Below are 57,671 nucleotides of genomic sequence, written 5' to 3' on the forward strand. Positions count from 1 at the left end.
ATAGGTAGCCCAGATTCCCTTTTAAATACTCATTAACGATCTTTAATTTAAAACCTTGGCTATATTTCGCCATACAAAAACACCCCAAAAATTAGATTTATTACTCTAACTTTTGGGGTGCAGCACCAATTTGAGAAGGCTCTTTTTTAATGGAAGAAACTCATTTTAAATTTCATTATGTGATTTTGGCTTTGGTCCTAGCTCTTCAGGTTCGATATCAGCGAATGTTTCGCCTTCTTCTTCTAGGTCACGCATACGATGTGCAATACGGGAGGCCGCTGAAGCCGCTATACTAGCAACCAAATCATCTAAAAACGTGTTGACATGATGTCCGGGTTCTGTATCCAGTTTTTTAATAATCCCTATTTTCTGCTTATCTAAGTGACCAAAAGTAGTAACGGCAATGCTGCCATATGTAAATACAGATCCTAGTGCGATTGTTTCGTCTACACCAAATAGACCTTCATCTGATTCGATAATTTGTTGTAGTGGTGAAGATAATAACTTCTTCTCTGCTAATTCATCTAATTCAATTCCTACTAATAAGGCATGTTGCACTTCTCGCTTACGTAATACACGTTCAACAGAATGAACACAATGCTCTAGTGTTAGACCTTCATTATAGGTTTTTTGCATTTCGTAAACAATTTGCGCGATATCCTCTATCGCTACACCTCTACGAATTAACGCGGCTTGAGCTGCCTTTGCTACTTCGTCAGAGTGCACACGAATACTTTTATTATGCATAATTAACCCTCATTTCGATTTTTATTGCTAGTATAATGCTAGCCCAACCTATTATACCTTTACTTACGTAATATGGTACAATTTTGTTACAAACACAAGAAGGAGTGTCATCATTGGATAAGGGAACAGTACAGGATTTAACATTTTACAGTGAGTCATTACAGGAAGAATTAAAGCTCTATATTTATGTTCCTGCAAATTATTCTCCACTATATAAATACAACATTTTAATCGCATCAGACGGTAAAGATTATTTCCAACTTGGTGGTATTACAAAGCTAGCTGATGAACTGATTGATGACTATGAAATCGAAAATTTAATTATTGCATTTGTTCCTTACAAAGACATAAAAGATCGTCGTCATAAATATATCCCAAGCGGTGAGCAACATGAAGCCTATCTTCGCTTTTTAGCACATGAGCTAGTGCCATATTTAGATCAGGAGTATGCCACTTACCAAATGGGTATGAGTCGTGGAGTGATTGGTGACTCTATGGCTGCTACTGCTTCCTTAATGGCTGCTTTAAAGTATCCTAGCATCTTTGGCAAAGTCATACTACAATCACCTTATGTAGATGCTGATGTATTAAAGGCTGTGGAAAATTTTAAAGATCCAGGATCTATTTCTATCTACCATATCGTTGGCAACGGCGAAGATCAGGTTGTGACAATGGATAAAACCATCAAAGATTTTTTAACACCTAATCGTCAATTGCATGATCTCATGATAAATAAAGGGTTTACTACATTTTATGACGAGTTTGATGGCAATCATACATGGAAATATTGGAAACCAGATCTTCGACGTGCATTAATTGAAAATTTCAATTAATATTAGGCGATTCAAATTACGAAAACTGAAATTTCTGTTATACTTAATTAGAAAAATTGTTTATTTTCGGGAGGTAATGGACTATGAAGTACGGTATTGTGGCATTTCCATCAAAAAAATTGCAAGATTTAGCGAATACTTATCGCAAACGATACGATCCTCATTATGCAAAGATTACACCGCATATGACATTAAAGGACAGCTTCGATGCGTCTGAAGAAGAAATTCAAACCATCGTCAAGCAATTAGATGAACTTGCTGCTAAATATGCACCTTTAAACATTCATGCATCTCGCATTAGTTCGTTTTTCCCTACAACAAATGCGATTTACTTCCGCATTGAACCAACAGAACAATTAGCAGCATTCCAACACGATCTTCAAGAAAAAATCCCTTCTGGGGAAATGAAGCATGTATTTGTTCCACACATTACAATCGCTCAAAAAATGTCAGATTCAGAGCATGATGACATTTTTGGTCAATTACGCATGACAGGCGTTGATGAAAAAGATACAATTGATCGCATTCATCTTTTATATCAATTAGAAGATGGTTCATGGACAACTTACGAAACATTCCGTTTGTCTGGAGCTGAGTAATTGTTGCATAACGTTAAAATTGTTGAAACAAAGCAAGAACACGATGATGCCTTTGCTATTCGCAAAAAAGTATTTGTTGAAGAGCAAGGTGTTCCGCTTCATCTAGAATGTGATGCTGAGGATGCAACTGCAACACATTTCATTATGTATGATAACGATGAGCCTGTAGGAGCAGCACGTTTACGTAGTATTGACAACAATACAGCTAAAATTGAGCGTGTTTGTATTTTACAATCCCAACGCGGGAAAAAATTAGGCGCTTTAATTATGAAGGAAATGGAGAAGCATGCCATTTCTATCAATAAAAAAACCTTAAAACTTCATGCACAAAGCTATGCAATTCCCTTTTACGAAAAGCTAGGCTTTACAGTTACCTCGCCTGAGTTTATGGATGCTGGTATTCCACACCGTGCTATGGAGAAGAATATTTAATGAAAGGGTGTTACGATATATATAATGTCGTAACACCCCTTTTTTATGAGACGAATTCGCTTGCCACCATTTATCTACTCTATCGTAACAAGCTGCATTGCCAAGTAGATATGCCATGCGCTACTTCATCATTCTAGTGATTTTATCGAAATCTAGTGATGCTCCATCTTGAATAATAGATTGTACTAATTTATCTTCTAACTCTTGCGTAATCGATCGGTTAGATATTTTAGCAACACGTCGTACAATTTTTCTTACTTGTTTTTCACTTGTAAAATCCGCATGTTGAATGGCATTGGCTAATGCGAAGATTTCATCCATCGATACACCTGTTTTTTGCTCAATCGAATTAAAAAACGAGCGATGCATGTTTTCCCTCCTATCATAAAAACTCAAAATGACCTTGCGTCTTGCACGAAACATTTCGCAAATGGTGGAGGCCTTAACTTTATTTAGAATATCCTAAATAAAAGCTAAAGCCTTTATTATGTTCATCAAATTAGATGTAAGTAGCGCCAACAATAATTAATAGAATGAATAGTACAACAATTAGAACAAATGTAGAACCATAACCATAGTTGTTGTTGCCTCCAGAGTATCCTCCGCAGTAGCTATTGTTCCACCCACCAACGTTATTTCCGTACGGTTGTGAGCCCCAGCCTTGGTATCCCATAAAAGCACCCCTCCCTTCTACAACCTATAATATGTTTCGGTCGTAAAAATGGGAGGGGTATTCGTCTAGTCAATATTTCCTTTTGGTCTAAATATTAAGGCACCAATAAAGCCGAACACAATAGCAGCACTAATTCCTGAGCTTGTTACTTCGAACATGCCTGTTAATACGCCAACAAGTCCATGTGCTTCTGCCTCTGCCAGGGCACCATGTGTTAATGAATTCCCAAAGGATGTAATGGGCACTGTCGCCCCTGCTCCAGCTAAATTAATTAATGGCTCATATAAGCCCATACCATCCAAAATCGCACCTACAACCACTAACGTACTTAGTGTATGGCCCGGTGTTAAATTGCCAACATCCATTAATAATTGGCCTATGACACAAATAATGCCTCCAACAATAAATGCAAATACAAAAGTCATAACCATGTTTTTTGCCTCATTTCATCGTAATTTCTATCGCATGTGCCGTACATGGAATCGTCTCGCCTTGCTGATAGGATAGCGGAGATAATAACGCCCCCGTTGCTACTAGTAATACTCGCTTATAGCTCCCTGCACGCATTTGTTGAATAACATAACTAAAAAAAACAGCTGCCGAACAGCCTGCTCCACTTGCACCAGATTGAAATGCTTCATCCTGTCCATAAAATTCAGCACCTGCATCACGTAATAACGTGAGCTCTTCATTTTTCACGCCATTTTCCACAAGCATTCCTTTCAATAGCTTTAAGCCAAGCTGTCCCAAATCGCCTGTTAAGATTAAATCGTAATGATAAATTTTTTGATTTCTCTGTTGTAAATGAGATTGAATCGTCTGAAAAGCAGCAGGTGCCATTGCAGCACCCATATGGAAAGGATCATCCATACCATAGTCAACGGATTTTCCAATTGTTGCCGCTTCTATAGAAGGATATTCCTCTCGATGCTTCCCAATTAACGCATAACCAGCAGCAGTTACAGTCCACTGAGCTGTTTGTGGTTTTTGTGCGCCATAATTGATGGGGTAACGAAACTGGCGTTCAATTGCATTATGTTGACTAGAGGCACCTGCTAATGAAAAATTAGCAGCTCCTAACTCAGTTAACAGGCATGCAATAATAACTGAAGATACGGATGTGGCACATGCCGAAAATAGTCCAATAAAAGGGATTTCTAAATCCCTAGCGGCAAAATTAGTTGGTGTCATTTGGTTGACTAAATCTCCACCCATTAAATAATTGATATCACCTTTTTGTACGCCCATTTTTTTCATAGCAAATTCACAGGCCTCTTCGATCATTTTACGATGTCCCTGTTCATTTGTTTTCATTTGCCAACGTTCATCATCATACACAGAGTCAAAATATTGACTAAAAATACTCCTATTTTCTAATGGACCTACTACCACTCCACCTGCTAAAAGAGAGGGCTTCGATTGAAAAACAATTACCATGAAACCACTCCTATCGTTACGAGGATATATTTAATGAGCGCTACAAAAAATGCTGACACTACACCAAATAAAACAACAGATCCTGCTAATTTAAATAAATTCCCTCCGACTCCCAATACTAACCCTTCAGAACGATGCTCGATAGCTGCCGAAATAACAGCATTACCAAAGCCTGTTACTGGAACTGCCGATCCAGCCCCAGCAAATTGACCAATTCTTTTATAAAGGCCAAGACCTGTTAATATCATGGCGAAAAATACCATCGTTGCAACGGTTGGATTTCCTGCTGTTGCCTCTGTAAAATTGAAGAAAATAATATAAAAAAGAGACACAGCCTGACCAATTGCACAAATAAAACCGCCAACGAAAAAGGCTTTTGCTACATTCTTTAAATAAGGGGGCTTTGGTGTAACATTTTGCTCTAACTGTTGATATTGCTCTTTTTCCATTTATGTCTCCTCCTTTGCAAGCTCTTTTAGTTCTGTAATTTTATCGTTCAATTTAGTATCTTCCATCTGATCCTTTTTTATTTTATTGGCTTCATAAAAAATTTTGTAATCAGCGGAGACAAACACATCTTTGTTTGGATATTTCTCTTCAAATTTCTTTTGCAATTTTTTCTCTAACTTAGTTTTTTTCCACTTTTCCCATGGTTTAATTTGTACTGCAATAAGCATACTATCGTCATATTGGATAACCGTTGAGCGATCAACATAGTCTTCTTCTTTAATAAGGGTTTCGACTTCACTTTCATTTTGTGGAGACCCATAGACGATAAATTTTTCCTTTTCAGCACAACCATTCAACAGCGATAAAACAACTAAGAGAGGTAACGTCATTCCTAGTAGCCTCAAGTTTTACCCTCCTTTTCTTTACAGTTTCTCCACACATAAAAAAACTATTCATTCAAAGAAATACACAAAAGCCCGAGTCCAGTTTGCAAAAGTACATATTGTAGAAGTAGTAACAAGGAAAGGGGGTGACAATATGGGTTGTGGTAAGCCAACAAATCCTATTGGACCAATCCATTCAGCAGGCTGCGTTTGTGACGTAGTTCGCGCTATTTTAGATATTCAAAATCAAGCGGTGCGAGATGAGTGTTCTCCATGTACAGCAAACTGTTTCTTAGAGCCACTAGGTGGGATTGTTAGTCCTGCACGCTCACAAGCAGATACACGTGTTTTCATGTTAATTACAAAAGATGGTACTCCTTTCAAAGCATTCTTTAACTCTCCAACAGCAGATCCTTGTATTTGTACATCCGTATTCTTCCGCGTAGAAGATATGTTTGATGAATGCTGTGCTACTTTACGTGTTTTAGAGCCATTATGTACATTTGACTCTAGTGAAAGTACAGTAGACTTACTAAGCAAAGACGGTTGTTGTATCAACATGAAGAAAATCTGTAAAGTAGATGACTGGAGCTCAACAGATAGCTGTATTACTGTGGATTTATCTTGCTTCTGCGCTGTACAATGTATCGCTGATGTTGACTTAGGGATTTGTGACTAATTCTTTCACCTTTGACACACACACATAAAAAAAGTGTACAGCATCCTCTGCTGTACACTTTTTTTATAAAGTTGGCAATTTTCTTCCCCGCCAAAGTATTTGCTGTATATCTTCAAAATGAATGATCTCCTGTATTTTCAATTCTAATGATGTGAGCATTAAAGAATCATTCTGTACATCTGAAGCTGTCCCAGTTAATTTTCTACCATCCTTTAAACAAACTAATAATGGCTGATAGGCTCTCTGACGAAATGGTTTTTCTAAAAATTGGAGCTGTTTCAGTAAATAAGGATCTATTTGTACATCATCTACTATCTCATTTTTTTCTTCAACTATTTGCTCATCGAACATATTGTCCTTCACATAGACAGATGTACTTTCATCCAAATCAAGTTCATGTAACACCTTAGAAATATTTAAAAAATATGATGGTGATTTTATAAACAAGCGTGGTTCTTGATCCACTTTACTCACTTCCCTTTTTTCCATACAATATGCGAAAGTAAGCAAATTGGTTCTTAGCCTATTTGGCTTAAGAAAACTGTCGCTAAGCCCAAATAAATTAAAATACTTGTAATATCATTTAATGTAGTAATAAAGGGTCCTGATGCAACAGCAGGGTCTATTTTTAGTCGATGCATTAACAATGGAATAAATGAACCAGCTAAAGTCGCCACTAAAATAGAGCCACAAAGTGCTGCCCCTACTAACATACCTAGGACAAGTTCATGTTTCCAAAAATAAACGATCCCAATAACAATTAATCCACAAACAATGCCTGACATTAAGCCAGTACCTGCTTCACGTAATAGTAACTTAAATTTACTATGTTCTTCTACATCACCTGTTGCAATCCCTCGAATTGCCACGGCCAATGCCTGTGTTCCACTATTACCTGAAGTTCCTGAAATTAATGGAATAAAGACCGCTAGTAAGGCAACCTTATCTAATGTATCCTCAAATTGCCCCATTAGGTTAGCTGTTAACATACCTAGAAACAGTAGAACTACTAGCCAAGGCAAACGTTTTTTAGCCGCTTGGAATGGTGTTACATCAAATTTATCCATATCCGAAATACCGGCTAATTTAGAGTAATCCTCAGAAGCCTCTTCATCAATAACATCAATAATATCGTCAACCGTGATAATACCAAGTAATTCTCCTTTATCATCAATAACAGGTGTCGCTAAGAAATTATAATCCTTCATAATTTGCGCGACTTCTTCTTGGTCATCGCCTACATGTACCATTACGACACGCTCATTCATAATAGAACGAATAAGTGTATCCTCGTCTGCAATGATTAAATCTCGTAACGATATAACACCCGTCAGACGATGTTCTTCATCCACTACAAAAATATAATAAACAGTTTCTGCATCTGGTGCCTCTTTACGCAATATGGCCATAGCTGAACGAACTGTTGAATTTTCTGGTATAGCGACATATTCAGTGGTCATGATAGAACCAGCAGTATATTCATCGTAGCTTAGTAGTTCATTAATATCTTCTGCCGCTTCTTCATCCATCATTTCTAAATAGCTTTCGCGCTGTGCTGTATCCAGTTCATTTAAGACATCTGCCGCATCATCTGCGTACATATGAGATAGCATTTCTGCACCGTATGATTGATCCATTTCAGCAAGATATGCTTTATACTCATCATCTTCAATATCGATTGCCTCAAAAATATCAGCCATTTCTGTCGGAGACAAGAACGAATAGATGATTTTCCTTATATCAGGTTCCACCTTTTCATAAAACGTTGCCTGATCATATGGATGAAGTTCTAAAAACTCATCACGGAATGCTTCAATATTATGTGCTTCTAGCATTTCTCGTAGATGTGCCTCATCAAATTGCACATCATCCTTTTCATTTCTTTCCTCTATCATGCTTGTCCCCTCCTTCCGAGCTTTCAATCATTTTACGGGCAATGCCTGCCGTAAATCTACCTTCTATATAATAGAGTGTAATGTACCTTTTCTGCAAACTCTTTTTTAAGTTATATTTATGAGCAATTGGGCAGATTTTTATAAATTTCAATATTACGCCTAAAATCATGACGATCCTATTTTACTATACCTTACCTTTGTCACTTTGTTATGAATAAGGTGTAAAAATAATCTACTTCTCTAATACGCGGTTTAACCTAAATCAAAAAATGATAAGGAGATGCTCGTTTGCGCGAACACCTCCTTTTATCAAAAATTTATGCAGAAGATTCCTTCAGTAATCTTTGCATGTCTTCATTTAGCATACTTGTAAAGTGTAATGGCACACTTGTTAAAGGATGTTCCATACTTAAAGATACACAATGTAATGCTTGTCGATCAATTTGAAGACGACTACCACCATAAAGGTCATCCCCTACAAGTGGATGTCCAAGATGCGACATATGCACGCGAATTTGATGTGTACGCCCTGTATGCAGTTGAAGTCGTACATGTGTCATTGGTTCAGCTCCCAGTGAAAAACGCTTCAGAACCTTTACATCTGTATGTGCATATTGCCCATCTTCCCGTACTTCTCTTTCAATAATACTACCTTCTTTACGACCAATCGGAGCTATAATCGATTGAAAGTTTTGTTCGATATGTCCATGTACAATGGCTTCATATTGTCTTGAAATCTCTCTCTTACGTTGAGCAAGCCCTGTTAAATGATGAATATGAGCATGCTTAGCTATGCATAGTAAACCTGATGTATCTCGGTCTAGCCTTGTAACAATATGAGCCGTAGAGGCCAATCCTTGTTTCTGAAAATAGCCACAAACTAAATTTGCAATGCTGTTGGTTGGATGCTCTCGTGAGGGTATCGTACTTTGATGGGCTGGTTTGTTGAGCACTAAGATGGCATCGTCTTCATATACAATGGTCAAATCCCCATGCTCAATAGCAAGCCCTTCACTTTTTTCTTCGGGAGGAAACGTTACTTTCACACAATCTCCAACTTGCAGGATATGTCTCACATTACGTTCGACATCATTCACAGTCAACATGCCACCATCAAACTTAATAGCTGTTAGAGCTCGCTTAGAAATACGCCACTCTTGAAGTGCCTCTCGTAATAATTGGCCATTTTTCTTCGCCTCAAATTGTAATGTAAATCTTGTATCCACGTTATTCATTTGCAACAAATGATTCATGCACTCGCTCCCAAAATGGGAATGGTCGGAAACGGGCAAAACGTACTCTTTCATTTGCTACATTAAACGCTATGGCTTTCACATCACCTTGAGTAATTTGCAAGTGATCAACAGTCATATTAAAATTTTGTTCATTTACAGGACGCAATACACAATGATGGTGTGCTGGCAAGATTAATGGCGATCCTACTGTCCTGAAAACGCGGTTATTAATTGAGGCAATTTCAGTGACTTGGAGTGCCGCTAGTGTAGGATGTATGATGGCTCCACCTAGTGCTTTATTATAAGCCGTACTACCCGAAGGAGTGGATACACAAAGACCATCGCCACGGAAACGCTCAAATTGATTGCCATTTAACTCAACATCCATCACAAGTGTAACATCTGGTGATTTGACGGTTGCTTCGTTTAAAGCAAGATACGTATTGGATTCGGCATTATGATGCTCTACCCTTACTTCCAGCAGTGGATATTCCACAACATTAAAATCCTTTTTAGCAATGGACAAAACTAATTTTTCTAATTCAGATGGTTTCCAATCCGCATAAAATCCTAAATGCCCTGTATGGATACCAACGAAGGCTACCTGGTCTAATAAATGAGAGTATCGATGAAAGGCATGCAATAGTGTGCCATCTCCTCCAATCGAAACAACAATTTCTGGCGTCTCTTCATCATAGGTCAAGCCAAAATCCTGTAAATAGGTTTTAGCAAGTTCCATCAGCTCGTTGGATTGTGCATCTCTACGTGATTGAATCGAAAATTTCATTGTGCGTCACGCTCCTTCTCCGTTAGTAAATTAGGATTCGATGCTTCTTTATATTCGCTAAAGTAGGCCTGTGCCTCTTGAATTTCACTACGAATGGATGACATTTCCTCATCCAACCGAAATGCTGCCTCCGCAGCACTTTGCAAACGATTCTTAATTTCTTCTGGGAACATCCCCTTATATTTATAATTTAAAGAATGCTCTATTGAAGCCCAGAAATTCATAGCTAGTGTTCGGATTTGTATTTCCGCTAATACTACTTTTTTTCCTTGAATTGTTTCAACAGGATACTCCACTATCATATGGTATGAGCGATAACCACTAGGCTTATTATGTGTAATATAATCGCGTTCTTCCACTACACGCATATCTTTTCGCTGACGAATTAGCTCAGTTACCGTTGAAATATCATCAACAAATTGACACATAATCCGAAGGCCAGCAATATCGCCAAGTTCATCACCAAGTTGTTTAGAAGGCTCAAAAGCTAGTCCTTTTTCTAACGTTTTGTCATATATACTTGCTAAAGGCTTGACACGTCCTGTGACAAATTCAATTGGCGAATTGGCATTAACAATACCAAATTGCGAACGCATGCCCTTTAATTTTACTTTTAATTCGTCTACTGCTTGTTTATAAGGACTTAAAAAAATTTCCCATTGTCCCATTGTAAAAACCTCCCGACAATCGGTATCGAACACCACCGTCTGTTCGTTTTGTCTTTCTATTCAGCGAGAATAGCCTTGAAGTGTTGTTCCACTGCTTGGACAAATTCTGCCCCATAATTGTAATTTCCTTCAATATTATACACGAGCATTTCTAATTCCTCGTAGAAATTTGTCAGTTCAATCACTTCTTCACCTATTCGTAGCAATGGATTTTTCCCTTTTTGTAAAATATGTACAAGATTCTCCCAACTACTCGGTGGAAAACGCAAGTAATGATAGTCTTCACCTGCATCAAGTAAATAAATGAATGCAAAATCATCTGAATCTGCAATGAGTTGTCCAGCAGGTTTTAATTGTAAATTTACTTCATTGTCGTTTAAACTAAAATGAAGTTGATCCTGTTCAAAATTCGATGTATCTATTGTATAAATTTTACGCACATGCGGTTCCCCTTTTCGTTGTACTCTTCCTCTTATTTTAGCACACAGGGTAAATAGTTGCAGTGTGTAAATATTAATTCAAGCGAAACAACGGATGAAAAATAAAAAATAAATAGGTGACTATAAATGACGCAAGAAATTGAGATTGAATTTAAAAATCTATTAACAAAACAGCAATACGAGGAATTATTACAAGAGTTCCACATTAGCCAAAATGCTATTCATCGTCAAGCAAATCATTATTTTGATACACCTAATCAAGCTATTCGCAAACTACAAAGTGGGCTTCGTATTAGACAAATTGGTGATTATTACGAATGTACGCTTAAAGAAAAAAACGCTGAGCATGCTCACCTTGAAACGACGGATGAAATAACAGCCATAGAGGCGCAACAAATGTTAGATGGCAAGGGATTTTATGCTCAAGAGGTAGGTAAAAGATTAGCGCTTCATAACATTCCTTTAGAACAATTGCATGTATTTGGTACTCTCACTACAGATCGTGTCGAAATTCCCTACAAAGAGGGACTTCTTGTTTTTGATCATTCTTTCTATTTGCAGTGCGACGATTATGAGGTAGAATATGAAGCAAAAGATGCAATAAAAGGAAATATAATTTTCGACGAATTTTTACAACAATATGGTATTGAAAAGCAACCAACTGATAAAAAAATTGCTCGTTTTATGAAGGCACTAAAAGCACAAAATTTATAAAAGTAGAAAAAGGAAGGTGTCTGACTCCTTGGATATTCAATCATTCAAATCTTTACTAGAAATTCGAGCTTTGCAAACACTTGGATCAAGCGAAAGTTCACCCACAGACAATGAGTCTATTTTTTCTGACATGATTAACGAATTATTAGGAGAAACTTCGACAGCAAGTAATGCTAAATTATCAAGCTTGCTTGCTACAGGAACAGCAAATAATTCAAATTTCGTCAATCCATTGGCTACTTTGGAGCAAAGTCCATTAGAGTCATTACTTTACAAAGGCTCTAATGCGGTGTTTATACCTGAATCAGTCAAACAAGCTTTAGCAAACACATATACTACTAACAAACTTGATTCCTATGTTTCAGACGATGTAATAGGCTCTACAGCATATGCCAATTCACTAGCAGGATCAAATGAGTATACTGCCATTATTGAAAAAGCGGCCGCTACTTATCAGATACCCGCGAAGCTTATCGCAGCAGTTATTAAACAAGAATCTAATTTTAATCCAACTGTAGTAAGCCATGCGGGGGCGCAAGGTTTAATGCAACTCATGCCCAAAACAGCACAATATTTGGGTGTGACTAACGCTTTTGATCCAGAGCAGAATATTATGGCTGGTGCAAAATATTTGCGTCAAATGCTCGATAAGTTTAATAATGACCCTACACTAGCATTAGCAGCTTATAATGCTGGCGCATCTCGTGTTACAAAATATGGAGGGATCCCTCCTTTCAAAGAAACACAGAATTATGTCAAAAAAGTGATGAATTACTTTACAGTGTAATCGCATCTTTCCTGTTATCTATGTCATTTCCAACAAATTTCACCCATAGTGGTGAAATTTGTGCTTTTGTAGCGAACAGCAATTCGAAAGAGCTCTTTGTTTGTGTTAACGAAAAGACGTTGATAGAATGAAGGTAGTCACAAGAATTTCACAATTTGATGAGGATGAAGTATACAATATGGTACTTTACGATATAAAGAATTAAAGGAGCATATAACTTATGAGTCGAAAATACACTGTTCCTTATGAGGAGCTGGGAGCTGAAAAACTGTCAGAACTCATTCATGCGTTCTATAAAAGAGTTGCTCAGCATCCTGATCTTATTCCAATCTTTCCAAAGGATTTAACAGAAACAGCCCGTAAACAAATTCAATTTCAAACACAGTATTTAGGGGGACCAAATCTTTTTACTGAGGAGCATGGTCATCCGATGATGCGTGCGCGTCACATGAATTTTCCTATTACACCTGACCGCGCTCAAGCTTGGCTAGAGTGTATGTCAGAAGCAATGGATGAGGTAGGTTTGGAAGGGAAGTTCCGTGAAACTTATTATCAACGTTTAGTATTAACAGCTCATCACATGGTTAATACGCCAAATGACGATGAGGGGGAATTGTTACGTGAATAATATTCAAATGTTGCAAGAGCCAACGCCAACGATTTCTACTGCAAACAAGCCAATTGAATTGTATATTTTCGTAGATCCACTTTGCCCTGAAGCTTTCAGTATGCAAGCAACTCTTCGTAAATTACAGCTTGAATACAACCATTACTTCACATGGCGCTTTGTTTTAAGTACAGAACTTACTTCTTTAAATTGCTTAAGTAAACGTGTCAAAGGCTGTATTTCAGGAATCGAACTTGATATTAATCATCCTGTTTTACCTTCTATCGCTATTAAAGCAGCTGAATTGCAGGGGAAACGTGCAGGTGCGCGTTATTTATCGAAACTACAGGAATACGTATTATTAAGTCATCAAGATGTAAACTCCTATGCAACGCTTTTAAAAATAGCTGAGGATGTTCAACTCGATATGAATGAGTTTACTGTTGACTTTGGTTCAAAAGAGGCAGCACGTGCTTTCCAATGCGATTTATATATTAAACGCGAAATGGAAGTAGATGAAGTACCAAGTATCGTATTTTTCAATGAATGTATCGAAGATGAGGGACTAAAAGTTAGTGGTAGCTATTCCTATGAAGTTTATGAACATATTTTACAAGAAATGCTGAACGAACAGCTTGTCCGTCAGCCTTTACCATCAATAGAGGACTTATTTTCTAAATTCCATACTCTTTCTACAAATGAAATAGCTTTTATCTATTCATTAACAGAGCAAGCAGCAGAGCGTGAACTAAAGAAACGTATGCTGCAACAAAAGATCGAACGAATCCAGACTACTCACGCTACGTTATGGCGTCTTAAATAATAAAATAAAAGGGACTCCAATCATCATGATGGAGTCCCTTTTTCAAGATAACGCAAAATACAAAGAAGCGCCTCTATCCTCGACCGATAGAGACGCTTCTTTTTCACAAAGGGGATGGGAGAAATGTTCACGTTCAAACAAAGGGGTGTATGTTTGTTTTGTGATTTATTTCACAAGAATTACTCTATCATGGAATAATATATTTAGCAATGAAACCAATACTAGATTCACAAATTTGTCAAATAGAAAGCGATTACAAACAGTATTTTTCCAAGATGTACACTTTTAAACTATTTAGAAATCAAAAAAAAACATTATTCTTTCCTTTCAATTTATGGTGTTTATAAAAAGAATTGGGCTATAGGAACATTCCTATAGCCCATTTAATTAGTTATTTAACAATAATTTTTCCAATTCATTTAAACGTTCTTCAAATACTTTACATGCATCTTCAATTGGCTTAGCTACGTTCATATCAACGCCTGCTGCCTTTAATACCTCAATAGGGAAATCAGAGCATCCCGCTTTTAAGAAGTTATTAATATAACGTTCTACAGCTGGTGCACCCTCCTCTAATATTTGTTTACTTAATGCTGTAGCGGCTGATTTACCAGTCGCATACTGATAAACATAGTAATTATAGTAGAAGTGTGGAATACGAGCCCATTCTAAGCCGATTTCCTCATCTACCACCATATCATCACCGAAGTACTTTTTGTTTAATTCATAGTAAACTTCTGTTAAACGATCTGCTGTCAAGGATTCACCGTTCTTATCCATCTGATGAATAAGATGTTCGAACTCCGCAAACATTGTTTGTCTAAATACAGTACTTCTGAAGCCATCTAGCCAATGGTTTAATAAGTATATTTTTTGTTGTGGATCATCAATTGTTTTCAGTAAATAGTCATTTAATAACTCTTCATTGCAAGTAGAAGCAACCTCTGCCACAAAAATAGAATAGTCTCCATAAACAAATGGCTGGTTGTTGCGTGAATAATAACTATGAACACTATGGCCAAATTCATGTGCTAATGTAAATAGATTGTTCACATTGTCCTGCCAATTCATTAAAATATACGGATTTGTACCATAGGCGCCTGAAGAATAGGCTCCACTACGCTTCCCTTTATTTTCTAAAACATCGACCCAACGGTTATCCAGTCCGTTTTGAACGATGCTTTGATATTCTTCCCCTAACGGAGCTAAAGCTTTTACTAAAATATCTTTCGCTTCATCATAAGAGACTTTCATTTCCACCTCTTTAACTAGTGGCGCAAATAAATCCCACATATGCAATTCGTCTACACCCAATAATTTCTTTCGCAACGAAATATAACGTTGCATAGCTGGTAAGTGCTTATGAATTGTTTCCACCAGCTGATCATAAACATTCTCAGGAATGAAGTTATTAGACATGGCAGCGTGGCGTGCAGATTCATAATGACGAATTCGAGCACTTACATTATGCTTCTTCACATTACCAGTTAGTGTAGCCGAAAACGTATTTTTAAACTTGCCATATGTTTCGTACATAGCTTTAAATGCGCCTTCACGTACAGAGCGATCCTTGCTCTCTAAAAACTTGATATAATTACCATGCGTAAGTTGTACTTCTTCTCCCTCTTCATTTTTCACATGAGGGAATACCATATCGGCATTGTTTAACATGCTGAATGTATTCGAAGCCGTACCTGTCACCTCAGACATTTGCGCTAGCAATGCCTCCTGTTCGGCTGGTAATACATGTGGACGTGCCATTGTAATTTCTTTTAAAGATTGTTTATATAGTTGTAGGTCTTGATTTTCTGTTAAGTAGCGTTCAATCGTTTCTTCACTTAATGTCAGAATTTCTGGCGTTAAATAGGAAAGGCCAGCTGAGATACTCGTTGCCAATGTTTGAATACGGCTGTTCATATCTTGATAAAAGCTATTTGTCGTATCTTGATCATAGCGCATATGAGCATATGTGTAGAGCTTCATTGCACGTTCATATATATGATCATGATACTGCAAAGCTGCTAATAATGCCTCTGCCCCATTATTTAAAGTACCTGCATAGCTAGGTGCTTGTTTAGCATGCTCTGCAACCTCCTTCAATTCCTCTTCCCAAGCTTCATCTGTTGCAAAGATGTCTTCTAAGCGCCATGTTAATTCTTCTGGTACTTCTTTTCTAACCAAAACCTGATTACTGTTACTAGCCATATATGCCAGCCCCCTTTATATGTGCTTTTTTCCTTTTACTCTCATATTTTCTCAGTATATTGTGGCAATTGCAAATAAATGTACATAGACTTGCTCACAATTATCTAGTAAACCATCCTCATGTTGCATACGCTTAAGAAGATACCCATAATTTTGAATAGCTCTTAGTGCTTGTTCGGTTACTTCTAGCTGATACTTGCATAAAAAGTTTTCCATCTGCCCTTTTGTTAATTCAAATGGAAGACGTCCTAATTGTTTACTAAAATAAAACAGCAGTATTTGCCATTCGCTCGTAAACAAAGGGATAGCTGCGCCTTCTTTCACTGGAATTCCAATGTATGGTGGCAGAGCAGTAAGAGACAGATTTAATTCATAGCAATTACGTAAAAATGGATCTTGTGCCCCCTTCTTGCTATGTATAAGACGACTATACGCAAATTGCCTACAAGCCTGTTTATAGAGCTGCCAATAGCGTTGAAATTCTTCTTGGGTAATACGTTGAGGTCTATAAAACGGGAAATATTGTTGATTGATCGAAATTTTCTGTACTTTACCTATGAAAGTATGCCCGTGAACATGAAGAAGATTCGTCCAATAAACAAACTGGGCTGTCACCGCGTTGTACGTCAGTAAATATGGTAAATCCGTTGTCGTTATAAACGCTTTTTGCAGCAATGGAGAGATTCTAATTTTTCTGATGCCATTGACGGCTTCTTTACTTTGGGGAGTTTGAAAAAGCCAAATTGCTTGTATATCGTTTCTTTCATAGCCCATTGTTCGTTGGTGCCATTTTTCATGAGAGATTGTACTACATTGAAATTCAACTGCAAACTGCTCCTTATCGCGTGTAACAAGCAAATCTGGGCGCTGAGAAAGCTCCTTTAAATATGGTTCTAGTTCCACCTGATGTCCATGCTTTTGGAGCCACTCATATAATTGCACTTTACCTTGTAAATGTAATTTAGATTCACCTTCTGCGAATAGCTGTGAACATTGATTTTTTGTGAAGTGAGCAAAGTGGGGAATATTATAGTTACCTATTTTCAATTGAACTTGTTCTAAACATTGAGGACAATAAAATTTCATGTGCTGCCTATATCGCTGTAAAGCTTTCCTCGTATATTGATAAGGGAGAAATAGTTGCTGTTGATTGTTATAGGCAATCAGCATAGTATCAGCTCCTTTTTAGTCAACTATAATAGAATGGATTTTCACAAACAAAAATAAAGCAGTTTTTTCTTGAAATTTTAAAAATGCGCTCTTATTTAGAACTCTGCGATGTTGAAAACATAAAAAAGGACTGTAGCGAAACTCGATTCATTTACGAGTTTCACTACAGTCTAAAATAATTAGTGTTTCATTGCCTATGCAAAGTATTTTCGAACTGTTTCAAAGCAATTGAATTCCATAATTTTTTCACCGTACTCCTCTAGACGATGAATTGTAAAATTGGATGGTGTTAAAAATTCCTTGATAACTGCATTTCTATCATGACGATTTAAATCCTCATCTGCGTTTCCGAAATCAACAACTAGATAGTACCAATTTTCATATTTGAATAATGAGGAATCCACTAATTCGTCTGTCATTCGTTTTGCGACAGGGATTAACTCATCAATATCTTTAAATTTATAAACATAAATGTCTGTATCCATAAATAATTCTGACTCATCCATGTCACCAAATTGAGTTAGTTGGCTAAGAAGATCCTCTCCAACTTCATCGAATGGTGCAAACATATCTTTGTGTTCATCAAAATTCGAATGACCATCTAATGTTTCACCGTCTTTTAAAATATGTGCACGTGTGACAATGATTTCTAAGCCTACTTCAGATGCATTGATATGAATCCAAATCGGACCCTCTACATCAAAATAATCCTCCGTGTTTACTTCATCAATCATATCCCAAAAAAGTTGTTCACCCTTTGCTCGATTGTACCAAATTTCTTCACGACTATAGCCGCGATCCTCTATATCATTGTACGTAATAAAGAGCTTGAGTGTATTTTCATTTACACGTTCGATGTCCACTAGACCTCATCTCCCTTCACTGTCATATGTCGAAAAACAGTTTGTTTCATTAGTATGCTTTTATTCTTTGTTTTTAACCTTCATACTGCATTTGTTTTTCAACCTTTGACCACACTACAGTAAAACCATCGAGTAACCGCAAACATGAATTTTTGTGTTCACAGTTATCTCTAACTCTATTGTATGCTGTTCTGTCATAAAATGAAAAGGATATACACCGTTTCACAGAAGATATTTGAATTATTGAAATTGTAGTAAACTATTTAACTTAAATCAAGTTTAACATACTTTTACGGAAATATATGACTTTTCCCTATTAATTATTATACTTCATATAGAAGGTTTTACAGAAGTAAAACATAAAAAAAGATGTCACAACATGTATTCCACATCTGTAACATCTATTACATATATTATTCAGAATAGAAAGGTTTAATTCACCATTCGTTGCGCTTCTTGTAACTGATATGCTCGAACTTTTCGAGGTAAAAAACGACGAATTTCATCTTCATTGTAGCCAACCTGCAGACGTTTTTCATCTAAAATGATTGGTCTACGTAGTAAGCCCGGATATTCCTGAATTAACTCATATAAACGTTGTAATGGTAAGCTTTCAACGTCCACATTTAATTTTTGGAATATTTTAGAACGAGTGGAAATAATTTCATCAGTTCCGTCTTCTGTCATACGTAAAATTTTTTTTATTTCACTTATGCTAAGCGGTTCAGAAAATATATTACGTTCTGTATATGGAATTTCGTGCTCCTCTAACCACGCTTTCGCTTTACGACAAGAGGTACAACTTGGTGATGTAAATAGGGTTACGATCATTCTGACACATCCTTTCATTTCAAAATCATTATCTATAAACCAGAACCAATGTGTTAAATTAGAATTAATGTAATGTAAAATACACAGTACCATTATACAGTACTCCGCTGTATTTGAATATAGTTCCAATAAAAAAAATCTGAACCTATCCATAAATATTCTGTCTATTTATACAGCTTTCAAATATGGTGTATTTTCTTCAAACTTATGTGCTACTACTACCATTCCCATTTTTAAAGCATTTTAAACATCTAAACAGATAGCTCAGTTGTTCTCATTTAAGAAAAATAATCGAGAAAATTGTCAATCCCACGTGTACATCTAAACAATTTTTTAATAAAAAATTATAAATTTATAACAAAATTACATAACAAAAAAAGCATATAATTTTTTCTAGAAAAAAAACACCGTCAAAAGTCTGACTTTACACAAAGGAATCTTTATAATATAATTCTTTGCAATCAAATCAATTTGAACAATTTAAATTGAGAAAAACGCTGACGAAGAGTAGTACATATGCTAATTCACGTATAGAGAGTCTGTGGTTGCTGTAAACAGATCGTGGATGCATTTGGAATGGACTTCCGAGTTAGCTTTGTGAACGCTACTTGAAGCTATTAGCAAAGCTCGTCCCTTCACGTTACGAAGCTGAGTGGCCTTTTTAGGCAAGCTGGGTGGTACCGCGGATTCAAACATCATTCGTCCCTTCATTAGAAAAAATCTAATGAGGACGCATGATGTTTTTTTGTCTTCATCGCCAAATGGAAAGGTGAAAACAACGCTGTGACACAAGTTACAGAAATTGATTTCGAGGAGGAATTTTTAATGACAACTATTTTTTCTGGCGTACAGCCTACAGGTATCGTAACATTAGGGAACTATTTAGGAGCATTCAAGCAGTTCCCGGCACTACAAGATGAAGGAAACGCTATTTATTGTATCGTTGATCAACATGCCATCACTGTTGCACAAGATCCGAAAGAATTACGAGAAAGTATTCGAAAGCTTGCTGCTACCTATATTGCTACTGGCATTGACCCTAAAAAATCGACCTTATTTATTCAATCAGAGGTGCCAGCGCATGCTCAGGCAGGATGGATGTTACAATGTGTTGCGTCTATCGGTGAGCTAGAACGTATGACACAATTTAAAGATAAATCACATGGTAAGGAAAGCGTATCTGCTGCTCTTTTAACATATCCACCGCTAATGGCCGCGGACATTCTACTTTATAACACAAATATAGTCCCTGTCGGTGATGATCAGAAGCAGCATATTGAGCTAACTCGTGATCTTGCAGAACGCTTTAACAAACGCTTTGGCGATGTTTTAACAATTCCAGAAATTCAATTACCTAAAGCAGGCGCACGCATTAAATCCTTACAAGAGCCAACAAAGAAAATGAGTAAATCAGATCCAAATACGAAAGCGACAATCCGCTTATTAGATACTGCGAAAGACATTGAGAAAAAAATTAAATCAGCTGTAACTGACTCTGACGGCATCGTTGCATTTGATGTGGAAAATAAACCAGGTGTTTCAAATTTATTGACAATCGAATCAGCTATTTCAGGGGTAGCCGTTGAAGATTTAGTCAAAAAATATGAGGGAATTGGTTATGGTGGATTCAAGCAGGGTGTAGCAACAGCAGTAATTGAACACTTAATACCGATTCAAGAAAAATTCTATCATCTTGTAGAATCATCAGAGTTAGATGTCATTCTAGATGAAGGTGCTGAAAAGGCGAATGCGATTGCTAGTGCTACATTAAAACGTATGGAAGATGCTATGGGTCTTGGGCGCGCACGTCGCTAAACTTACGGCTTGTCTGAGGATCGATCAAAGCCCAAATCAAGCACAACTGCGCAGATGATGATACAGGCTCCTACCGCCATATAAAATTCTGTTGTTTGAAAAATAAATTTGAAAACAACCTTCCATGAATAACCTAGTGTGCGGTAATTTAAATACAATATGAGATTCCCTAAAGAGAGGATCATTAAGCCATAACTTACTAAAAATAAAAAGAGACGAAACATAGTAATGGCATCCTTTCTATTTCTTCTTACTTATCATTTATTCACAAAACTATAAAAAAAGACGTCAGCCATTTAAATTTGGCTGACGTTTTTTTATGTTTATCTATTATGCTTCATATTTTTTGAATAGGAGACTTGCATTATGACCACCAAAACCAAGAGAATTACTCATTGCATATTGAATATTTGCTTCTCTTGCTTCGTTTGGAACATAATCTAAATCACATTCAGGATCAGGATCTTTTAAATTGATTGTAGGTGGTAAAATCCCTTCTTTAAGGGCTAATGCTGTGAAAATAGCTTCCACACCACCTGCTGCTCCTAATAAGTGACCCGTCATAGATTTTGTTGAGCTCATTGCAAGGTTATAGGCATGATCACCAAAAGCAGTTTTCACAGCTTGTGTTTCGAATAAATCGTTATATGGCGTACTTGTACCATGGGCATTAATATAATCAACTTGTGATGGCTCTACGCCACCATCTATTAACGCTTGCGTCATCGCACGTGCTGCACCTTCACCCTCTGGAGCTGGAGCTGTAATGTGATGCGCATCCCCTGTTGCACCATAACCTAAGACTTCAGCATAGATTTTGGCACCACGAGCTTTTGCATGTTCATATTCTTCTAAAATGACAATACCCGCTCCTTCTCCGATAATAAAGCCATCACGGTTTTTATCGAATGGGCGACATGCTGCTTGTGGATCTTGATTTAATGATAGTGCTGTATTGGCACAAAAACCTGCAACCGCCATTGTTACGATTGGTGATTCAGCACCACCAGAAATCATAACATCCGCATCCCCACGCTCAATTACTTTAAAGGCATCACCAATAGAGTTTGTGCCTGAAGCACATGCCGTTACAGAACAAGAATTAATCCCCTTTGCACCAAAGTGAATAGAGACTTGGCCCGATGCCATATCAGGAATCATCATTGGGATAAAGAAAGGACTAACACGTCTTGCGCCACGCTCTTGGAATGTTAAAAATTGTTGTTCATATGTTTCCATTCCACCGATACCAGAACCAATCCATACACCTGCACGTGGAGCTAGCTCTTCATCAATTGTTAGCTGTGCATCTTCCATTGCCATAATAGAAGCCGCTAATGCGTATTGTGTGAAGCGATCCATTTTACGTGCTTCTTTACGATCAATGTATTTTTCAATATCAAAGTCCTTTACTTCTGCGGCGATTTTTGCGGCAAAAAGATCTTTATTTAAACGTGTCAGCTCACCAATGCCAGATTTACCAGCTTTAATGTTTGCCCATGTTTCTTCGATGCTATTTCCTAGTGGTGTAACTGCGCCAATTCCTGTAATTACTACTCGTCTTTTACTCATTGTCTTACTCCCCTCAAGCATTTTTCCTACTTATTTTCCCCATCTCATGGCTACGGCACCCCATGTTAAGCCGCCACCAAAACCTACAAGGACTAATAAATCATCCTCTTTAATCTTACCTGCTTCGAGCTCATCTACCAAGGAAATACCAATAGATGCTGCTGAAGTATTTCCATATTTATGAATCGTTTTTGACATTTTTTCTGGTGGTAGCTCTAACCGCTCACGTGCAGATTCCATAATACGTATATTTGCCTGATGTGGCACTAGGAAATCAACATCTTCTTTTGTTAAACCAGCTTTCTCTAATACATTAACAGCCGATTCACCCATTTGTCGAACAGCAAATTTAAACACTTCACGACCATTCATCGCAATTGTATCTTGCTTCGTTAAATAAAGATTCTTTCCACCTGTACCATCTGCACCAAGTTCAAAGGATAGAATACCTCTACCTTCAGAGACTTGCCCAATGATAGCTGCACTGGCACCATCGCCAAATAATACAGCTGTATTGCGATCTTCCCAATCAACGACTTTCGACAGCTTTTCAACACCTACTACTAAGACATATTTATAAGCATTTGCCTCAACAAAGTGCTTTGCTGTCACTAAACTATATATAAATCCTGCACATGCTGCTGCTTGATCCATTGCTGCAGCATTTACTGCTCCGATTTGTTCCTGAATCATACAAGCTACACTTGGAAAAGTTTGATCCTGTGTGACAGTTGCTACAAGAATTAAACCAATTTCCTCAGGCGTAATACCCGCATTTGCAATAGCTTCTTTTGCAGCAGCTACTGCCAAATCTGAAGTTTCCTGATCATCTGCCGCAAAATGACGTTCTTCAATGCCTGTTCGAGTACGAATCCATTCATCAGAAGTATCCATGATTTTTTCCAAATCAAAATTTGTAACGACCTTCTCAGGAACATATTTGCCTATTCCTATAATACCAGCGTTCATATAGCAACCCCTCAGCTTTCTTACTATCAATTATTAGTAACTGGTCATAATTATAACGCATATAAAAGGAATGACGCAAGATGATTTAAAATTTATGCGGCTGAGGGTAGTGTTCTTTGAATATAGAAGTGAAGAATTTTATGGATTGAGGTTATTCTGTTTAGAGCTTTATCTATCGTACATTGTTGAGTTTGTTCATTATTTTTCAAAGCACCTTGCATCATGTATGAGCGGTGTTCTTCCCTTTTGGAGCACTTTTCATTCGCTTAGGAGCGCATTCCCCTATTTCACAGCTGTTCCTAAATACTTTACATTACCAAACATAAAATACTAAATCTCATATTTGTTGTGACAAAATCGCCATGTTTCACATAAATGGTTCATTTTTTTTTGATTTATGTTATGATATGATAATGAATATGAGTAAAACCTTATGATGAAAAAAGTTCGGTTGAGGTGAAATTAATGCAATATATCGTAACGTTCATATGGTCATTCCTACTAGTTTCTATGTTAAACTACGTAGTCAGCTCCGTACTTGGTGTACCATTTGATTTCAAAACTGGGGCAATCGTTTCTGTTGTATTCTCCATCCTTATCTTTATTATTGGAGCAATCATTCCAAACGACCCTACACCAGAAGCTGCAGACCATCATTAATTCAGCTAGAAAAAACCTGTTCAGCTTCATGCCGAACAGGTTTTTTCTGTTATTTTTCCACAACACATTGACCCTCATGCATTTTCACATGCAACGTCTCCCCTGGTAAAACTTCTCCGCGTAAGAGTTCTCTAGCAACGGCTGTTTCGATATGTCGCTGTACAAAGCGTTTTAGTGGTCTTGCTCCAAATTGGGCATCTGCACCTTGCTCTACTACCCAATCAATAACTTCTTGCTCGACAGATAAAGTAATTTCTTGCTCTGCGACACGTTTAATTAATTGCTCCACATACTTCCAGGCAATCGCAGTAAAATGTTTAGTAGATAATGCATGGAAGAAGATGATGTCATCCATTCTGTTTAATAGCTCAGGTTTAAAATGTTGTCGTAGGGCTGACATGACTAAGTCCTCCACAGCGGCATCATTTTCCTTTGCCTCCATTAAATAACTAGAGCCGATATTCGAAGTTAAAATGACTACTGTGTTTGTAAAATTCACTATTCGTCCCTGACTATCTGTAATGCGCCCATCATCTAAAATTTGCAATAGAATGTTCGCCACATCAGGATGAGCTTTTTCAATCTCATCTAGTAGCACCACCGAATAAGGATTTCGGCGAACTGCTTCCGTTAGTTGTCCACCTTCCTCATAGCCCACATAGCCTGGAGGAGCCCCAACAAGTCGAGACACACTATGTTTCTCCATGTATTCACTCATATCAATCCGAATAAAGTGATCTTCTGAATCAAATAACTGTGCAGCAAGTGCCTTGGCAAGTTCTGTTTTACCTACACCAGTTGGACCTAAAAATAAAAAGCTACCAATAGGTCGGTGTGGATCTTTGATACCTGCACGTGCACGCCATACCGCTTCTGTCACTAATTGAACTGCTGTATCTTGTCCAACTACACGTTCATGTAATGTATCCTTTAAACGTAATAGTTTTTCACGCTCACCCTCTACTAATTTTGTTACAGGGATTCCTGTCCAACGTGAAACAATTGCTGCGATTTCATCTGCTGTTACCTCTTCACGTAAGATACGAGATTCTGCACCGTTCTCTAATTCCTTTTCAAGGACCTGAATGTCTTTTTCAAGTGTCGGAATTTTACCATGACGTAATTCAGCAGCTTTATTTAAATCATATTTACTTTCTGCCTCATCTAGATCACGACGATATTTATCCAATGTTTCACGTTTTTTCTGAATATCGTGTAGCTTTTCTTTTTCGGCCTCCCATTGTTGACGCATGCCCTCAGAGGATTCTTTTAACTTTGTTAATTCTTCACGTAATTGCTCCAAACGTTTTTTACTTGCCTCGTCCTTTTCCTTACGCAATGCCTGTTCCTCAATTTCAAGCTGCATAATACGACGTGTGACTGCGTCTAGTTCCTGTGGCATTGAATCAATTTCTGTACGAATCATTGCACAAGCCTCATCAATTAAATCAATGGCCTTATCAGGTAAAAATCGTTCTGTAATATAGCGGTTGGATAGTTCTGCTGCCGCAACAATTGCTCTGTCATGAATACGTACGGCGTGATGTAATTCAAAGCGTTCTTTTAAACCACGTAAAATGGATACTGTATCCTCTATAGATGGCTCACGCACTAGTACTTGCTGGAATCGACGTTCTAAGGCAGGATCCTTTTCAATGTACATACGATATTCGTCTAATGTAGTAGCACCAATACAGTGTAATTCACCACGTGCTAGCATAGGTTTTAGCATATTTCCTGCATCCATAGCGCCATCTGTTTTCCCTGCACCTACGATCGTATGAATTTCATCAATAAATAGAATGATTTGTCCTTCTGATTCTTTTACTTCTTTTAGCACACCTTTTAAGCGTTCTTCAAATTGTCCACGATAACTTGCACCAGCGATTAACGCACTCATATCTAATTCATATAATACGCATTCTTTCAAGCCTTCTGGTACATCACCTTTTACAATACGCTGTGCTAAACCTTCCACAATCGCCGTTTTACCAACTCCTGGTTCACCGATTAATACAGGATTATTTTTCGTTTTACGTGTTAAAATACGAATTACATTTCGAATTTCTTCATCACGCCCAATCACAGGGTCCATCTTGCCATTTTTTACTTCTTCAATTAAATTGCGGCCAAATTGTTCTAATGGTTTTTTATTGTCTGTTTGTTGAAATTGCATAGCTAGCACTCCTTTATTTTCATATTTCTCATTATTTATATACCCACTCTTGTTTATATGAAAAAAGTTTGACCTTTTTTGACTAACTTTATTTTACATCACTCGACAATGCTTAGCAAAGAAATCGCCCTAAAAATTTTTCACTTATTATGGAAGTTTACGTTATAATAATGATATGTTTCTGTGTTTTAGTATCGAAATCCACTATCCTTTTGTAATAATCGCCATTTATTACAAAAAGAAAGCGATGTGTTGGAGATATGGTTTTAATGGATAATATGTTTGAAAAAATTAAAGATCTTTTTCAAAACCACGGTGTTTTTATCAAAGTGAATAAAGGAAATAAAATTTTTCTAGAGGGTGAACGGGCAAAAGAAATTTATTACATCCAATCAGGTGTTATTTCGATTAGCCAAGAATCCGAGACGGGAAAGGAATTAACCATTCGCATTTGTGGCCCTGACAACATAATAGGAGAAGGTTCGTTATTTTGTAATCTTGTCTATAATTCGATGACTGCCAAAGTTTTAGAACCCTCTACGTTGTATGTTTTGAGTCGTAAATCTTTGGAACATTTACTAGAAGAGCAGCCGACTGTTATGGTGGAATACATGAAGTGGCTACAAACAGAAAACTTAAAGCATCAGAGTCGTTTGCGCGATTTAGTGTTAAACGGTAAAAAAGGTGCTCTATTTTCAACGCTCATTCGACTGTCCAATACGTATGGTAAACCTGTAGAAAATGACGCGATTTTTATTGATTTTCAGCTAACAAATACAGAAATTGCAAATTTGTGTGCGACAAGTCGGGAAATGATTAATCGTATGCTGAATGATTTAAAAAAACATGAGATTATCACTTTTGATAAAGGATTTATTACCATTCATGATTTACAATTTTTAAAAAATGAAATTGCCTGTGAAAATTGTCCATTACAAATATGCCGTATTGATTAGTTTCGTTACAAGCAAAAACCCTGCTTATTTTTCAATAAGCAGGGTTTTAAATAATTTTAACTTAACGTACGCCCAATGCCATTTTTGCATAGCGTGACATTTTATCTTTCGACCAAGGTGGATTCCATACAATATTAACATTTGTACTTTTCACTTCAGGAAGTTCCCCTAACGCCGTATTCACTTGATCCACAATGACTGGACCAAGTGGACAACCCATAGATGTTAGTGTCATCGTAACAGTTGCAACACCTTCATCATCTAATTCCACATCATATACTAAACCTAAGTTGACGATATCAATGCCAAGCTCAGGGTCAATTACGTTTTCTAAAGCACCTAACATGCTATCTTTCATATCCTGATCCATTCGTATTTCTCCTTCCATCATAGTGTTAACCTTATCATAGCAGATGCATCCTGTTATGCCAAATGCTGTGCAAGCCATGCTGTAGCTGCTAGCATACCGTCTCGTGGTACAGCATGTCCAGCCCTTTTGTTCACCATGAACTTTAAATATTCAGGGTTTGCTTCATAGTATTCCCGTAATGATTCATAAAATTTATATGTTTCGTGAAAAGGAACTGTTTTATCTAATTCTCCATGCCAAAAGAATACAGGGCGACCCGCGAATTTTTCTGGTGTGAAACTGACATCATATTTAGCAAGGGCTTCATTAATTTTTTCAACGTCTTCCTCTGACATCGGCCAGTTAACTCCGCTTCTAGCAAATTGTTGCAATTGGTATTCACCCAATTTTATAAAACCAGGTGCACCCATGCATATTGCAGCTGTTTGTATCCAATCATAAAGTTTCATACAGCCTGATGTCACGATGCCACCCATTGAAGTGCCTCCTATGCCAATTTTATGACTAGCTAATAAATTTTTATTCTTTAATTCATCATATAATTGTTGTACTTCATGAATAGAATTTAAAACAATGTCCCAAAAATTTAAATTCATTTGCATTTCCGTTAGGCCTTCGCTACGCTCACCATGAAATTTTGCATCTGGCAATAGGACACGCACCCCTTTATGCACCAATTGGTATGCATAGTGTAAGTTATGTTCTTTTGCACTCATAAAGCCATGCAAAAAAATGACTACCGGGGTTTCTTCATTCATCTTGTCTGTATGTATATGTAATAAAGGAATATTTCCCCACACTTCTTTTTCTACAAACATTATTGTCACTCCCAACTATTCTCTCATCTTTATGTTAGCAAACTTTTTTCACTGTGACAAAATTTTGACGAATGTAAGACAAAGAGATACTATTCAAACTATAGGAAAGGGGCAACGAGCTATGAAACCGCATTTAATCGTATTAGACTTAGATGGAACTTTATTAACAGATCAACAACAAATTTCTGCAAAAACAAAAAAAACATTATTGCAGGCTAAGGAACAAGGGCATCAAGTGATGATTGCGACGGGACGTCCATACCGTGCAAGCGATCTTTATTATCATGAACTTGGGCTCACTACACCCATTGTTAATTTTAATGGCGCATATGTGCATCATCCTAAAAATGTCTCTTGGCAACATATGCACACACCAATTGATTTAAGTGTCGTACATGATGTTGTTGATTCTATTAACAGTTATGAATACGAAAATATTATCGCTGAGGTAAAAGATGATATTTATGTCCACACAGAAGACGATCGTATTTTAAATATTTTTAATATGGGTAATCCAAGAATTACACTTGGCGATTTATACACACATCTCTTGGAAAATCCCACAAGTTTGCTGATTCAGGCAAATGAAGCCAATTCGGTTATTATACGTGATCATTTACAGGCAGTGCATGCTGAAGTCATCGAGCATCGTCGCTGGGGCGCACCTCTTCATATTATTGAAATTGTGCGTCGAGGCTTAAATAAAGCTGTTGGCATAGCGCATGTGGCAAAAGATTTAGGTATCCCACGTGAGCGCATCATCGCGTTTGGCGATGAAGACAATGATTTAGAAATGATTGAATATGCTGGACTTGGTGTAGCGATGGGGAACGGTATCTCAAGTCTTAAAAACATAGCTAATGAAGTAACTGCAACGAATAATGATGATGGAATTGCAAAAATACTCATTGAACGCTTGAAATTATCATAGTTAAGTAGTAAGTTCAAGTTAACATTCCATTTTTACCAGTTTAACTTTATTCAGTGGTACCCCTTCCATTTATAGTGAGTATCTACTGAAGAAAGTTAAAAAGCTTTAAAAGTAAGTTGAAATTAGGGGGATAAGAGAATGAAGATTTTTACGGATAGTGGATGTGATCTACCAAAATCTTACTATGAAGAAAATGATGTCGTGCTACTCCCTTTACGAGTGCAATTGAACAACAAAGAATATGAAGATGTGATTTCAATTGATTCCAAAGAGATCTATGATGCAATACGCCAAGGTGCTCAGCCAAAAACATCACAAGTGTCACCTGAGCTCTTTTTGAAGCATTTTGAGGAGTTAGCCAAAAATGATGAAGAAGGTATTTATATCGCTTTTTCATCAGAATTATCAGGCACATATAGTACTGCTCAAATGATTCGCAATCAGGTACTTGAGCAGTATCCTTCCTTAAAACTAGTCATTATCGACTCTAAATGCGCATCACTAGGACATGGCCTTGTTGTGGAAGAAGCTGTTCGACTGCGAAATATAGGAGTATCCCTAGAAGATATGGCCTCTAAAATAAATACCCTTGCACCTCAGGTCGAGCATTTATTTACAGTAGAAGACTTAGATTACCTTGCAAAAGGTGGTCGTGTATCAAAAGCTAGTGCATTTTTAGGCAGCCTTCTTAGTATTAAGCCTATTTTAAATGTAGAAGATGGCAAACTTGTACCGATTGAAAAGTCGCGCGGTCGAAAAAAAGCACTTAATCGGATGTTAGATTTAATGCAGGAGCGTGGTGGCAGCTTTACAAATAAAATCGTAGGTATTAGCCATAGTGACGACGCTGCCTTTGCGAATGAAGCAAAAGCCTCTATCCAGGAGCGTTTTTCACCTCAAGCTGTGCAAATTACCATGATAGGCTCCGCGATCGGCTCACATGTCGGACCTGGGACTATTGCGATTTTCTTCACAAATAAAAGCTTTGAAGGCTAATAAAAAGCATGCTAGGATGGCTCCTGGCATGCTTTTTTGTCTTGTGATTATTATTGGACGTCTTGCTCCTGACGGCGAACTTTTCCTCGTTTAATGATGATGACAACAAAGCCAATAAAGATCACCCATACTAAGCCAAGAGCTACCATATAAGGAGTGTTTAAGCCTTCATCATTGCGAACTTGATAAATTTCAACCATTTCTCGGTCTAAAATAACAGGATAAACTTCTTTTTCATTTATGCGAACTTTTTCCTCATGTAAAATACCGTTCAGCATTTTCCCTTCACCAAGTTGTTCAGGTGTTAAGTCGACGCGTTGTGTTTTACCAGTATTATTAACCATGATTACCCACTTTTCTTCGTCAGAAGAACGTGTAAAGACAAGAAGCCCATTTTTATTTGTAATGACTTCAAAATCACCATTACGTAAAGTAGCTGATTGATTACGTAAAGATTGAACATTTTTAATATAATCAATCAGTTCTTCGTCTGTTTTAAAGTTATAAAGCTGGTGTGTATCTGGTTTTGCTTCCCCATTCATAGCAATTTCTGTCCCGTATTGTACGACAGGAATTCCTGGTAGCATAAATAAAGCACCCATCGCCATTTTTAAGCGGGTAGGTGGGAACATATTTTCATTAGCAGAGTCAAATGTAAAACGATGGGTTTCAAGTGAATCCACCATAATTTGTGTCGGTTTTTCTCCTGTGAAGGGTTCCATTAATTTTGAAGAATCCATATCCACGTTTTTAAATATATTTCGATAGATATCTGCTGTTACAGGTGAGAAAGTTGCATCAAAGTCAGCATCACTTTCTTCATTTGCTATCACATAAAGTGACGTTTTTGTCTCTTTTAATGCAGCTATTACCGCATTGATAAACGCTGTATCAGCCCCTGCGATATTTGTTAAACGAATACCACCGATGTCATATGTAGAAACAAATTCAGTTACTGCTTGAATAAGTGCTTCTTGCACATCCTTATTCGATAAATCCCACTGTACTTGTCCATTATTGGTAGATGCAATCCAATCCGCTTTCGATGCATCCTTTGCCCACTCATGATTTGGACTCACATTTGTAAGTGGAAAATCCACCATAATGGACATATTTTTAGCTTTATAGGCCTCTACAACACTTTGAAATTCTTCCGTTGTTCCAAAATGACGTTCAATTGTAGTATAGCTTGTTGGCATTGATCCATCATATTTCTCTGTAGAAAAAATAGGCCCAATGGAAACAATTGTATAGCCCATCTCACCGATAAATTTCAGTTTATCCTGTAAACCTGTAAAATCGCCCCCCGCAAATTTCGAAGGGTCCTGCGTATTTGTATCAAAATCGTTTGTGCCCGAGCCATTAAAGAAACGGTCAACGAGTAAATCATAGATGCTTTCCTCTGCTATTGTTCTAGTTGCTGATTCATCCGCATGTGCTACTGGTGTACTTACGAATGAAGTTGCTAATAAAAGTGATGCAGCCGTCGCACTTATCCACTTCTTAAATTTCACTGTTATTCCCTCTCTTTCAAACCAATCAACGTCATTTTACCAAATAACTCTGTCACGTCGCTATCTTTTCCAAAGATTTTGCGTAAATGCGAAATGAATTACGACAAAAAGGTGTCAATTCCGTCTTCCCTTTTCATTTACAAAATAAAAGCCGTGAAGCAACTACTTCACGACTTTTAAATCATTATGCTAAGAAATCTTGCCCCATTGGCAGTTTAAATCCTAGGAACAAAGTGATTAATAGGAATACTGCAAATAAAATCCAAAACATAGCTGTTGGTTTATTTTTCTTTTGGCGCACTAATACCATTTCCATCATACCAATTACAAGTATGCCACCTAAGAATTTAAAACCGTAAAGCATACCTTTACCATAGTCCATTGCCTCGATAAATAATGCTCCACCTGTGATGATTATTAATACATAAAACAGACGTAATGTCATATGTAAGCCTTTTGATTGCTTGCCCATTAGTGCCGCAATTAAAAAGATGACAATACCTACTACCCAAGTAGTAATATGCAAATGCGTTTGGCTAGTTAAAAAACTCATGTTTGTCCCACCTCATTCTTTTTCTATCAAACTCTATCCTACCATGCGATGGAAAGGGTTTCAAATATTACAATAGTGTTCACATAATTTACATCATTTAAAACTTGGAATCATTGCATTTCATAGTTTTTACTTCTGTTACTGTGCCTTAAAGAAGTAAAAAATCCGCGGAGTATAGACTCTCGCGGATTGATATCATCATTATTCAAAATGGTTGACTAAAGTACCAATTCCTTGAATGGATACTTTTACTGTATCTCCAGATTTTAAGAATTGCGGCGGGTTCATCCCTTTGCCAACACCAGCTGGCGTACCTGTTAAAATCACATCTCCTGGCTCTAATGTTACATGCTGAGATAGGATGGATACTAACGTTTCAACAGAGAACATCATATCTTTTGTAGAGCCGTTTTGACGTACTTCATCATTGACCTTTGTGACTACTGTTAAGTCTTGTGGATTTGGGATCTCATCCTTTGTCACAAGGTATGGTCCAAGAGGGCAAGTACCATCCAAGCTTTTACCTAAGAAGAATTGTTTATGTTTCTCTTGTAAATCACGAGCTGTTACATCATTGGCAATTGTATAACCAAATACGTAATCAAACGCTAAGTTTTTAGGAATGTTTTTGCCACGTTTACCAATAACGATAGCTAGCTCGCCTTCATAATCCATTTTTGAAGAAAGATCGGCATGAATGGAAATTGTTTGTCCATCTGCTGCAATTGCAGTTGGTGATTTTGTGAATACCATTAAATCCGCTGGTGCTGCTTCTGCACCCATTTCCTTTGCATGTTCATCATAGTTTTTACCAATACACATAATATTTTTAGGTGTACGTGGAATTGGTGAAAGCCATTCGATCTCTGTAAATTCACGTTTAAAACTATTAGCATTATCTGATTTTTCTGCTGCTTCTACTAATTTACGAATCTGTTCCACAAAATCAAAGCCTAAAGCAATGCCATCCACGATTGAACTTGAAAAAGAAGGGAGAACTTGAAGTTCACTTTGAATAGCGAGTACATCCCATACCGCTTCTTCTTTTTTTACTTTTGGTCCAAAGCTTACATGTCCACCTAATTTGAATGATAAAATTTTCATGATTGAAAGAGCTCCTTCTTTTTTCTACATAATACAACAATATGATAGAAATTACCTCATTTTTGCGACAACATTTTTATAAGTTGTTATATCTTCATAAAATATGCATGTGAAGAGGAATATATTAACGCACTTCTATTTTTTGCTTATATGTTAATTTACGCCATATTGTCTCTAACGGCCCTTGTTTCCACTTAGATAACCAAATTTCTGCTATGATCATTTGCACAACAATAATACCGACAGCAATTAATACCCCTGTTTCTACACTTACTTTACCATACCAACCAAAGCCAAATTGGTAGAATAAACAAGTACCTATAATAGATTGAAGAATATACATCGTTAATGACATTCGTCCAATTTTTGCAAAAGGACTAAGTAGCTTTGGCATTATTGGCATTAAGCAAAGTAACACAATAACTCCAATATAGCCCACCGATAGAACTGGACCCCCTATGTATACCTTTAAATAATCTAGTAAATATGTTCTTGTAAACATTATAGATAAGCTTTTTATACCAATACCGATGACCAATCCAGCAATTGCAAACGTCAGCCAGAGCCACTTCAATTCTTTAGCCCGTTCTACTAAACGCCATTTAGAGGCAGCAGCACCTATTAACATATACGGTAAAATCGTGAACAGTGCGACAAACCACATCTCGATACCTGCCTGCGTCGATAAATCTGTTAAGCGTTGCATAAAGGCATCTACCCAGTTCCCTGTCCCATAAGCCGTGATGGCCTTCTCTACTGATACGATATCTAAGTAATCATCTACTTTTGTATTAAAATTTACAATCCCTACTACAAAGAGCATAAAAGCTTGCATCAAGCCATTAATAATCAAAGCACTCGCTAATAGCCAGATAGGACTCAAACGTAGTAAAAGCACTAAGAAAACGCCACAAAATGCATACATCATTAAGATGTCGCCCCACCAAATTAGCACAGCATGGATAAAACCAAAGGCAAACAGGATGGACAGTCTACGAAGCCCCAGCGTATAAAAGTTTTGGTCACGACTTTGTGCCTTTTGCCACTGCATGGCTAGCCCATAACCAAATAGCATGGCAAAAAGCGGGTAAAAGCTACCTTGCACATAAATATCAATATTTTTCTGCCAAACAATATCCGATGGGGTTGTAAACCATGATGCCAAATCAATATGCGGCATTGGCAAATAAAAGGTATACATATTTACAAGTAAGATACCTACTAAACTAATACCTCGTAAAATATCTAATGTTGCTATTCGTTCCTGCAACATTGTTGGTTTTAACTCCACAAAATAGCCTCCTCTTGACTAGCAGCTATGGTGAAAGCAGGGCAAGAAAAAACTTTGCCCCACTTTGCCCGTAACAAGTTCTTTATGCATGTATGGTCTGTTCATTATCGAATAAAAATAATACTTTATCGCTCACCTTGATGTGTAAAATAGATTCAATGGCTTCGCTATAAACACGAAGCTGTACGGCATAACGACCTAGTATTTCTTTTGACAGGGCTGGCTCCTGCGCAAAATGAGATTGTATACGATCCGTTTTATAATCCAACAAGACCCAATTACCGTATTCATCCTCAAATAGGCAGTCAATGATCCCTTGCACAATTTGAGCATCACCATCTTCATCGATTCTACTAATTGTAAACGGCATTTCTCTACGTATCTGCCTTGCTCGTTGAAAGCGTTGCCCTATTTCTGTCTCAAAAAAATGATAAATTTTCGCTTGTGGAACTACTTTGCCCTCCGCCTCTGTTAAAAGCTGTCTTGCCACTAAATCCTCCACAAAGTCCCTTACAGCATTGATATGACTAAAGCCATATTGAGGGACATGCTGCATCACTGTGTGCACAGCTGTACCAATTTCAGCACTAGTTAGTTGTTGCTCCTGTAAAAAAGCGGGTCGAGGTGCAATGGACGAAGTCTTTTGCTTGATAGGAGAGGCAAAATAAAATTCAGGTTCCTCCTGGCGCTGTAAATTTTCTAATCGCTTTATCTCACTAACAGATGTTTTGGCGCGCTTTCTTGTAGATTTTTGATAGACATACTGCGCTTGAAAGCGGGTAGTGATTTCAGCCAGCAAGTCCTCATCCTCTTGCATCGCAAGCACTTGCTGTACTTCATCGCCCATCGCCTCCTCTATCTCATATGAATAATGCTTTGTCTCGATGGCTTGAACCCACCAATGTGATTGATCATCCAGTTCTTTATAAGATGTGCTTGCTACTGTTGCAAAATCTGCATGTCTTGCTACTGCTGGGCCAACCCAGTCCAAATAACTATTAGCTCTTGCACGTAAATATTCTTGAAGCGGTGCATTCATTGGTAAACTTTGTGCGTCCTGCCAGTTGTCCCGTGTTTTCTCCCAGTTCTTCACTGAGCCTACTAAAATCAAACGCTCCTTCGCACGCGTCATTGCAACATATAAGACACGCATTTCTTCTGCACGCATCTCCAGTTCTTTTTTCTCCTTCAATGCTAAAAACGGTAACGATGTATAGGTGATACGATTTTCAGGATCAATGGCCTTAACAGCTAGTCCAAAATCTTGATCAAACAAATAAGGCTGATGAAAATCCATTTTATTAAACGGACGTCCCATTCCTGCTACAAAGACGACTGGATATTCTAAACCTTTGGAAGAGTGTATTGTCACCAGACGTACTACATCATCCTTTTCGCCAATTGATTTGGCCGTACCTAAATCATCGCCACGCGTACGCATACGATCAATAAAGCGTAAAAAACGGAATAGTCCTCGAAATGCCGTTTTTTCATACATTAACGCACGATCATGTAATACGCGTAGATTTGCCTGACGCTGTTTGCCATTCGGCATTGCCCCAACCATTTCATAATAATGTGTATCTAAATAAATTTTCCAGATTAAATCTGATAATGATCCTCGACGTGCTAAATCACGCCAATTTTCAAAGGCCAACATAAAGCGTTGCAACTTCTCAAATGTAGTGGTTTGCACACCATGTCCTTCACTACGAATAAATTGTCGTAAAGCATCATAAAAAGGTACCTTTTGATCGGCTAAACGTATTTTCGCCAGCTCATTTTCTGTTAAACCAACAAACGGTGCGCGCAGTACAGAGGCTAAGGGGATATCCTGATAGGGATTATCGACTACCTTCAGGACATTTAACATAATCATTACTTCGAGTGCGTCAAAATAGCCTTTAGATGATTCTGCATAGAGTGGAATCCCTGCCAGCTTAAATTCCTCCACTAAGTCTGTTGACCATGTCATCGAGCGCATTAAAATCACAATATCACTATACTTTAATGGTCGCTCTGTTTTTGTTTTCGTATCGTATACAGTTGTTCCATCCTCCATCATCTGACGTATACGATCGATAATAAATCGTGCCTCATATTGTGATTTTTTTAATTCCTCTAGCTCCGTTGCCTCATTGCTTAGTTCTTCCAGCTCTTCTGTTGTTTCCTCTTCTTGCGGTGGATGCAATACGACCAGCTCAACAGGTATTTCTTTCTCATCATATGGCGCAGCAGGCTTTAGTGACGCATTGTCATCATAAGAAATTTCACCAACACGCTCACCCATAATTTGTGCAAAAACATAGTTTGTAGCATTTAATACTTCTTTTCGGCTTCGGAAGTTAGCGTTTAAATCTATTCGCATCCCCGTTGAATCAGGTGACTCCAAGTATTCACTATATTTTCTCATAAAAAGCTTTGGCTCAGCTAATCGGAAACGGTAAATACTTTGTTTAACATCCCCAACCATAAAAAGGTTGCCATCTTTTTCTTCACCCGTTTTGACAAGCTGTAAGATGGTTTCCTGTAGCATATTGGTATCCTGATATTCATCCACAAGTACTTCTTTAAAACGCTTTTTCATATCTAGTGCAACCGGTGATGGATGAAGCGCACCATCTATCTCTACCGTTAAAATTTGAAGTGCATAATGCTCCAAATCTGAAAAGTCAATGATTCCCCGTTCCAACTTGGCTAGTCGAAATTGTTCACTAAATGTAGTGGTCAATTCAACTAGCGTAGTAATGGTCGGTGCCATTAATCTTATTTCCTCAAGTAGCCGTGCAGGCGTACGAATAAAATATGTCTCCTTGATTTTATTCATCATTTTTTTGGCTGCTTCTCGTTTTTTCTTCGCCAGCTCCTGTAGCTCTACATTAACTAGTGCATCCTTCGATACCCGCTTTAAGGTAGACCATTTTACCGTTGCAAAATAATCAAATAGCTCCTGCCATGTCCCACTTTGACTAATGCGAATCCCTTCCTGAATCATAGCAAAATCTACCTCTGCCGTTTCTGCATAGGGTGCAGGTCCATCTGGCAGTAATGTAATTGTGCGCATTTCAGAAATTAACATAAACGCCTCTTCCAGGCTATGACGTACGGTTAATTTGACGTATTGAGATAGCTCTAAATCATCTATTGTTACTTCATCAGCTAATTCATATGCTTTCGGCAGGCCCCAAAGCCATTTTTGAGGCTCGGCATGGACACGAGACGTATCATAAAGTTTACTAATCAGTGTTTCAATGGCTTGATCATCACGATCTGAGGTAAAGCTATCGACAAGACGATAGATGGCTTGTACGTGATCCTCATCCTCAGAATCGTAGGCATCTTCTAAAACTTCTGCTAAAACATCATCTCGCAATAATGCTATTTCTGCTTCATTGGCAATACGAAAGCCTGGGTCTATATCAAGTAAGTACGCAAATTGCTTCACAATTGCTAAACAGAAGGAATGCAATGTCGAAATTTGTGCTTTATTAACAAGACTAAGCTGCCGTCTTAAATGATTAGATGTTGGATTTTCTGCTATCGCCTTTTCTAATGCCTCAGACATACGATGACGCATTTCAGCGGCTGAGGCATTTGTAAAGGTCACTACCAATAGTTCATCTACATTGATCGGATTTTCAGTAGCAATGACTTTTTCAATCATACGATTGATCAGAACCGCTGTTTTCCCAGACCCTGCTGCAGCCGATACAAGCGTATCTTGACCGCTAGTATAAATGGCCTTCCACTGATCGTCTGTCCATGTGACATCTACTGGCTTAACAGGAATTGTTTGTACCATGCTATTCTATCTCCTTCCGAATTTTATCGACAATATCATTCGGCTTTGCTTGCATTAATTGACGATAGTTTTGTTTACCATCTGATGGATCAAATTGGCAAACCGCAGCAAATTGACAATAATCACATGCCGTTTTAGCTTTTAATTTATAAGGGCTAATGGCCGTATCACCAGATAGGATACCATTCCCTGCCTCCTGATGTTTACGACGAACGAAATGTTGCAACTTTTTCATATCATTGACAGGAACTATACGCGATTGTGATTCAGACGGTGTTCCATCTTTTTTCATATAGACAGGAATGATTTTTGAATGCCCACTACTTTCTTCCAATTGCTCGTCCATCGATAAAATCGCTTCAGCATTTTCAGATAGCAAACCTTTCATTTTATACTGCTTTAAACGATCCTCTTCTATTTCACTGTCCGTCAAATCTTTATCCAGCTTCAGCATCGGATTATGGACATGGACATACAGTACCCCTGCTGGCTCTGCTTCACCTGCTAGCCAGTAAGAGCTATTTTCCATTGCCACATCTAAATACGTTAGGACCTGTAAGGATAATCCGTAATAAACCTCATTTAAATCAAGGTCACGAGCTGAGGATTTATAGTCGACAATCCGCAAATAAGAGCGGTCATCTATTGTTGCACTATCCACTCTATCAATACGTCCACGCATAAACATTTTCTTGCCACCAGTCAAATCAATCTCTAGTGGTGGCAGCTGTTCATGTTGTCCAGGACCAAACGACGCCTCAATTGCAATTGGTTTGAAGTGTGATACATTTGCATGCTGTGTCAGTGCTGTCATTGTACGCTCAACAATTCGAATTAGCTTACGCTGAATATAGCGATAACGTGCACTGGATAATAGGATTTGATGGGAAAAGACTGGAACAATTTGTTCTACTGCTTGACGTGCTAATTGTTTAATTTGCTTTGTTGTTAAACGAATCCAAGATAATTGCTGACGATGTGTTTCCTCTGTAATCCACTTTAATGCCTCATGGAATAAGTCACCCATTGCAAACGTTTCTAGGCGATACTCAGCTCGTTCTTCAAGACGTAGACCATACGTAGTGAAATGAGAAAAAGGACATCTGAAGTATTTCTCAATTCGCGACACACTCGATGTTAGCTTCTGACCATATAATTCCTGTGTAATATAGGTTTCAAGTGGCTCAGCCTCATTTTTATGGGTAATTGGATAAAGTACGCGGTCGAAAATGAGTGCCCAATAAGGATCTTGTTTATAAAATCTTTGTAAAGCTAGCCATTCTGGAGCTAGTTCACGGCTATGTTCAGCCTGACGTAGCTGTACCATTAGATGTGCCAATGCAGTCCTTGGATGACGTAAATATGGTAAAACATCTCCATCTAGTAATTCAATCGGGTCGATTACCACACGTTCTATTGATACACCACTTAATAACCCAGCCTTTTTGTCATTTCCTATTATTTTCTTCATATAAAGTGAGGCTAGGAGGGCCTTGCCTTCCTCATCCGCCGTAGGATAGGTCATATACAATTTGTTAGATGGCGTTGTAATAGCACGATAGAACAAGAAATTTTCCTGTAATAAACGATTAGTAGAGGTAGGGGCAAGTTCATAGCCAATTTGACTAAACCATTCACGTTCGATATCTGACAACAAGCCCTCATACTCCATCCGAGTTGGATAAACACCATCATTCATTCCTATTACAAAAGCGACTTTGATATTGGATAAACGAGCTAAATCAACAGTAGCCACCATTACTTCATCAAGGGTTGGCGGAATTCTTGAAAATTCTAATGTATCAAAGCCTTCATCAAGAATTTTGGCTGCTTGCTCTACAGACATCTCCTGCTCACCAAACATATAAACGAATTGGTCAAGAACAGCAATCCATTCATTCCAAGCTTGTTCATGTTCACTTGCAGCTAATGCGTCACCTCGCTCTAGCTCACGATCTTTCATGGCTTGCAGTTTGTCATATACCTGTAATGACTCTATAAGTTCAAATAAAGCAGTCGCAATATCTCTGCCATTCTTGGCGCTATCAAGCTTGTCTTGTAATAGTTTTAGAGGTTGGCGAATTTCATCTCGAATGGCCTCGATTTCTGCCTGCATTGCACGCTCTTCATCTGTTTGTACACGCGAATGGAATTCTAGACCGCGATACTTTTTATAAAACCAACGTGCCTCCTCAAACCATCGTTCACCATAGATGCCTTGTGCCAAGCAATAATTTTCTAATCGGTCTGCTCGCTCACGCCAAATTGTTAACTCCGCTTGTAATGGAAAAAACAAATCTGTTTTGACACCACGAAAAACTGGCTCATATTTCCAATTCGAGGTCATAACCTCCAAGGCTGAACGACTTAGCTCTATTAATGGATGATGTAACATTGTCTTTTTTGTATTTGTAAAAATAGGAATTTCATATTGTTGGAAAATACTTGTAATAAGTGGATCATAGAGATCTGCTTGTCTATACAAAAGTACGATATCCTGATAGCGAAAACCGTCTTCTCTTGTCAGTTTTGTTATTTCCCGGGCAATCGCATGTACCTCCGCTCGACGATTTGATGCTTCAAGCACGGTTACATCTCCTGAAGTTTTTTTCGTTTGGGGCTCCAAATCAGCAAACTTTGCCTCCACATGCTGTAAATCTTTAGAATGAAATCTTTGAGTCTTATAAAAATGTAATGGTAATTCGACATCAATGCCTTCTTCTTTTGCTATATCATGAAGACGTTGATTCGTTAAGGCTGCTTCATGGAATAAAGCTTGTTCATCATAGGCTTCATCAATATGATCAAAGGGAAGGACGACCGTTACTTGCTTCGTTACCTTTAACAATTCACGAACCAGCTCTAACTCTCGCACAGTGAAAGCGGTGAAACCATCAATATAAATGGTCGCTCGCTTCATCGTTTCTGCATATTTCAGGTGCTCTGTTAAAATCGGATAATAGCCCTCGCTGTCAACATATGTCGTACCAAGTCGTTCCTCTAATGCCTGCAAAACAACATGTAAATCATTCGCTTTCGCCTGCAATGTATTGGGTGCATCTATTGCCTTTAACGATTCCGTTACCTCTGCCAAGACTGAGCTATTGACGCTATAGCGACTAAATTCTCTTAAAAGGGTTTCAATTTCCTCTGTAAAGCCACGTTTTCCTGCTGCTTGTCGAAATAAGGAAAACTCGCTTTTTTGTTCCTCCAAAAGTTTACGAATAAGCATTCGATAGCCATAGCCATTCACTTCTTTACGAGCAATACCTCCTGTTTCCTGTAAAACCAACCATGCTAAACGTTTAAACGTCATCACCTGTGCTCGAATCAAGCCTTGTAAACCATGCTTATTTGTCAGCTCATATTCCGTAGAATAAGACATTTGGTCAGGCACTATAATGAAAATCGGATGCCCTAATGGATCTGTCTTTAATTGCTCAACAATTTCCTGATGAATAAATGCCGATTTCCCTGTTCCCGAACGTCCTGAAACAATACGCAATGTCATTTGCTTTCCCCCTCCTCACTAACTTGCTGTTGCGGGTGTCTCTTTTAATGAAATAAAAATTTGTACATTTATGGATTCTTTCACCGGATTGATTACTTATCTCTCATCTATTTTGGAGCGGTTTCCCATTCAATTGATCAATTCTCATCTATGGTGGAGCAGTTTTCCCAGCCTACTCAAAACAACATAAATCATCTATCTTAAATTCTATCGAAAAAACCTAGTAAATACTATCTATCAACCTTCACCTATAAAAAGGTTGATTTATTACACAAAAAAGCAGCCTCTTCACATAATGAAAGAGGCTACAGATTATTTACTAACCGGCATGGTGATCCTGCTTTTTCGTCAAATTTCGCGCTTGCTTTAGATCTCTTTCTACACGGGCATTCAAACGCTTCTCTATCAACTTCCCAACCCACCATAAAATAACAATGGCCACAGCTGCAATTATCAATCTCACTGGGCTTGTCAAGAGCGATTTTAAATCATAGCCCAATACACTCATACCTAAAATCATGACAAACTTTCCTGCAAGTAAAACGATTAAGTAAAATTTTTTATGGATATGTGACAACCCCGCTACAATATTGACAATCACAGATGGTGTAAAAGGGAAGCAGAGGAGGACAAAAAGAGGGCTGATGCCATTCATATCCACCCATTTAATAAGCTTCTGTACTTTTTTACTACCTGTTAAGAATTGTAGTCTTGGATGTTTGCCAAAATGACGCACAAGTAAGAAAACCGCATAGGAGCCAGCTACAGAGCCTAGCCAAGATAATAGAAATCCTAGCCATAAGCCGAATGCACTGGCATTCGCCACAACGAATACGACTAATGGTAGGAATGGTAAAAATGCCTCTAAAAATGGGAGCAGTAAACCAATGATTGGGCCAAACGTTCGATACTGTGCCGCAACCTGTTCAATATTTTCTACAGTAAACCATTCATTCAACGTCGACACCTCTATTTATACTGTAAAATTAAATGAAAAATTGTTAACCCTTCTGAAGTATTACGATATTCATGGGGTTGATGTCCTGAGAATACTAGTGTATCCCCTTCATCTAGTAATTCATGCATGTCTCCAGCAGAAATAACTGCTTGTCCTTTAATAACCATTACAGTTTCCTCTACCCCTTCTGTATGGGCTTCACTCCTACTAACTGCTCCTGGCTCCATTTCAACCTTATAAAACTCCCAGCCTCGCTCTGGATTATACGGAATAATGGAGTAGACACGATAACGTCCATCATCCTCATCTACATGTGGTACATCTTTACTGCTATAACGCATGTAATGGGCAGTTGGCGGCTGTAATAATGAAGAGAATGACATACGCATACCCGCTGCAATTTTCCAAATTGTTGAAACAGTCGGATTGGCCTCTCCTTTTTCGATTTGCGCAAGCTGTGCTTTACTGACACCTGTCGCTTTGGCCACATCATCGAGACTTAAATGACGTTGCTGTCTAATTTTCTTTAATTGAAATGCTAAATTTCGACTCATTTGTTCCATCTTTACTCACCAATTTCTATTGTTTATTTTATCAGACATATGTATACTTTAATAAACATCAAGAACTATCAAACAATTCCATCAATAGTATACATGGAAATTATCAAGAAAGGATGACCTATTTATGACAAGTACAACAGAGCTTCAACATGATGACACAACAAGCTCTTCCAATGACAGTTTTTTACAAGGCGTTAAAGATTGCGTGCCTACATTACTCGGTTATATTAGTATAGGACTGGCATTTGGGGTTGTAGGTTCCGCTTCAGGGTTATCTGTCCTTGAAATCGCGCTATTAACGATACTGATTTACGCAGGCTCTGCACAATTTATTTTTTGTGCACTTCTTTTAACAAGTAGCCCTGCCTCTGCTATCATTGTAACCATTTTCGTAGTGAATCTACGCCATTTATTAATGAGTTTAACATTAGCACCTCATTTTACGCGCTACTCCATGCTTAAAAATGTTGGCTTTGGTACATTATTAACGGATGAAACCTTTGGTGTAGCAGTAACAAAGCAAATGCAAACAGGTAAATTATATGGTAAATGGATGGATGGGTTAAATATAACAGCCTATATCTTCTGGATTCTTTCCTGTATTACGGGTGCCTTTTTAGGACAGTGGGTAGCAAATCCTGAAAAATGGGGTTTAGATTTTGCCTTGGTTGCCATGTTTATTGCACTTTTAGTTTTGCAATTGAGCAGTGTTGGCAAAAGTAAAATCATGCATTATATCAAGTTAATTGGCTATATGGCGGTTATTATGTATGGTCTTTCTTATGTAGTCCCTTCACATGTGGCTGTGCTACTGGCAACCGTGATTGTCGCAACAATTGGGGTGGTGACAGATAAATGACAACAACTTCTTATATGGTCTGGCTTATTATCGGTTGCGCACTTGTAACATGGCTACCACGTGTCATTCCATTTATTTTTGTGCGTAGTGTAACACTACCTGATGTTGTGCTAAAATGGCTTAGTTTTATTCCTGTTTGCATATTAAGTGCTCTTGTCATTGAAAATTTAATAGATACTGAAAGCGGCAAAGTAGTGACATTTGATTGGCCAGTCTTTATTACATTTGTTCCTACTCTTATTATTGCCCTTGTCACAAAAAGCTTATCGATTACAGTAGTTGCAGGAGTAATCATTATGGCAGCTGTGCGATTTTTCATGTAAAAAGGTCAGTCCTATTGTTAAACTGTACCCTATAAGATAGACACTTGAAAAAGGTCATCTTATAGGGTACAGTTTATGCCTGGACTGACCCTTTCTTATTTATTCATTTTACTTGCTAGCCAAAAGCCTACTGTTAATGAAAATGCATCGATAACGAAAATAATAGGTGGGGACGTATAGCCTGCATATACAGAGGCAGCAATAAGTGCAATGGCTAATAATAATGCAACATAGCGATTATAGGTAATTCTAGTGAATAGTAATACCAATAAAGCTGGTATGAATAATGCTAACATCATTTTCCCGAAAACGTCCATTATACTTCCCTCGGCTCAGCTAATAATAATCCAATGCGGTAATGATCATTGCTATAAATCACATGTTGCGTTAAACGTAATTCATTGTTTCGGTCTAAAACCTCGAGACGACAATGAGCTGCATTTAATTGCAGTGCTTCGTATAACTCATTTTCTGTAAAAATTGACACTCCATTTACTTTACGGATACATTCCCCTGCAAGTAAGCCCATTTTCTCAGCAGGTGAATCTGGAAGCACGGCTGCAATAATAGCCCCCTTCGTACTTGGCGCAACTGCATAATGATCTGTTTTTTCCTGTTGTGCAAAGTAGATAGCAATTATAATACGGATAATTACACCAACAGTAAGTGTAATGAATCCAATCAATGGCTCAAAATATGCAGCCAATCCTCCAATTAAAATAAGCTGTCCTAGTAAAAAAACAGGTCGGCCAATTTTTGGATACATGTAAGCTGGTAATTCCTTTCTTGTCAGTTTAGTAAAGCCAATGACAAGTGGAAATAACACAAGTGCAAAGCTACTATGACCTAACGTAAACTGTGGCCAATATGGGAATATAGCCGAAATCGCATCGCCAGGAATAACAAAGAAAATAGGTAATACCCATACATTTTTTGACCGATAGACAATTGCCTGCATACCCCGCTTCGTTTTCTCAATACAAGGTGTTGTAACCTTCATCGCCATACGTCGAATTAATAGCCCTTCTGCAATGACACAAAGGCCCGCAAGAATGGTAATTGTCACAATTGCGCCACTCTCTAAATGGACACCCTCTACTGAAATTTTCCACCAGGAAAATGACCAATTGTAATAGGACATACCCCATATGGCAAGTGTGGCAATCCCCATTGTTAAAATAGGTGACATTGCATTCATGACAAATAAGAGAAGTGCTACTATAGAAACTGCCGTTAAAATGATTAAAAATTCCTTTGGGACAGTTAGACCTGCTCCAATACTAATGACAGAAATAATTAGTGCATAGAGCCACCCATCTTTCCATTGTCCGATTAGCTCCGTCCAGCCCCAAATAATACGTCTATTAAAATTTTTACGCTCCTGTTTTACTCGACGATAACCTAAAATAATAGCAAATATTATGACTATATATAGTAATGGGTTGAGTAAAAAGCGGCCAATCGCTGTTACAATTTCTATTAATATCTCACTAACCATACGAACACCCGCCATTTCTTTGTTGAATACTATGAATTTATTGTATCAAAGGACTACACGCTTGCGTAGTACAAACTCATAGAAAGCTTTGTATTATGGTATTTTTGTTCTGTCAGCAAGTTTTATTGGTCAATCGTATGCAGTAAAAAACTAGTGGCCATTTGGAATTGTTGGTCATTTTGACGATCTGCTTTAAAATCCTTTAACGTTTCGTTTAAACTATTAAAGAAAGTCGTGTCCATATAAAATTCATCTTCTGCTAGCTTTAACTTTTTCTGTTTACGATAAAGATTAACGGCCTCTGCGGTCGTTTCATCCATATAGCCATCTAAACGATCGATTTGATAGCCTAGTTTCTGCAAGGCATTTTGTGAATAGGAAATCTCTTCACTCATATCACCCACTTTAAACTTACCCGTTAGTGGATGCAGTTGAAAAGCAAACAGTTCATTTTGCTCGATCATTAAACTGGCTTCAATGCCCTGCCCATGAATCCATTCACGTTTTGGTGTTAGCCATTTGTTGGTTGATAATTTAAGCTCCCCGCCATTGGAAAGCTCCCAAGATTCTTGTACAGTCCCTTTTCCAAAGCTCTTAACCCCTACAAGAGAAGCGCGTCCCCAGCCTTTTAAAGCACCGCTCAATACTTCACTTGCAGATGCACTACCTTGATTTTGCAAAACAACAATTGGAATTTTATTCATCGTTTCTATATATTTTTCATCAAAGCCTTTTGTTTGCGTTTTTAATGGTTCCATAGCACCTTCCGCATTTTGCATATATGCAAATACTTTGCCATTGTCTAATACTGTGCTCAGTAGCGCTGCGACGCTATGTAAATAACCACCTGGATTATCCCGTACATCGATCACAATTCCTTCCACATCTTTACGAAGTAATTTACTCGTTTCTGCCACCCATTCATTGGCGGTTTTTTCACCGAATAATGAGATTACTACATAGCCAATGGCTGTATCTTCTACCTTCACTACCTCACTAGTTACCGTTTTATTGGAAATTGCTGCACGCTCCATCGTCATCTTAATATGCTTATCTTCACTTGGACGATAGACAACAATGGTTACTTTCGTTCCCTTTTCTCCTTGAATTAAATGCATTAATTCACTCATCGTTTTCCCATCTATACGTACCCCATCAACTTGTACAATTTCATCGAGTGAACGCATGCCAGCTTTCTCTGCGGGTGATGAGCGAACAGGTGACACAACGATAAACTTCCCTTTATTTTCTGTTAGTTCAATACCGATGCCTACTCGTTCCTCAGCTAGCATTTGCCGATGTTGCTCAGCCTCTTCCTTGGAGTAATACGTACTATAAGGATCTTTAATGGCATCAGCCATCCCACGAAGAGCCCCCTCCACCAATGCATCCTTTTTTGTACTATATACTGATTTTTCTTCAATGATTGTCATAGCCTCACCAATAGTATCAACCTCCGTAACAGGCTCTTTTTTATCGCCAATATTAAACCAATCAAAGTAAATACCACTGCCCACCACCAAACTACTAAGTAGGACTCCGACACCGGCTGTTAATTTGCGCAAATCTTCCCTCCTCCGTCTCTTTTACTGTATGACTCTATTTTTTCAAACATACAAAATTACCTTTCAAATTTGTTAAGAGAGAATATTTGACTTTACACATGCATGTTGGTTGTTGATTCTAGGGAATGTACCTTGGTTCCGCGAGTATTCACCTTGACTTCGCGGGTATTTACTCTGCTTCCGCGAGTATTCGCCTCGACTTCGCGGGTATTCATCCTAGCTACATGAAAAATAAAAAAATCTGCTCGTTTCCACAATAGAAAACGAGCAGATTTTTTATGAATCAATCCAGTGCATCTACATAATCATTTAACATATCCACGTCCATCGGTCCTCTGATGGCGCGTTGAATGAGGCCCTTGGAATCAATAAAATAGGTGGTTGGAATCGTAATGACTTGATAATTCAAGCCAGCTTCATTGTCAGGGTCCAATAAAATAGGGAACGTTAGCTCAAAGCTATCTCTAAATGTCATCACTGTGTCCACTTTGGCATCAGCGGTCACATCACGTTCGGCTTCTGTTAAATTGACCGCTATAATTTCAACGTTTTTCTCTTCTGCATACTCATCATAGAAGCTTTGCATATGCGGCATTTCCGCCTTACAAGGTGGGCACCATGTCGCCCAGAAATTTAAAACGACTTTTTTTCCACGAAGATCGCTTAACGTGATATCTTCCCCGTCTAAGCTTGTTAAGGTGAAATCAGGCGGTATATCGCCTTTGCTTAAGCCGGTTTCTAGCTCCTCCATATCCTTACCTAGGGCCGATTTATCAATAGCACGTTCTTCGTCAATTTGTTGTTTTACATATGTACCAATCATCGCAACCACTAATAGCACAACGATCAGCAGCCCAATATTTTTTTTCATTTCTTACCTCCCACATTGATGCGTTCATGCTGAATAGTTAAGCCCAAACAAAATAGTATTACACTGACAACTACAGATATTTGCCCTATACCAAGCGGCTGGAAGATAGCCACTATCAAATAGCTAATTGTATAGAGTATGAGAGCTTGTTTCACCGCTACTAATCTCCATAATATGACGAGCGTGACTACACTAAGCACAGCTAATGTTATAACTTCACTCGATGTGTTGTTGTCATTAAGTAGAACAGCAAGCATTTGATAAATGGATTGCGTTAGAATAATAGCCCAGCTACCAGCTATCATCTCTTGTTCCTCAAACTGTAGACACTGTCGCTTTCTCCATATTTGCAAGGTTGCTACGATGACACCGAGAAGAACCCCCATTGTTCCACCATTAAAATAAAGCAATGTAATTGGATTGTTTATTACCGTTTTGAAATCTGTCACAAGCAAACTTAACTTCCAAACAATAATAAAGGTCAAAATGGCATCACTATATAGCTCAGACCACTTTTTAGAAAATTGTAAGCGCAAGATAAGCCACACAATAATAAAAGTAATAAGTAAAGCGACTGCAGTAGCTGGTAAAGTTAACGTTCGGATTGAGTACCACTCTGTATTTATCAATTCAACGAATCCTCCTCCGAAAGCATAGCATAGAACCTTTTTAAAAAAAGACTATTTCACACTGTTTTAAGAAAATCTTCAGAAATAACAACAATAAAAATACCCCATTAAGTATATATTCATCATAACATTATTTAGAATCTTATAATAGCGATGAAACTTTCAATCGAATAATTCGCAAAATGAGAAAAGGGGAGGAGTGATACTTTCAAAGAGACTTATCCTATGGATTGCTGCTATTTTTCTTGGTATTAGTGTTCTGATGCTGTACTCAGAGTATCGAACAAAGAATTTACTACAAGATTTTTTACCTAATAAAAATCTTCTAGAAATAGTAAATAAGATGACAATTTGGGAAGTTGACAATGGTACCAATAAAAGTTTTGCCATTATCAATCGTGAAAATCCACGATTAGATGATTTGCATTTAGTCTTAAGTACTTGGGGAGTAAAAAGAACCTTATTAAATAACAAACAAGCTGATGTTGTCTATCAATTGGCTATTACTTATTCAAAAATGGTTTATTGCCTATTAATGGGTAAACCTATAAGTGTGAATGGTGAAACATTCGATGAAATATTAAAAGCTATACACTAGAAAACGCTAGTGTATAGCTTTTATGTTTACAATGGAATATATTTCAGTGGATTTACACTGCCGACTGCTTGTCCTTTCCAAGGACCAATATGCACTTCAAAGTGTAAGTGTGGGCCAGTAGAGCGACCTGTACTACCCATGGCTGCAATTTGCTGACCTTGTGTTACTTCTTGTCCTACACTAACATTAAATGCACTTAAATGTGCATAAACGGTTGTGTAAATTTGTCCATCGATAGAGTGCGTCACAATGACAACATTACCATACGAACTAAGTGGTGCTGCGTAAGAAACAACGCCATCTGCTGCTGCCCATATTGGTGTTCCCGTTGCATTTGCAAGGTCGACACCATAATGGAATTCAGGACCTGCTCCAAGATTTCGCCAACCATATGGTGATGTTAAGCGACCATTCGTCGGTTTAATCCAAGTTCCGTTTGATTGAGGCGCATGGACTGTACCACCAGATGATCCGCCACCATTGTTAGCAGCAGCTGCTGCTGCGGCCGCGGCGGCTGCTTTACGTTTCGCCTCTTGCTGACGCGCAATTTCAGCCAAACGATTTTGTTCAGCAATAATTTGATCTTGCAATTCCTGACTTACTTCCAAAGCCTCCGAGTATTCTTTTTCAAGTAATACCTTTTCGGATTTCAGCTTTTCTTGCTCTTTCTCTAATTGGTCTACTAGTTTATTTTTCTCAGTTTTTTGACTGTCTAAGGATGCTTTTAATCGTTCAAGCTCAGCTTTTTTACCTTCTAGGTTTTTACGTTTCTCTTCTACACTTTGCTTTTGCTCTTCTAATTTTTGTTTATCATCTTTTTGATCTTGAATAATTTGACGATCCGCTTCCAATAATGCATTAACTGCAGAAAAACGATCAATAAAGTCTACAAAACTATTAGAGCCTAGCAATACATCTAAATAACTTACAGAGCCCCCAGCTTGAATGGCACGTGCACGTTCTTGTAACAATAAATCGCGCTCTTCAATTTTATGCAAAAGCTCTTCAATAGAAGCTTCTAACTTTTTAATTTCCTCATTTGTTACCCGAATATCTGCTTGTACTTTTTTAATATTACTATTAGTTTTGTCGATTTCAGCGTTCAATGCTTGAATTTGATCTAAGATTTGTTGTTGCTTTTCTTGATTAGCTGTAATTGCATTTGATTTATTGCTGATAGATGAATTTAACTGATTCTTCTTTGTTTCAACTTGTTTCTTTTCTTCTTTTAAATCCGATAAACTTGTTGCATATGCTGATGGAGTTTGGATAAAAAGAATTAGAGCAGATGCTGCTGCAAGTGTTTTTAATGTGTTTTTCGCCTTACTTTTCACCGATTGAACTCCCCTTCGACTATTCTTTTCTTTTTCACAAATATCCGTTGTGACTAAATTTTTAAAAACTTACGTACTGACATGAAACTTCCCCAAATACCGATCAGTACACCAATTAGTAACAGAAGACCGCTTACCTGATACACAAGTGGAGAAAAATCTAGTAATTGAACAAGCTCTCCTTGTAAACGTGGTGCAATAATTTTATATATATTGTGGTAAAGGGTTGTGACAACCGCAATCGGAATAATTGAACCTAAAATTCCAAGCCACATACCTTCTAATAAGAATGGGATACGCACGAATGAATTTGTAGCCCCTACAAGTTTCATAATTTCTATTTCATCACGACGAGCTATAATCGTTATACGAATTGTATTCGAAATTAAGAAAATTGCCGTAAATAATAACCCTAAAATAAGTACGATTCCTACATTACGACTAATATTTAAGAAGTTAAATAGTTTTTCAACTTTTCCTTCGCCATACATTACATCATATGTATACTCATATTTATCAATGGTTTTCGCAACTTTTGCTGTTTGCTGTGGATCAGCGGCTTTTACATAAATAACGTTACGTAAAGGGTTACTTTGTTCAAATAGTTTAAAATCATCACCAAAGTCTTTTACTAGCTTGGTTAACTCATCTTCCTTAGTGGAATATGTCATTTCTGAGACACCAGGCAATTTTTTGACTTTTTCGATGAGTGCTTTTTCCGCAGCTTCATCTGCTGTCTCATCAATTAACACTTTAATTTCGACATCGTTTTCTAAATCCGTTGCTACTTTATTTAAATTCATCATAATAAGCGCAAAAACACCTACTAGAATGAGCGTAACGGTAACGGCACTGACAGAGGCAATGGTCATCCAGCTATTACGACCAAGTGATTTGATACTTTCCCGGAAGTGGCGCTTTACTGTACTAAATTTCATAGCCGTATTCACCTCCGTGTTCATCACGGACAATTAAGCCGCCTTCAATGGCAATAACACGACGACGAATCGTATTTACAATTTCACGGTTGTGGGTTGCCATTACAATCGTTGTCCCACGTGCATTAATTTCCTCAAATAAATTCATAATTTCCCATGATGTTTCAGGGTCAAGGTTCCCCGTAGGTTCATCTGCAATCACCACTTTTGGAACATTGACGATCGAACGAGCAATCGATACACGTTGCTGCTCTCCGCCTGAAAGTTCATTCGGAAACATTCTTGCTTTATGCTTCAATCCAACTAGTTCTAACACTTCCATAACCCGGCGTCGGATTTCATCTGGCTTTTCCTCTATTACTTCAAGCGCAAACGCTACATTCTCATAAACATTCAAACGAGGTAGCAATTTGAAATCTTGGAAAACTACACCAAGTTGACGGCGCAAAAAAGGGACCTTCTTATTCTTTAAAGTTGCTAAATCAATACCATTTACAATTATTTGTCCTGATGTTGCTTTTTCTTCCCGGTACATCAATTTAATAAATGTGGATTTCCCTGCCCCACTTGGGCCAACAACATACACAAATTCGCCTTGCTTTATATTAATGGAAATACCATTTGTCGCAACAACACCGTTTGGGTATTTCTTTGTCACATTTTTCATTTCTATCATGATTAAACCACCTAAAACTCTCATCTATGTAAGAGGTATTTCTTTTACTATTATAGCACTCTATTTCTGTTTTTTTATTACATTTTCATTTCAATCCGTGGCAGTTCCTTCTATTTCATTCTTTCCTTGCCATTATCCTTAAAAATATGACAAAAATAAAAACAAGATTCGCCTCTATATGCTAGGTCGAATCCTGTTTGAAAAGAAAAAGCATTCAAGCTTTAACTTGAATGCTCCTACTGTTAAATTTGTTGTTCATCTGTTGTTGTGTAGCGTACTAAAACAGCACCAGTTTTCGATTCACCTTCGATAAATAGGCGATTCGCATTTTCAACTTCTTTGTCGAAACGGACTACTTTGGATAAGAATTGATCTTGAGACTCCATTTTAGAAACATCCTGGATACCCACATCCACTTTACCGAAATTCGTTACGACTTTACCGCTCAATGAAATTGTTCGTGGGACATACAATTCTACTGCTCCAGCAACTGTTTGAGCTTTAATTTTAGAAGAATTTGTCGAGCATGTTGTTACGACTACATGTCCATTGACAGACTTAGCTTCAACTTCATCCAATGCACCATCCAAATAAACACGCCCATTCAATGTTTCAGCCTCTAAATCCTTACCTCGAACATTCGTTAATTCAATGGAACCATTAGAAGAATCCACTTCAGCTTTTCCAAAATTAAACTTCGTACCTTTAATGGCACCGTTTAACGTTTTCACTTTTAATTCTTCAAAATCTGTATTCTGTAATGAAACACTACCATTCATTAGACGAACAGATAATTTTTCAAGTTTATCCTTTGGTACTAGCACCTTCACATTGACTTGAACCAGCTTTAATTGGCTCAAAATACGAAGTGATTGTTCTTCCTCTTTCACAACAAATTGCTCTAAAAAGTGATTGCGAGTTTCTTCTTCACTTTCGTTCATTAAAGGTGCCTTTACCTTGCAAATCACCTGAAGAGTTTCTCCTTCACTGGATTCCAATGAGAAGTTACCATTAGGTAATTCAACGATAATATTGTCTACATTGGCAGCAGCCACTTCTTCTGTATGGGTAAATTCACTTTTATCTCCAAATGGAGAAGCTACATCAAATTCCTTTACCTTTTTAACAGCCGTATTCATCATATCCATAAAAAGAGAACCGATTTGCGTTAAATCCTTACGAAAATCTTGCATTTCATCTTGGAAGTATTTCATAAAATCATCTTTTTTCTTGTCACCATCTTTTGATTTTTCTTCAAATAATGGCTCTTTTTCACTTGAAAAGGATTGCGTCTCTTTCGACACATCATTCATAACATGTTGAGTAGACTTGCCAGGTTGCTCTAATGCTTCTAATAATGTAATCGCCTCTTGTGCCGAAATTGTTCCTTTTTCTACAAGTTCTAAAATTCGTTGACGTTCATTTTGCATAAATAAATAGCCTCCCTCAGTTCGTTATACTATTTATACGATTCATCATGTGAAAAGTTTCACTGCAAAATTGAATAAATTGGGTCTTTTCATTTCAACATCGTCAGGCTTTTACCTATGAAGATTTTATGGCTCTTTTTTTAGATTTGTTGGATCACTTTTGACCTATATTTGAGCGGGTTCTTCCCATATCGGATTATTTTCAATCTGGATTGAGCGACTTTCTCCAATTTCAGATCACCTTTCAAATCCAGATTAATCATTTCCATTCGAATGTAAAACCCTTAAGACTTAGAAGCTTCAGCTAGTAAAGCATCCATTCGCATACGATCACGTTCCAGAATTGGCTTTAAGTATTTGCCTGTATAGGAGCCAGCTACTTCTACTACCTCTTCAGGTGTACCAGTTGCAACAATCGTACCACCTTTGTCTCCACCTTCTGGACCTAAGTCAATGATATAATCAGCTGTTTTAATCACATCTAAGTTATGCTCAATAACTAATACTGAATCACCGTTTTCAACAAGACGCTGCAACACGACAAGTAAACGAGCAATATCATCGGCATGTAATCCTGTTGTTGGTTCATCTAAGATATAGAAGGATTTCCCTGTTGAGCGTCGATGTAATTCAGAGGCCAGTTTTACACGCTGCGCCTCACCGCCCGATAAGGTTGTGGCTGGTTGTCCTAATTTCATATAGCCCAACCCCACATCAACAATCGTTTGTAGCTTACGCTGGATTTTTGGAATATTTTCAAAGAACACAACTGCATTTTCAATCGTCATATCTAGAATATCTGCAATACTCTTATCTTTATACTTCACCTCAAGTGTTTCACGGTTATACCGTTTGCCGTGACATACTTCACATGGTACATAAACATCTGGAAGGAAATGCATTTCAATTTTGATAATGCCGTCACCACGACATGCTTCACAGCGACCACCCTTGACATTAAAGCTAAAGCGTCCTTTTTTGTAGCCTCGTACCTTTGCTTCATTTGTTGCTGCGAAAACATCGCGAATATCATCAAAAACACCTGTATAAGTTGCTGGATTTGAACGAGGTGTACGCCCAATTGGCGATTGGTCAATATCGATTACTTTTTCAAGCTCATCGATACCTGTCACTTCTTTATGCTCACCAGGCTTAACCTTTGAACGATTCAGCTTCTGTGCCAAAGATTTATATAAAATTTCATTAATCAGTGTCGATTTCCCTGAACCAGACACACCTGTCACTGCCACAAATATGCCTAATGGAACATCTACTTTAACATTGCGTAAATTATTTTCCTTGGCACCTTTAATAGAGAGCTTTCGATCATTTGGTTGACGTCTTTCTATTGGTAAAGGAATAAACTTTCTACCGCTTAAATATTGTCCAGTTAAAGATTTTTCATTATTCATAACTTCCTGCGGTGTACCTGCTGCCACAATTTGACCGCCATGGACGCCTGCTCCAGGTCCTACATCGATGAGATAATCTGCTGCAAGCATCGTATCTTCATCATGCTCTACCACAATCAGCGTATTCCCGATGTCACGCATATTTTGTAGCGTGCTAATCAGCCGATCATTATCACGCTGGTGCAAACCAATCGAAGGCTCATCTAAAATATAGAGGACTCCCGTTAATCGTGAACCAATTTGCGTAGCAAGGCGAATACGTTGTGCTTCTCCACCAGATAATGTACCTGCTGCACGACTCAATGTTAAATAGTCTAAACCAACATTCACAAGGAAGCCCAATCGTTCTTCGATTTCTCGTAAAACTAATCGAGCAATTTGCATATCCTTTTCAGTAAGATTAAGCTCTTTGAAGAATGTGTCTGCTTCCTGAATTGAATATTGTGTGACCTCACCGATATGTTTATCAGCTACTTTCACTGCTAGCGTTTCAGGCTTTAAACGATACCCTTTACATGAAGGGCAAGACTGCTGTGCCATGTATTTTTCCATCTGCTCACGAACATAATCGGATGTCGTCTCTTTAAAACGTCGCTCAACATTGCGCACGACACCCTCAAATTCAATCATTTGATCTCGCACATTGCCAAACTCATTTTCATAATGGAAGTGTATCTTGTCTTTTCCAGAGCCATATAAAACCTTGTCCATTTTTTCCTTTGGCAAATCCTTCACAGGCACGTCCATAGGAATATCGTAATGATCACACACAGCTTTTAGTAATTGTGGGTAGTACTGCGAACTTGTTGGTTCCCATGGTGCGATGGCATGCTCTAACAAGGAACGATCCCAATCAGGCACCACTAAATCTAAATCCACCTCTTGTGTTGAACCTAAGCCATCACAGCTTGGACAAGCACCAAACGGACTATTAAATGAAAACATACGAGGCTCTAACTCACCAATAGAAAAACCACATAATGGGCAGGCGTGATGCTCACTAAATAGTAACTCTTCATGTTCCATCACATCAACAAGCACACGTCCATCTGCCAGGCGTAAAGCCGTTTCTAAAGAGTCACTCAGACGAGCAGCAATCCCTTCCTTCATAACAACACGGTCCACTACTACTTCGATGGAATGCTTTTTATTTTTATCAAGTTCGATAGCATCATCTAAATCACGCAATTCCCCATCAATTCGTACACGAACAAACCCCTGCTTTTTTAAATCTTCTAGCAGTTTAACATGGCTACCCTTACGTCCAGAAACCATTGGTGCAAGGAGCTGCATCTTAGTTCTCTCAGGATAGGTTAATAAACGATCCACCATTTGCTCAATCGTTTGGGAAGTGATTTCTATACCATGATTTGGACAGATTGGTTTACCAATGCGGGCATAAAGTAAACGTAGATAATCATAAATTTCCGTTACCGTACCAACAGTAGATCGTGGGTTACGACTTGTTGTTTTTTGGTCAATGGAAATAGCAGGGGATAAACCTTCTATCGCATCGACATCTGGCTTATCCATTTGTCCAAGAAATTGACGGGCATACGCGGAAAGGGACTCAACGTAACGACGCTGGCCCTCCGCATAAATTGTGTCAAATGCTAGAGAAGACTTTCCAGAGCCCGATAATCCTGTTAAAACGACTAATTGGTCACGCGGAATTGTGACATTAATATTTTTTAAATTATGAGCACGTGCACCTTGCACGA

The 57,671-nt window shown here is 37.9% G+C and carries 57 protein-coding genes and 1 other annotated feature (1 of these 58 running past the window's edge); of the genes, 16 read left to right on the plus strand and 41 right to left on the minus strand.

Annotation, left to right across the window (positions count from 1 at the left end; all coding sequences use genetic code 11):
- Window positions 1–165: 165 nt before the first annotated feature.
- Window positions 166–747, minus strand: a complete 582-nt coding sequence (locus JIN86_RS10955; protein WP_004230976.1) for a phosphatidylglycerophosphatase A family protein — start codon at window positions 745–747, stop codon at window positions 166–168.
- 113 nt (window positions 748–860) lie between these two features.
- Between JIN86_RS10955 and JIN86_RS10960 the strand changes: the two genes are divergently transcribed.
- The 3 genes from JIN86_RS10960 (at window position 861) to JIN86_RS10970 (ending at window position 2,611) form a co-directional block, all read left to right on the plus strand.
- Entirely contained in the window at window positions 861–1,580 is a 720-nt protein-coding gene (locus JIN86_RS10960) for an alpha/beta hydrolase (protein WP_202341941.1), read from the plus strand.
- Between the two features lie 83 nt (window positions 1,581–1,663).
- Window positions 1,664–2,179, plus strand: a complete 516-nt coding sequence (locus JIN86_RS10965) for a YjcG family protein (RefSeq protein ID WP_004230972.1) — start codon at window positions 1,664–1,666, stop codon at window positions 2,177–2,179.
- Window positions 2,180–2,182: 3 nt separating this feature from the next.
- The gene (locus JIN86_RS10970; protein ID WP_192807168.1) at window positions 2,183–2,611 is read left to right on the plus strand and encodes a GNAT family N-acetyltransferase; all 429 of its coding nucleotides are present in this window, start codon (window positions 2,183–2,185) and stop codon (window positions 2,609–2,611) included.
- Between the two features lie 120 nt (window positions 2,612–2,731).
- Here JIN86_RS10970 and JIN86_RS10975 read toward each other — a convergent pair whose 3' ends face one another.
- The 6 genes from JIN86_RS10975 to JIN86_RS11000 form a co-directional block, all read right to left on the minus strand.
- Window positions 2,732–2,980 carry a stage VI sporulation protein F gene (locus tag JIN86_RS10975; protein WP_004230969.1) on the minus strand — a complete coding sequence of 83 codons (249 nt, stop codon included), beginning with the start codon at window positions 2,978–2,980 and terminating at the stop codon, window positions 2,732–2,734.
- A 130-nt stretch (window positions 2,981–3,110) separates the two neighbouring features.
- Window positions 3,111–3,284 carry a YjcZ family sporulation protein gene (locus JIN86_RS10980; RefSeq protein WP_004230967.1) on the minus strand — a complete coding sequence of 58 codons (174 nt, stop codon included), beginning with the start codon at window positions 3,282–3,284 and terminating at the stop codon, window positions 3,111–3,113.
- 65 nt (window positions 3,285–3,349) lie between these two features.
- Window positions 3,350–3,709 (minus strand): stage V sporulation protein AE, encoded by a 360-nt coding sequence (gene spoVAE, locus JIN86_RS10985; RefSeq protein WP_004230960.1) that lies wholly within the window; start codon window positions 3,707–3,709, stop codon window positions 3,350–3,352.
- Between the two features lie 16 nt (window positions 3,710–3,725).
- On the minus strand, window positions 3,726–4,721 hold the full coding sequence (locus JIN86_RS10990) for a stage V sporulation protein AD (RefSeq protein ID WP_004230959.1): 996 nt from the start codon (window positions 4,719–4,721) through the stop codon (window positions 3,726–3,728).
- Entirely contained in the window at window positions 4,715–5,170 is a 456-nt protein-coding gene (spoVAC, locus tag JIN86_RS10995) for a stage V sporulation protein AC (RefSeq protein WP_004230957.1), read from the minus strand. The genes JIN86_RS10990 and spoVAC overlap by 7 nt, the downstream gene beginning before the upstream one ends.
- Window positions 5,171–5,575: a YhcN/YlaJ family sporulation lipoprotein gene (locus JIN86_RS11000; protein ID WP_004230954.1), complete on the minus strand. Its 405-nt coding sequence runs from the start codon at window positions 5,573–5,575 to the stop codon at window positions 5,171–5,173. It lies immediately after the preceding gene.
- Window positions 5,576–5,708: 133 nt separating this feature from the next.
- Between JIN86_RS11000 and JIN86_RS11005 the strand changes: the two genes are divergently transcribed.
- Window positions 5,709–6,233: a CotY/CotZ family spore coat protein gene (locus tag JIN86_RS11005; RefSeq protein ID WP_004230953.1), complete on the plus strand. Its 525-nt coding sequence runs from the start codon at window positions 5,709–5,711 to the stop codon at window positions 6,231–6,233.
- A gap of 63 nt (window positions 6,234–6,296) precedes the next feature.
- On the opposite strand, the gene JIN86_RS11010 is transcribed toward JIN86_RS11005, so the two are convergent.
- The 6 genes from JIN86_RS11010 to JIN86_RS11035 all read right to left on the minus strand — a co-directional run bounded on the left by JIN86_RS11010 (window position 6,297) and on the right by JIN86_RS11035 (window position 11,258).
- Window positions 6,297–6,698, minus strand: a complete 402-nt coding sequence (locus JIN86_RS11010) for a hypothetical protein (protein ID WP_004227430.1) — start codon at window positions 6,696–6,698, stop codon at window positions 6,297–6,299.
- A gap of 53 nt (window positions 6,699–6,751) precedes the next feature.
- Window positions 6,752–8,128, minus strand: coding sequence for a magnesium transporter (mgtE, locus tag JIN86_RS11015; protein ID WP_004227432.1), 1,377 nt, complete (start codon window positions 8,126–8,128; stop codon window positions 6,752–6,754).
- Between the two features lie 317 nt (window positions 8,129–8,445).
- The gene (locus JIN86_RS11020; RefSeq protein WP_004227434.1) at window positions 8,446–9,381 is read right to left on the minus strand and encodes an RluA family pseudouridine synthase; all 936 of its coding nucleotides are present in this window, start codon (window positions 9,379–9,381) and stop codon (window positions 8,446–8,448) included.
- Window positions 9,356–10,150 carry an NAD kinase gene (locus tag JIN86_RS11025; protein ID WP_004227435.1) on the minus strand — a complete coding sequence of 265 codons (795 nt, stop codon included), beginning with the start codon at window positions 10,148–10,150 and terminating at the stop codon, window positions 9,356–9,358. The genes JIN86_RS11020 and JIN86_RS11025 overlap by 26 nt, the downstream gene beginning before the upstream one ends.
- Window positions 10,147–10,818: a GTP diphosphokinase gene (yjbM, locus tag JIN86_RS11030; protein ID WP_004227437.1), complete on the minus strand. Its 672-nt coding sequence runs from the start codon at window positions 10,816–10,818 to the stop codon at window positions 10,147–10,149. Before yjbM ends, JIN86_RS11025 begins: the two co-directional genes overlap by 4 nt.
- A 56-nt stretch (window positions 10,819–10,874) precedes the next feature.
- Window positions 10,875–11,258, minus strand: a complete 384-nt coding sequence (locus JIN86_RS11035; protein ID WP_004227440.1) for a UPF0738 family protein — start codon at window positions 11,256–11,258, stop codon at window positions 10,875–10,877.
- Between the two features lie 126 nt (window positions 11,259–11,384).
- Here JIN86_RS11035 and JIN86_RS11040 point away from each other — a divergent pair, with 126 nt between their 5' ends.
- From JIN86_RS11040 to JIN86_RS11055, 4 genes are all read left to right on the plus strand, one after another.
- Complete coding sequence (locus JIN86_RS11040) at window positions 11,385–11,972, plus strand: CYTH domain-containing protein (protein ID WP_202341942.1); 588 nt, start codon at window positions 11,385–11,387, stop codon at window positions 11,970–11,972.
- Window positions 11,973–12,000: 28 nt separating this feature from the next.
- Entirely contained in the window at window positions 12,001–12,759 is a 759-nt protein-coding gene (locus JIN86_RS11045) for a lytic transglycosylase domain-containing protein (protein WP_202341943.1), read from the plus strand.
- 220 nt (window positions 12,760–12,979) lie between these two features.
- Window positions 12,980–13,387 (plus strand): globin domain-containing protein, encoded by a 408-nt coding sequence (locus JIN86_RS11050; RefSeq protein ID WP_004227447.1) that lies wholly within the window; start codon window positions 12,980–12,982, stop codon window positions 13,385–13,387.
- Entirely contained in the window at window positions 13,380–14,189 is an 810-nt protein-coding gene (locus JIN86_RS11055) for a DsbA family protein (protein WP_004227450.1), read from the plus strand. Before JIN86_RS11050 ends, JIN86_RS11055 begins: the two co-directional genes overlap by 8 nt.
- A 387-nt stretch (window positions 14,190–14,576) precedes the next feature.
- On the opposite strand, the gene pepF is transcribed toward JIN86_RS11055, so the two are convergent.
- The 4 genes from pepF to spxA all read right to left on the minus strand — a co-directional run bounded on the left by pepF (window position 14,577) and on the right by spxA (window position 19,255).
- Window positions 14,577–16,394, minus strand: a complete 1,818-nt coding sequence (gene pepF, locus JIN86_RS11060; protein WP_202341944.1) for an oligoendopeptidase F — start codon at window positions 16,392–16,394, stop codon at window positions 14,577–14,579.
- 51 nt (window positions 16,395–16,445) lie between these two features.
- The gene (locus JIN86_RS11065; protein ID WP_202341945.1) at window positions 16,446–17,564 is read right to left on the minus strand and encodes a competence protein CoiA; all 1,119 of its coding nucleotides are present in this window, start codon (window positions 17,562–17,564) and stop codon (window positions 16,446–16,448) included.
- A gap of 194 nt (window positions 17,565–17,758) precedes the next feature.
- A complete protein-coding gene (gene mecA / locus JIN86_RS11070; RefSeq protein ID WP_004227456.1) occupies window positions 17,759–18,427 on the minus strand; it encodes an adaptor protein MecA in 669 nt (222 codons plus the stop codon).
- Between the two features lie 432 nt (window positions 18,428–18,859).
- A complete protein-coding gene (spxA, locus tag JIN86_RS11075) occupies window positions 18,860–19,255 on the minus strand; it encodes a transcriptional regulator SpxA (RefSeq protein ID WP_025116803.1) in 396 nt (131 codons plus the stop codon).
- A gap of 491 nt (window positions 19,256–19,746) precedes the next feature.
- Window positions 19,747–19,968 (plus strand) — a binding site (T-box leader).
- 115 nt (window positions 19,969–20,083) lie between these two features.
- On the opposite strand from spxA, the gene trpS reads away from it, so the two are divergent.
- The gene (gene trpS / locus JIN86_RS11080; protein WP_004227460.1) at window positions 20,084–21,073 is read left to right on the plus strand and encodes a tryptophan--tRNA ligase; all 990 of its coding nucleotides are present in this window, start codon (window positions 20,084–20,086) and stop codon (window positions 21,071–21,073) included.
- Between the two features lie 2 nt (window positions 21,074–21,075).
- Here the strand turns inward: trpS and JIN86_RS11085 are convergent, their stop codons facing one another.
- The 3 genes from JIN86_RS11085 to JIN86_RS11095 all read right to left on the minus strand — a co-directional run bounded on the left by JIN86_RS11085 (window position 21,076) and on the right by JIN86_RS11095 (window position 23,614).
- On the minus strand, window positions 21,076–21,297 hold the full coding sequence (locus JIN86_RS11085; protein ID WP_004227464.1) for a YuzI family membrane protein: 222 nt from the start codon (window positions 21,295–21,297) through the stop codon (window positions 21,076–21,078).
- 106 nt (window positions 21,298–21,403) lie between these two features.
- A complete protein-coding gene (gene fabF, locus JIN86_RS11090) occupies window positions 21,404–22,645 on the minus strand; it encodes a beta-ketoacyl-ACP synthase II (RefSeq protein WP_202341946.1) in 1,242 nt (413 codons plus the stop codon).
- Between the two features lie 30 nt (window positions 22,646–22,675).
- Window positions 22,676–23,614 carry a beta-ketoacyl-ACP synthase III gene (locus JIN86_RS11095; protein ID WP_048392032.1) on the minus strand — a complete coding sequence of 313 codons (939 nt, stop codon included), beginning with the start codon at window positions 23,612–23,614 and terminating at the stop codon, window positions 22,676–22,678.
- A gap of 465 nt (window positions 23,615–24,079) precedes the next feature.
- Between JIN86_RS11095 and JIN86_RS11100 the strand changes: the two genes are divergently transcribed.
- Window positions 24,080–24,274 (plus strand): YjzD family protein, encoded by a 195-nt coding sequence (locus tag JIN86_RS11100; protein ID WP_004227469.1) that lies wholly within the window; start codon window positions 24,080–24,082, stop codon window positions 24,272–24,274.
- A 49-nt stretch (window positions 24,275–24,323) separates the two neighbouring features.
- Here the strand turns inward: JIN86_RS11100 and JIN86_RS11105 are convergent, their stop codons facing one another.
- Complete coding sequence (locus JIN86_RS11105) at window positions 24,324–26,450, minus strand: ATP-dependent Clp protease ATP-binding subunit (RefSeq protein ID WP_004227472.1); 2,127 nt, start codon at window positions 26,448–26,450, stop codon at window positions 24,324–24,326.
- Between the two features lie 269 nt (window positions 26,451–26,719).
- On the opposite strand from JIN86_RS11105, the gene JIN86_RS11110 reads away from it, so the two are divergent.
- On the plus strand, window positions 26,720–27,406 hold the full coding sequence (locus JIN86_RS11110; protein WP_004227475.1) for a Crp/Fnr family transcriptional regulator: 687 nt from the start codon (window positions 26,720–26,722) through the stop codon (window positions 27,404–27,406).
- Between the two features lie 61 nt (window positions 27,407–27,467).
- On the opposite strand, the gene JIN86_RS11115 is transcribed toward JIN86_RS11110, so the two are convergent.
- Window positions 27,468–27,776: a metal-sulfur cluster assembly factor gene (locus tag JIN86_RS11115; RefSeq protein WP_004227477.1), complete on the minus strand. Its 309-nt coding sequence runs from the start codon at window positions 27,774–27,776 to the stop codon at window positions 27,468–27,470.
- A 53-nt stretch (window positions 27,777–27,829) separates the two neighbouring features.
- Complete coding sequence (locus tag JIN86_RS11120) at window positions 27,830–28,594, minus strand: prolyl oligopeptidase family serine peptidase (protein WP_004227479.1); 765 nt, start codon at window positions 28,592–28,594, stop codon at window positions 27,830–27,832.
- Between the two features lie 121 nt (window positions 28,595–28,715).
- Between JIN86_RS11120 and JIN86_RS11125 the strand changes: the two genes are divergently transcribed.
- Window positions 28,716–29,525, plus strand: coding sequence for a Cof-type HAD-IIB family hydrolase (locus JIN86_RS11125; RefSeq protein WP_004227480.1), 810 nt, complete (start codon window positions 28,716–28,718; stop codon window positions 29,523–29,525).
- Between the two features lie 138 nt (window positions 29,526–29,663).
- Window positions 29,664–30,521 carry a DegV family protein gene (locus JIN86_RS11130; protein WP_004227482.1) on the plus strand — a complete coding sequence of 286 codons (858 nt, stop codon included), beginning with the start codon at window positions 29,664–29,666 and terminating at the stop codon, window positions 30,519–30,521.
- A gap of 50 nt (window positions 30,522–30,571) precedes the next feature.
- On the opposite strand, the gene JIN86_RS11135 is transcribed toward JIN86_RS11130, so the two are convergent.
- From JIN86_RS11135 to JIN86_RS11170, 8 genes are all read right to left on the minus strand, one after another.
- On the minus strand, window positions 30,572–32,035 hold the full coding sequence (locus JIN86_RS11135; protein ID WP_202341947.1) for an alpha-amylase family glycosyl hydrolase: 1,464 nt from the start codon (window positions 32,033–32,035) through the stop codon (window positions 30,572–30,574).
- A gap of 184 nt (window positions 32,036–32,219) precedes the next feature.
- A complete protein-coding gene (locus JIN86_RS11140) occupies window positions 32,220–32,588 on the minus strand; it encodes a YisL family protein (RefSeq protein WP_004227486.1) in 369 nt (122 codons plus the stop codon).
- A 201-nt stretch (window positions 32,589–32,789) separates the two neighbouring features.
- Window positions 32,790–33,692: a fumarylacetoacetate hydrolase family protein gene (locus JIN86_RS11145; RefSeq protein WP_004227489.1), complete on the minus strand. Its 903-nt coding sequence runs from the start codon at window positions 33,690–33,692 to the stop codon at window positions 32,790–32,792.
- A 124-nt stretch (window positions 33,693–33,816) separates the two neighbouring features.
- Window positions 33,817–34,983 carry a DUF418 domain-containing protein gene (locus tag JIN86_RS11150; protein ID WP_202341948.1) on the minus strand — a complete coding sequence of 389 codons (1,167 nt, stop codon included), beginning with the start codon at window positions 34,981–34,983 and terminating at the stop codon, window positions 33,817–33,819.
- Window positions 34,984–35,065: 82 nt separating this feature from the next.
- Entirely contained in the window at window positions 35,066–38,785 is a 3,720-nt protein-coding gene (addA, locus tag JIN86_RS11155; protein ID WP_202341949.1) for a helicase-exonuclease AddAB subunit AddA, read from the minus strand.
- A gap of 1 nt (window position 38,786) precedes the next feature.
- Entirely contained in the window at window positions 38,787–42,296 is a 3,510-nt protein-coding gene (gene addB, locus JIN86_RS11160; RefSeq protein ID WP_202341950.1) for a helicase-exonuclease AddAB subunit AddB, read from the minus strand.
- A gap of 319 nt (window positions 42,297–42,615) precedes the next feature.
- Window positions 42,616–43,254, minus strand: coding sequence for a TVP38/TMEM64 family protein (locus tag JIN86_RS11165; protein ID WP_009374150.1), 639 nt, complete (start codon window positions 43,252–43,254; stop codon window positions 42,616–42,618).
- An 11-nt stretch (window positions 43,255–43,265) separates the two neighbouring features.
- Window positions 43,266–43,817 carry a helix-turn-helix domain-containing protein gene (locus JIN86_RS11170; protein ID WP_004227499.1) on the minus strand — a complete coding sequence of 184 codons (552 nt, stop codon included), beginning with the start codon at window positions 43,815–43,817 and terminating at the stop codon, window positions 43,266–43,268.
- Between the two features lie 124 nt (window positions 43,818–43,941).
- Between JIN86_RS11170 and JIN86_RS11175 the strand changes: the two genes are divergently transcribed.
- Together JIN86_RS11175 and JIN86_RS11180 are read left to right on the plus strand one after the other, a co-directional pair.
- The gene (locus JIN86_RS11175) at window positions 43,942–44,676 is read left to right on the plus strand and encodes an AzlC family ABC transporter permease (RefSeq protein WP_009374151.1); all 735 of its coding nucleotides are present in this window, start codon (window positions 43,942–43,944) and stop codon (window positions 44,674–44,676) included.
- Entirely contained in the window at window positions 44,673–44,999 is a 327-nt protein-coding gene (locus tag JIN86_RS11180; RefSeq protein ID WP_004227502.1) for an AzlD domain-containing protein, read from the plus strand. Before JIN86_RS11175 ends, JIN86_RS11180 begins: the two co-directional genes overlap by 4 nt.
- A gap of 95 nt (window positions 45,000–45,094) precedes the next feature.
- Here JIN86_RS11180 and JIN86_RS11185 read toward each other — a convergent pair whose 3' ends face one another.
- The 5 genes from JIN86_RS11185 to JIN86_RS11205 all read right to left on the minus strand — a co-directional run bounded on the left by JIN86_RS11185 (window position 45,095) and on the right by JIN86_RS11205 (window position 49,562).
- The gene (locus JIN86_RS11185; RefSeq protein WP_004227503.1) at window positions 45,095–45,316 is read right to left on the minus strand and encodes a DUF2198 family protein; all 222 of its coding nucleotides are present in this window, start codon (window positions 45,314–45,316) and stop codon (window positions 45,095–45,097) included.
- Window positions 45,316–46,497, minus strand: a complete 1,182-nt coding sequence (locus JIN86_RS11190) for a PDZ domain-containing protein (RefSeq protein WP_009374153.1) — start codon at window positions 46,495–46,497, stop codon at window positions 45,316–45,318. Before JIN86_RS11190 ends, JIN86_RS11185 begins: the two co-directional genes overlap by 1 nt.
- Window positions 46,498–46,619: 122 nt before the next feature.
- Window positions 46,620–48,062 carry a S41 family peptidase gene (locus tag JIN86_RS11195; protein WP_004227506.1) on the minus strand — a complete coding sequence of 481 codons (1,443 nt, stop codon included), beginning with the start codon at window positions 48,060–48,062 and terminating at the stop codon, window positions 46,620–46,622.
- A gap of 283 nt (window positions 48,063–48,345) precedes the next feature.
- Window positions 48,346–48,933 (minus strand): redoxin domain-containing protein, encoded by a 588-nt coding sequence (locus JIN86_RS11200; RefSeq protein ID WP_009374154.1) that lies wholly within the window; start codon window positions 48,931–48,933, stop codon window positions 48,346–48,348.
- Window positions 48,930–49,562, minus strand: coding sequence for a hypothetical protein (locus tag JIN86_RS11205; protein WP_202341951.1), 633 nt, complete (start codon window positions 49,560–49,562; stop codon window positions 48,930–48,932). Before JIN86_RS11205 ends, JIN86_RS11200 begins: the two co-directional genes overlap by 4 nt.
- Window positions 49,563–49,905: 343 nt before the next feature.
- Between JIN86_RS11205 and JIN86_RS11210 the strand changes: the two genes are divergently transcribed.
- On the plus strand, window positions 49,906–50,160 hold the full coding sequence (locus JIN86_RS11210) for a hypothetical protein (protein ID WP_225340727.1): 255 nt from the start codon (window positions 49,906–49,908) through the stop codon (window positions 50,158–50,160).
- Between the two features lie 26 nt (window positions 50,161–50,186).
- Here the strand turns inward: JIN86_RS11210 and JIN86_RS11215 are convergent, their stop codons facing one another.
- The 5 genes from JIN86_RS11215 to uvrA all read right to left on the minus strand — a co-directional run.
- Window positions 50,187–51,494, minus strand: coding sequence for a murein hydrolase activator EnvC family protein (locus JIN86_RS11215; protein WP_004227512.1), 1,308 nt, complete (start codon window positions 51,492–51,494; stop codon window positions 50,187–50,189).
- Between the two features lie 53 nt (window positions 51,495–51,547).
- Window positions 51,548–52,432, minus strand: a complete 885-nt coding sequence (ftsX, locus tag JIN86_RS11220) for a permease-like cell division protein FtsX (RefSeq protein WP_004227513.1) — start codon at window positions 52,430–52,432, stop codon at window positions 51,548–51,550.
- On the minus strand, window positions 52,422–53,108 hold the full coding sequence (gene ftsE, locus JIN86_RS11225) for a cell division ATP-binding protein FtsE (RefSeq protein ID WP_004227515.1): 687 nt from the start codon (window positions 53,106–53,108) through the stop codon (window positions 52,422–52,424). Before ftsE ends, ftsX begins: the two co-directional genes overlap by 11 nt.
- A 242-nt stretch (window positions 53,109–53,350) precedes the next feature.
- Complete coding sequence (locus tag JIN86_RS11230; protein ID WP_202341952.1) at window positions 53,351–54,538, minus strand: DUF4097 family beta strand repeat-containing protein; 1,188 nt, start codon at window positions 54,536–54,538, stop codon at window positions 53,351–53,353.
- A 284-nt stretch (window positions 54,539–54,822) separates the two neighbouring features.
- A protein-coding gene (uvrA, locus tag JIN86_RS11235) for an excinuclease ABC subunit UvrA (protein WP_202341953.1) crosses the window boundary here: on the minus strand, window positions 54,823–57,671 show its 3' portion. The gene runs 19 nt beyond the window's last position; only the last 2,849 of its 2,868 coding nucleotides appear in the window; its start codon lies beyond the right edge, outside the window; the stop codon is at window positions 54,823–54,825.

The sequence above is a fragment of the Lysinibacillus sp. HST-98 genome (genome assembly GCF_016757845.1).
Taxonomy (GTDB): domain Bacteria; phylum Bacillota; class Bacilli; order Bacillales_A; family Planococcaceae; genus Lysinibacillus; species Lysinibacillus capsici.

Excerpts from the sequence above, each read along its gene's own strand:
- JIN86_RS10955 (WP_004230976.1), bottom strand. The coding sequence starts at position 747 with ATGCATAATAAAAGTATTCGTGTGCACTCTGACGAAGTAGCAAAGGCA.
- JIN86_RS10965 (WP_004230972.1), top strand. The coding sequence starts at position 1,664 with ATGAAGTACGGTATTGTGGCATTTCCATCAAAAAAATTGCAAGATTTA.
- JIN86_RS10975 (WP_004230969.1), bottom strand. The coding sequence starts at position 2,980 with ATGCATCGCTCGTTTTTTAATTCGATTGAGCAAAAAACAGGTGTATCG.
- JIN86_RS10980 (WP_004230967.1), bottom strand. The coding sequence starts at position 3,284 with ATGGGATACCAAGGCTGGGGCTCACAACCGTACGGAAATAACGTTGGT.
- spoVAE (WP_004230960.1), bottom strand. The coding sequence starts at position 3,709 with ATGACTTTTGTATTTGCATTTATTGTTGGAGGCATTATTTGTGTCATA.
- JIN86_RS10990 (WP_004230959.1), bottom strand. The coding sequence starts at position 4,721 with ATGGTAATTGTTTTTCAATCGAAGCCCTCTCTTTTAGCAGGTGGAGTG.
- spoVAC (WP_004230957.1), bottom strand. The coding sequence starts at position 5,170 with ATGGAAAAAGAGCAATATCAACAGTTAGAGCAAAATGTTACACCAAAG.
- JIN86_RS11005 (WP_004230953.1), top strand. The coding sequence starts at position 5,709 with ATGGGTTGTGGTAAGCCAACAAATCCTATTGGACCAATCCATTCAGCA.
- mgtE (WP_004227432.1), bottom strand. The coding sequence starts at position 8,128 with ATGATAGAGGAAAGAAATGAAAAGGATGATGTGCAATTTGATGAGGCA.
- JIN86_RS11020 (WP_004227434.1), bottom strand. The coding sequence starts at position 9,381 with ATGAATCATTTGTTGCAAATGAATAACGTGGATACAAGATTTACATTA.
- JIN86_RS11025 (WP_004227435.1), bottom strand. The coding sequence starts at position 10,150 with ATGAAATTTTCGATTCAATCACGTAGAGATGCACAATCCAACGAGCTG.
- yjbM (WP_004227437.1), bottom strand. The coding sequence starts at position 10,818 with ATGGGACAATGGGAAATTTTTTTAAGTCCTTATAAACAAGCAGTAGAC.
- JIN86_RS11040 (WP_202341942.1), top strand. The coding sequence starts at position 11,385 with ATGACGCAAGAAATTGAGATTGAATTTAAAAATCTATTAACAAAACAG.
- JIN86_RS11050 (WP_004227447.1), top strand. The coding sequence starts at position 12,980 with ATGAGTCGAAAATACACTGTTCCTTATGAGGAGCTGGGAGCTGAAAAA.
- pepF (WP_202341944.1), bottom strand. The coding sequence starts at position 16,394 with ATGGCTAGTAACAGTAATCAGGTTTTGGTTAGAAAAGAAGTACCAGAA.
- JIN86_RS11065 (WP_202341945.1), bottom strand. The coding sequence starts at position 17,564 with ATGCTGATTGCCTATAACAATCAACAGCAACTATTTCTCCCTTATCAA.
- trpS (WP_004227460.1), top strand. The coding sequence starts at position 20,084 with ATGACAACTATTTTTTCTGGCGTACAGCCTACAGGTATCGTAACATTA.
- JIN86_RS11085 (WP_004227464.1), bottom strand. The coding sequence starts at position 21,297 with ATGTTTCGTCTCTTTTTATTTTTAGTAAGTTATGGCTTAATGATCCTC.
- fabF (WP_202341946.1), bottom strand. The coding sequence starts at position 22,645 with ATGAGTAAAAGACGAGTAGTAATTACAGGAATTGGCGCAGTTACACCA.
- JIN86_RS11095 (WP_048392032.1), bottom strand. The coding sequence starts at position 23,614 with ATGAACGCTGGTATTATAGGAATAGGCAAATATGTTCCTGAGAAGGTC.
- JIN86_RS11100 (WP_004227469.1), top strand. The coding sequence starts at position 24,080 with ATGCAATATATCGTAACGTTCATATGGTCATTCCTACTAGTTTCTATG.
- JIN86_RS11105 (WP_004227472.1), bottom strand. The coding sequence starts at position 26,450 with ATGCAATTTCAACAAACAGACAATAAAAAACCATTAGAACAATTTGGC.
- JIN86_RS11110 (WP_004227475.1), top strand. The coding sequence starts at position 26,720 with ATGGATAATATGTTTGAAAAAATTAAAGATCTTTTTCAAAACCACGGT.
- JIN86_RS11115 (WP_004227477.1), bottom strand. The coding sequence starts at position 27,776 with ATGGATCAGGATATGAAAGATAGCATGTTAGGTGCTTTAGAAAACGTA.
- JIN86_RS11120 (WP_004227479.1), bottom strand. The coding sequence starts at position 28,594 with ATGTTTGTAGAAAAAGAAGTGTGGGGAAATATTCCTTTATTACATATA.
- JIN86_RS11125 (WP_004227480.1), top strand. The coding sequence starts at position 28,716 with ATGAAACCGCATTTAATCGTATTAGACTTAGATGGAACTTTATTAACA.
- JIN86_RS11130 (WP_004227482.1), top strand. The coding sequence starts at position 29,664 with ATGAAGATTTTTACGGATAGTGGATGTGATCTACCAAAATCTTACTAT.
- JIN86_RS11140 (WP_004227486.1), bottom strand. The coding sequence starts at position 32,588 with ATGAGTTTTTTAACTAGCCAAACGCATTTGCATATTACTACTTGGGTA.
- JIN86_RS11145 (WP_004227489.1), bottom strand. The coding sequence starts at position 33,692 with ATGAAAATTTTATCATTCAAATTAGGTGGACATGTAAGCTTTGGACCA.
- addA (WP_202341949.1), bottom strand. The coding sequence starts at position 38,785 with ATGGTACAAACAATTCCTGTTAAGCCAGTAGATGTCACATGGACAGAC.
- addB (WP_202341950.1), bottom strand. The coding sequence starts at position 42,296 with ATGACATTGCGTATTGTTTCAGGACGTTCGGGAACAGGGAAATCGGCA.
- JIN86_RS11170 (WP_004227499.1), bottom strand. The coding sequence starts at position 43,817 with ATGGAACAAATGAGTCGAAATTTAGCATTTCAATTAAAGAAAATTAGA.
- JIN86_RS11175 (WP_009374151.1), top strand. The coding sequence starts at position 43,942 with ATGACAAGTACAACAGAGCTTCAACATGATGACACAACAAGCTCTTCC.
- JIN86_RS11180 (WP_004227502.1), top strand. The coding sequence starts at position 44,673 with ATGACAACAACTTCTTATATGGTCTGGCTTATTATCGGTTGCGCACTT.
- JIN86_RS11185 (WP_004227503.1), bottom strand. The coding sequence starts at position 45,316 with ATGGACGTTTTCGGGAAAATGATGTTAGCATTATTCATACCAGCTTTA.
- JIN86_RS11190 (WP_009374153.1), bottom strand. The coding sequence starts at position 46,497 with ATGGTTAGTGAGATATTAATAGAAATTGTAACAGCGATTGGCCGCTTT.
- JIN86_RS11200 (WP_009374154.1), bottom strand. The coding sequence starts at position 48,933 with ATGAAAAAAAATATTGGGCTGCTGATCGTTGTGCTATTAGTGGTTGCG.
- JIN86_RS11210 (WP_225340727.1), top strand. The coding sequence starts at position 49,906 with ATGACAATTTGGGAAGTTGACAATGGTACCAATAAAAGTTTTGCCATT.
- ftsX (WP_004227513.1), bottom strand. The coding sequence starts at position 52,432 with ATGAAATTTAGTACAGTAAAGCGCCACTTCCGGGAAAGTATCAAATCA.
- ftsE (WP_004227515.1), bottom strand. The coding sequence starts at position 53,108 with ATGATAGAAATGAAAAATGTGACAAAGAAATACCCAAACGGTGTTGTT.
- JIN86_RS11230 (WP_202341952.1), bottom strand. The coding sequence starts at position 54,538 with ATGCAAAATGAACGTCAACGAATTTTAGAACTTGTAGAAAAAGGAACA.